Annotated in this window: 60 protein-coding genes and 1 tRNA gene (2 of these 61 cut by a window edge); 25 read left to right on the top strand and 36 right to left on the bottom strand. The window is 35.6% G+C overall.

What is annotated here, in order from left to right; all coding sequences use genetic code 11:
• From BW935_RS09350 to BW935_RS09435, 20 genes are all read right to left on the bottom strand, one after another.
• On the bottom strand, positions 1–377 hold the beginning of the coding sequence (locus BW935_RS09350; protein ID WP_217695361.1) for a LamG domain-containing protein. Its footprint begins 3,295 nt before the window's first position; only the first 377 of its 3,672 coding nucleotides appear in the window; it begins with the start codon at positions 375–377; its stop codon lies beyond the left edge, outside the window.
• A 1,443-nt stretch (positions 378–1,820) separates the two neighbouring features.
• On the bottom strand, positions 1,821–4,439 hold the full coding sequence (locus BW935_RS09355; protein ID WP_076500910.1) for a phage tail tape measure protein: 2,619 nt from the start codon (positions 4,437–4,439) through the stop codon (positions 1,821–1,823).
• Between the two features lie 8 nt (positions 4,440–4,447).
• The gene (locus BW935_RS09360) at positions 4,448–4,744 is read right to left on the bottom strand and encodes a hypothetical protein (RefSeq protein ID WP_076500911.1); all 297 of its coding nucleotides are present in this window, start codon (positions 4,742–4,744) and stop codon (positions 4,448–4,450) included.
• 53 nt (positions 4,745–4,797) lie between these two features.
• Positions 4,798–5,106, bottom strand: coding sequence for a hypothetical protein (locus BW935_RS09365; RefSeq protein WP_076500912.1), 309 nt, complete (start codon positions 5,104–5,106; stop codon positions 4,798–4,800).
• Positions 5,107–5,205: 99 nt separating this feature from the next.
• The gene (locus tag BW935_RS09370; RefSeq protein ID WP_076500913.1) at positions 5,206–5,640 is read right to left on the bottom strand and encodes a phage tail tube protein; all 435 of its coding nucleotides are present in this window, start codon (positions 5,638–5,640) and stop codon (positions 5,206–5,208) included.
• Between the two features lie 55 nt (positions 5,641–5,695).
• Positions 5,696–6,088, bottom strand: coding sequence for a hypothetical protein (locus BW935_RS09375; protein WP_076500914.1), 393 nt, complete (start codon positions 6,086–6,088; stop codon positions 5,696–5,698).
• Positions 6,088–6,543, bottom strand: a complete 456-nt coding sequence (locus tag BW935_RS09380; protein ID WP_076500915.1) for an HK97-gp10 family putative phage morphogenesis protein — start codon at positions 6,541–6,543, stop codon at positions 6,088–6,090. Before BW935_RS09380 ends, BW935_RS09375 begins: the two co-directional genes overlap by 1 nt.
• Positions 6,543–6,866: a phage head completion protein gene (locus BW935_RS09385; RefSeq protein WP_076500916.1), complete on the bottom strand. Its 324-nt coding sequence runs from the start codon at positions 6,864–6,866 to the stop codon at positions 6,543–6,545. The genes BW935_RS09380 and BW935_RS09385 overlap by 1 nt, the downstream gene beginning before the upstream one ends.
• A 1-nt stretch (position 6,867) precedes the next feature.
• On the bottom strand, positions 6,868–7,416 hold the full coding sequence (locus BW935_RS09390; RefSeq protein WP_076500917.1) for a head-tail connector protein: 549 nt from the start codon (positions 7,414–7,416) through the stop codon (positions 6,868–6,870).
• A complete protein-coding gene (locus BW935_RS18365; protein ID WP_175606658.1) occupies positions 7,416–7,592 on the bottom strand; it encodes a hypothetical protein in 177 nt (58 codons plus the stop codon). Before BW935_RS18365 ends, BW935_RS09390 begins: the two co-directional genes overlap by 1 nt.
• Complete coding sequence (locus tag BW935_RS18370) at positions 7,567–7,722, bottom strand: hypothetical protein (protein WP_175606659.1); 156 nt, start codon at positions 7,720–7,722, stop codon at positions 7,567–7,569. The genes BW935_RS18365 and BW935_RS18370 overlap by 26 nt, the downstream gene beginning before the upstream one ends.
• 77 nt (positions 7,723–7,799) lie before the next feature.
• Entirely contained in the window at positions 7,800–9,032 is a 1,233-nt protein-coding gene (locus tag BW935_RS09395; RefSeq protein ID WP_076500919.1) for a phage major capsid protein, read from the bottom strand.
• Positions 9,033–9,095: 63 nt separating this feature from the next.
• Positions 9,096–9,689 (bottom strand): HK97 family phage prohead protease, encoded by a 594-nt coding sequence (locus BW935_RS09400; protein WP_076501092.1) that lies wholly within the window; start codon positions 9,687–9,689, stop codon positions 9,096–9,098.
• Positions 9,682–10,902, bottom strand: a complete 1,221-nt coding sequence (locus BW935_RS09405) for a phage portal protein (protein ID WP_076500921.1) — start codon at positions 10,900–10,902, stop codon at positions 9,682–9,684. The genes BW935_RS09400 and BW935_RS09405 overlap by 8 nt, the downstream gene beginning before the upstream one ends.
• A 37-nt stretch (positions 10,903–10,939) precedes the next feature.
• Positions 10,940–11,389, bottom strand: coding sequence for a lysozyme (locus BW935_RS09410; protein ID WP_076500923.1), 450 nt, complete (start codon positions 11,387–11,389; stop codon positions 10,940–10,942).
• Positions 11,390–11,572: 183 nt separating this feature from the next.
• On the bottom strand, positions 11,573–12,091 hold the full coding sequence (locus BW935_RS09415; protein WP_076500924.1) for a phage holin family protein: 519 nt from the start codon (positions 12,089–12,091) through the stop codon (positions 11,573–11,575).
• Positions 12,092–12,133: 42 nt separating this feature from the next.
• Complete coding sequence (locus tag BW935_RS09420; RefSeq protein WP_076500925.1) at positions 12,134–13,756, bottom strand: terminase large subunit; 1,623 nt, start codon at positions 13,754–13,756, stop codon at positions 12,134–12,136.
• Complete coding sequence (locus BW935_RS09425; RefSeq protein WP_076500926.1) at positions 13,756–14,229, bottom strand: phage terminase small subunit P27 family; 474 nt, start codon at positions 14,227–14,229, stop codon at positions 13,756–13,758. The genes BW935_RS09420 and BW935_RS09425 overlap by 1 nt, the downstream gene beginning before the upstream one ends.
• A 335-nt stretch (positions 14,230–14,564) precedes the next feature.
• Entirely contained in the window at positions 14,565–15,068 is a 504-nt protein-coding gene (locus tag BW935_RS09430) for a sigma-70 RNA polymerase sigma factor region 4 domain-containing protein (RefSeq protein ID WP_076500927.1), read from the bottom strand.
• Positions 15,069–15,094: 26 nt separating this feature from the next.
• The gene (locus BW935_RS09435) at positions 15,095–15,385 is read right to left on the bottom strand and encodes a hypothetical protein (RefSeq protein WP_076500928.1); all 291 of its coding nucleotides are present in this window, start codon (positions 15,383–15,385) and stop codon (positions 15,095–15,097) included.
• A 141-nt stretch (positions 15,386–15,526) separates the two neighbouring features.
• Here BW935_RS09435 and BW935_RS18375 point away from each other — a divergent pair, with 141 nt between their 5' ends.
• The 3 genes from BW935_RS18375 to BW935_RS18780 are packed head-to-tail and all read left to right on the top strand — an operon-like array spanning position 15,527 to position 16,083.
• Positions 15,527–15,694, top strand: a complete 168-nt coding sequence (locus BW935_RS18375; protein WP_175606660.1) for a hypothetical protein — start codon at positions 15,527–15,529, stop codon at positions 15,692–15,694.
• Between the two features lie 31 nt (positions 15,695–15,725).
• Positions 15,726–15,944: a hypothetical protein gene (locus BW935_RS09440; protein ID WP_076500929.1), complete on the top strand. Its 219-nt coding sequence runs from the start codon at positions 15,726–15,728 to the stop codon at positions 15,942–15,944.
• A gap of 10 nt (positions 15,945–15,954) precedes the next feature.
• A complete protein-coding gene (locus BW935_RS18780; protein ID WP_262484360.1) occupies positions 15,955–16,083 on the top strand; it encodes a hypothetical protein in 129 nt (42 codons plus the stop codon).
• 103 nt (positions 16,084–16,186) lie between these two features.
• Here the strand turns inward: BW935_RS18780 and BW935_RS09445 are convergent, their stop codons facing one another.
• Complete coding sequence (locus BW935_RS09445; RefSeq protein WP_076500930.1) at positions 16,187–17,788, bottom strand: tyrosine-type recombinase/integrase; 1,602 nt, start codon at positions 17,786–17,788, stop codon at positions 16,187–16,189.
• A gap of 216 nt (positions 17,789–18,004) precedes the next feature.
• Between BW935_RS09445 and BW935_RS09450 the strand changes: the two genes are divergently transcribed.
• The 9 genes from BW935_RS09450 (at position 18,005) to BW935_RS09490 (ending at position 27,712) form a co-directional block, all read left to right on the top strand.
• Positions 18,005–19,624 carry a CTP synthase gene (locus tag BW935_RS09450; RefSeq protein WP_076500931.1) on the top strand — a complete coding sequence of 540 codons (1,620 nt, stop codon included), beginning with the start codon at positions 18,005–18,007 and terminating at the stop codon, positions 19,622–19,624.
• 102 nt (positions 19,625–19,726) lie between these two features.
• Positions 19,727–21,526 carry a membrane protein insertase YidC gene (yidC, locus tag BW935_RS09455; protein WP_076500932.1) on the top strand — a complete coding sequence of 600 codons (1,800 nt, stop codon included), beginning with the start codon at positions 19,727–19,729 and terminating at the stop codon, positions 21,524–21,526.
• Between the two features lie 385 nt (positions 21,527–21,911).
• The gene (locus BW935_RS09460) at positions 21,912–22,595 is read left to right on the top strand and encodes a metal-dependent hydrolase (RefSeq protein ID WP_076500933.1); all 684 of its coding nucleotides are present in this window, start codon (positions 21,912–21,914) and stop codon (positions 22,593–22,595) included.
• Positions 22,596–22,604: 9 nt separating this feature from the next.
• On the top strand, positions 22,605–23,384 hold the full coding sequence (locus tag BW935_RS09465) for a ParA family protein (RefSeq protein WP_076500934.1): 780 nt from the start codon (positions 22,605–22,607) through the stop codon (positions 23,382–23,384).
• 9 nt (positions 23,385–23,393) lie between these two features.
• Entirely contained in the window at positions 23,394–24,308 is a 915-nt protein-coding gene (locus BW935_RS09470) for a ParB/RepB/Spo0J family partition protein (RefSeq protein ID WP_076500935.1), read from the top strand.
• A gap of 4 nt (positions 24,309–24,312) precedes the next feature.
• Positions 24,313–24,912, top strand: a complete 600-nt coding sequence (locus BW935_RS09475) for a DUF5683 domain-containing protein (protein WP_317044802.1) — start codon at positions 24,313–24,315, stop codon at positions 24,910–24,912.
• A 3-nt stretch (positions 24,913–24,915) separates the two neighbouring features.
• Positions 24,916–25,638 (top strand): 4-hydroxy-tetrahydrodipicolinate reductase, encoded by a 723-nt coding sequence (gene dapB / locus BW935_RS09480; protein ID WP_076500936.1) that lies wholly within the window; start codon positions 24,916–24,918, stop codon positions 25,636–25,638.
• Between the two features lie 14 nt (positions 25,639–25,652).
• A complete protein-coding gene (gene lepB, locus BW935_RS09485) occupies positions 25,653–26,729 on the top strand; it encodes a signal peptidase I (RefSeq protein ID WP_076500937.1) in 1,077 nt (358 codons plus the stop codon).
• Positions 26,730–26,857: 128 nt separating this feature from the next.
• Complete coding sequence (locus BW935_RS09490; RefSeq protein WP_245802674.1) at positions 26,858–27,712, top strand: N-acetylmuramoyl-L-alanine amidase-like domain-containing protein; 855 nt, start codon at positions 26,858–26,860, stop codon at positions 27,710–27,712.
• Positions 27,713–27,717: 5 nt separating this feature from the next.
• Here BW935_RS09490 and ung read toward each other — a convergent pair whose 3' ends face one another.
• A complete protein-coding gene (ung, locus tag BW935_RS09495) occupies positions 27,718–28,380 on the bottom strand; it encodes a uracil-DNA glycosylase (protein WP_076500939.1) in 663 nt (220 codons plus the stop codon).
• Positions 28,381–28,456: 76 nt separating this feature from the next.
• Between ung and apaG the strand changes: the two genes are divergently transcribed.
• Positions 28,457–28,843, top strand: a complete 387-nt coding sequence (apaG, locus tag BW935_RS09500; protein ID WP_076500940.1) for a Co2+/Mg2+ efflux protein ApaG — start codon at positions 28,457–28,459, stop codon at positions 28,841–28,843.
• 1 nt (position 28,844) lies between these two features.
• Positions 28,845–29,624: an O-methyltransferase gene (locus BW935_RS09505; protein ID WP_076500941.1), complete on the top strand. Its 780-nt coding sequence runs from the start codon at positions 28,845–28,847 to the stop codon at positions 29,622–29,624.
• Here BW935_RS09505 and BW935_RS09510 read toward each other — a convergent pair.
• Entirely contained in the window at positions 29,596–30,213 is a 618-nt protein-coding gene (locus BW935_RS09510; protein WP_076500942.1) for a class I SAM-dependent methyltransferase, read from the bottom strand. The genes BW935_RS09505 and BW935_RS09510 overlap by 29 nt on opposite strands.
• 40 nt (positions 30,214–30,253) lie before the next feature.
• On the opposite strand from BW935_RS09510, the gene BW935_RS09515 reads away from it, so the two are divergent.
• The 4 genes from BW935_RS09515 to rplI all read left to right on the top strand — a co-directional run bounded on the left by BW935_RS09515 (position 30,254) and on the right by rplI (position 32,353).
• On the top strand, positions 30,254–31,174 hold the full coding sequence (locus BW935_RS09515) for a coiled-coil domain-containing protein (RefSeq protein ID WP_076500944.1): 921 nt from the start codon (positions 30,254–30,256) through the stop codon (positions 31,172–31,174).
• 70 nt (positions 31,175–31,244) lie between these two features.
• A complete protein-coding gene (gene rpsF, locus BW935_RS09520) occupies positions 31,245–31,613 on the top strand; it encodes a 30S ribosomal protein S6 (protein ID WP_076500946.1) in 369 nt (122 codons plus the stop codon).
• Positions 31,613–31,864 carry a 30S ribosomal protein S18 gene (rpsR, locus tag BW935_RS09525; RefSeq protein ID WP_014773610.1) on the top strand — a complete coding sequence of 84 codons (252 nt, stop codon included), beginning with the start codon at positions 31,613–31,615 and terminating at the stop codon, positions 31,862–31,864. Before rpsF ends, rpsR begins: the two co-directional genes overlap by 1 nt.
• Before the next feature lie 45 nt (positions 31,865–31,909).
• Positions 31,910–32,353: a 50S ribosomal protein L9 gene (rplI, locus tag BW935_RS09530; RefSeq protein ID WP_076500948.1), complete on the top strand. Its 444-nt coding sequence runs from the start codon at positions 31,910–31,912 to the stop codon at positions 32,351–32,353.
• A gap of 58 nt (positions 32,354–32,411) precedes the next feature.
• On the opposite strand, the gene BW935_RS09535 is transcribed toward rplI, so the two are convergent.
• On the bottom strand, positions 32,412–32,660 hold the full coding sequence (locus BW935_RS09535; RefSeq protein WP_076500951.1) for a hypothetical protein: 249 nt from the start codon (positions 32,658–32,660) through the stop codon (positions 32,412–32,414).
• A gap of 168 nt (positions 32,661–32,828) precedes the next feature.
• Between BW935_RS09535 and trhA the strand changes: the two genes are divergently transcribed.
• Positions 32,829–33,467: a PAQR family membrane homeostasis protein TrhA gene (gene trhA, locus BW935_RS09540; protein WP_076500952.1), complete on the top strand. Its 639-nt coding sequence runs from the start codon at positions 32,829–32,831 to the stop codon at positions 33,465–33,467.
• A 143-nt stretch (positions 33,468–33,610) separates the two neighbouring features.
• Positions 33,611–33,683 (top strand) — tRNA-Gln (locus tag BW935_RS09545).
• 258 nt (positions 33,684–33,941) lie between these two features.
• Here the strand turns inward: BW935_RS09545 and xylA are convergent.
• From xylA to uxuA, 4 genes are all read right to left on the bottom strand, one after another.
• Positions 33,942–35,255, bottom strand: a complete 1,314-nt coding sequence (gene xylA, locus BW935_RS09550) for a xylose isomerase (RefSeq protein WP_076500954.1) — start codon at positions 35,253–35,255, stop codon at positions 33,942–33,944.
• A 34-nt stretch (positions 35,256–35,289) separates the two neighbouring features.
• On the bottom strand, positions 35,290–36,780 hold the full coding sequence (locus BW935_RS09555) for a xylulokinase (protein ID WP_076500955.1): 1,491 nt from the start codon (positions 36,778–36,780) through the stop codon (positions 35,290–35,292).
• A gap of 10 nt (positions 36,781–36,790) precedes the next feature.
• Positions 36,791–38,434: a sodium/sugar symporter gene (locus BW935_RS09560; protein WP_076500956.1), complete on the bottom strand. Its 1,644-nt coding sequence runs from the start codon at positions 38,432–38,434 to the stop codon at positions 36,791–36,793.
• Between the two features lie 61 nt (positions 38,435–38,495).
• Complete coding sequence (gene uxuA / locus BW935_RS09565; protein WP_076500957.1) at positions 38,496–39,689, bottom strand: mannonate dehydratase; 1,194 nt, start codon at positions 39,687–39,689, stop codon at positions 38,496–38,498.
• A gap of 523 nt (positions 39,690–40,212) precedes the next feature.
• Here uxuA and BW935_RS09570 point away from each other — a divergent pair.
• The 5 genes from BW935_RS09570 to BW935_RS09590 all read left to right on the top strand — a co-directional run bounded on the left by BW935_RS09570 (position 40,213) and on the right by BW935_RS09590 (position 47,899).
• Positions 40,213–41,244 (top strand): LacI family DNA-binding transcriptional regulator, encoded by a 1,032-nt coding sequence (locus BW935_RS09570; RefSeq protein WP_076500958.1) that lies wholly within the window; start codon positions 40,213–40,215, stop codon positions 41,242–41,244.
• 548 nt (positions 41,245–41,792) lie between these two features.
• Positions 41,793–43,913 carry an alpha-glucuronidase family glycosyl hydrolase gene (locus tag BW935_RS09575; RefSeq protein ID WP_076500960.1) on the top strand — a complete coding sequence of 707 codons (2,121 nt, stop codon included), beginning with the start codon at positions 41,793–41,795 and terminating at the stop codon, positions 43,911–43,913.
• A gap of 86 nt (positions 43,914–43,999) precedes the next feature.
• Positions 44,000–44,749: an SDR family NAD(P)-dependent oxidoreductase gene (locus BW935_RS09580; protein ID WP_076500962.1), complete on the top strand. Its 750-nt coding sequence runs from the start codon at positions 44,000–44,002 to the stop codon at positions 44,747–44,749.
• Positions 44,750–44,778: 29 nt separating this feature from the next.
• Positions 44,779–45,897 (top strand): endo-1,4-beta-xylanase, encoded by a 1,119-nt coding sequence (locus BW935_RS09585; RefSeq protein WP_076500964.1) that lies wholly within the window; start codon positions 44,779–44,781, stop codon positions 45,895–45,897.
• A 97-nt stretch (positions 45,898–45,994) separates the two neighbouring features.
• Entirely contained in the window at positions 45,995–47,899 is a 1,905-nt protein-coding gene (locus tag BW935_RS09590) for a 7TM diverse intracellular signaling domain-containing protein (RefSeq protein ID WP_245802675.1), read from the top strand.
• Between the two features lie 43 nt (positions 47,900–47,942).
• Here BW935_RS09590 and BW935_RS18380 read toward each other — a convergent pair whose 3' ends face one another.
• From BW935_RS18380 to BW935_RS09635, 8 genes are all read right to left on the bottom strand, one after another.
• Complete coding sequence (locus BW935_RS18380) at positions 47,943–48,149, bottom strand: Uma2 family endonuclease (RefSeq protein WP_076500966.1); 207 nt, start codon at positions 48,147–48,149, stop codon at positions 47,943–47,945.
• Positions 48,150–48,989, bottom strand: a complete 840-nt coding sequence (locus tag BW935_RS09600; RefSeq protein ID WP_076500969.1) for an alpha/beta hydrolase — start codon at positions 48,987–48,989, stop codon at positions 48,150–48,152.
• Between the two features lie 204 nt (positions 48,990–49,193).
• The gene (locus BW935_RS09610) at positions 49,194–50,678 is read right to left on the bottom strand and encodes a Gfo/Idh/MocA family oxidoreductase (RefSeq protein WP_076500976.1); all 1,485 of its coding nucleotides are present in this window, start codon (positions 50,676–50,678) and stop codon (positions 49,194–49,196) included.
• A gap of 73 nt (positions 50,679–50,751) precedes the next feature.
• Positions 50,752–51,861: an endo-1,4-beta-xylanase gene (locus BW935_RS09615; RefSeq protein ID WP_084565906.1), complete on the bottom strand. Its 1,110-nt coding sequence runs from the start codon at positions 51,859–51,861 to the stop codon at positions 50,752–50,754.
• A gap of 77 nt (positions 51,862–51,938) precedes the next feature.
• Complete coding sequence (locus BW935_RS09620; RefSeq protein WP_084565908.1) at positions 51,939–53,309, bottom strand: glycoside hydrolase family 43 protein; 1,371 nt, start codon at positions 53,307–53,309, stop codon at positions 51,939–51,941.
• Between the two features lie 7 nt (positions 53,310–53,316).
• Positions 53,317–55,323: a glycoside hydrolase family 97 protein gene (locus BW935_RS09625; protein WP_084565910.1), complete on the bottom strand. Its 2,007-nt coding sequence runs from the start codon at positions 55,321–55,323 to the stop codon at positions 53,317–53,319.
• Entirely contained in the window at positions 55,310–56,272 is a 963-nt protein-coding gene (locus BW935_RS09630) for a glycoside hydrolase family 43 protein (protein ID WP_076500978.1), read from the bottom strand. The genes BW935_RS09625 and BW935_RS09630 overlap by 14 nt, the downstream gene beginning before the upstream one ends.
• Before the next feature lie 112 nt (positions 56,273–56,384).
• Positions 56,385–57,671: the 3' portion of a glycoside hydrolase family protein gene (locus BW935_RS09635; protein ID WP_076500979.1), read on the bottom strand. 813 nt of this gene lie beyond the right edge of the window; the window shows 1,287 of its 2,100 coding nt (coding positions 814–2,100); the start codon falls outside the window, past its right edge — the gene reads right to left on this strand; it ends in the stop codon at positions 56,385–56,387.

The raw sequence follows: 57,671 nt of genomic DNA on the forward strand, positions 1-57,671 counted from the left end.
TTTCTGACCAATTTTAAATCTGAAATAACCATTATAATGGATGTATAAAAATGATTGTTTCCACTTGATAGAGAACCAACAAAAACATTGGGTTGATAAAATTCAATGAACAATTCATTTTCATTTGGTAATCCCCTCAATTCCATTGAAACATCAAATCCCCTTTCATATTGATTTATATCAGTTCCTTGATTTATATAAAAAACTTCATTCCTTCTTCCAACTCCAGGGATTTCACAAATACCATCAATCATTACTGTAAATGGTGGATCAATTGCATCAAATTCACTCGCCAAGAAAAAGGTTGGTGCTGAATCAATACAAAGAAATAGGGTTTGTGTTCCATCCCCATTATCCATTGATTCAATGTTTACCATATTTGTTCTTATTGGTGTTGTTTCACCATATGGAATATAACTGACATCATACAATGAAATATCTTCATTGTCAACAGTCCATACATAAGATGTAGCAGTATCAAACCCATTTGGCCACAAATTCATAAATGGTATCCCACCATCATAAGAATGTGTACCATTAACTGAGGCAAAAAGACCACAATGAAAAGTTGTATTGTTTCTTAATTCCTGTCTTCTATTCCTTGCCGTGTTTGAATCTGCAAGAGAAAGATTATTGATATCTTCATCAGTAATATTGTATTGGAATTCAAAGTTTACTTTGAAGGATAGTGTATATGGAATATTGTTTTCAGTCCTTTTAAATTTTATTGGCAATTCATTCTGAATACTTACTTTCCTGTAATCCCTATTAATGAAATTAGAATCTTCAATACTATTGCTGACAAAAACAATATCCCCATTATCATCAAGGAAAGGATTACCACCAAATCCACCTTCATTCTTGATATCAGTAAAATTGGATACATCAATGAAACTTAAACTATCTTCAACATTATGTGATACTTCAAGTTTTTTAAGTGCATCCAAAAAGGTGGTTTCTTTTGAAATGTTGATGAATTTTAAATTCTCATAATTATCTATATTAAGGTTTTTGTTGATACCCAATTCTTCATTTAATGAATAGTCAAAAAATCTTGGTGCTTTTGAATATTCAAAGTTGGTAATCATCAACCTTTCTTTATAAAGACTATATGTAAAATTGAATGATTTGGATAGATTTTCTAGAACCTCATAAAGATTAAATGGGTTTCCACTTTTATCAAAAAATGAAGACCTTTTTAAAAATATGACATCAATGAAATTTGAGCTCAAATCTTTGGTGGTCAACAAATAGTTATTGAATAACAACTTGGTATTTGGATTCAAATTTGAATACAATAAAGAATTAACCGCTTCAAACAATTCATAAAGGGAATAAACTTTCTTTTCATCCAAATTCAAATCATTGAAATTGAAGAACCTTAATCTTGAAATTGCATCATAAAATTTAATTGAAATAGGTTGGTTGATATCATCACTTTCAATGTATTGTTCTGCCATCACATAACCAGACCAATTGAGGATATCATTTCTAAAATACCTTAAGATAAAATCATCTTCATCTTCAATTTCAAGAAAGTCATTTTTCAAATCTTCTGATTCAAATACATTCAGATTACAATAACTATTTTTAATGATTGAAAACTGGAAATCATCACTGGATTCATAAACCAATTCAAAAGGATTTGATGAACCTATTATTTCAATAATATCACCAATGTAGTTTCTTTTTAATATATCAATTCTTGATTGATACCCACCTAAACCAGTGTATTCTAACCTGTATTTTACATTATAAGACATAGATTTTTTACTTATAAGTAAAAGGGTAACAATAAAAAAGGGGTTGAATAAACCCCTTTAAAATCTCTCTTTAAACCTTTCATCTTGTTTAAGGATTCCAACCAATGTATCCCTTTTTATCTTAAAAGTTACTTCACCACCACCTGCTGAAGAAGATCCTCTATTATTTAATTTACTTAGTGAATCAGAAGATACTACAGTACCACCAGTGTTAGGTATAAATAATTCCCTTCCCCGCTCACCAACAAGATAAGCTTTACCCATATCTACATCACCCCCGCCTGCTCTACTACCAGCCAAAGGAAAATTAAACATACCACCTGAAAACTGTGATAAGAGATTGGTAAAACTAAAGGCTGATTTAACTGCCCCTTTACCCGCAAATAAACCACCTGTAAGGACATTCAAGATGGCGGCTGCGGCAATGGCACTTAACAACTTGGCAATGAACATTCCAATCTGTCTTATTAACCCTTTAAAACTCAATTGTCCAGTTCTAAACAAGTCTAAAAACATTTGTTGGATACCATCACCAATTGATAAAATGCCTTGAAGTGCAACATATGTACCATTCTCAAATTCGTGAAAGTAACTCATATATTGTTCATATGTCCAGTTCACATTTTCAAAACTTCCTTGGATGGTTAATGAAGATTCAAGTAATTTTTTACCCATTTCATTAACCTTATTACCTACTAAAGAAGCTGTTAAATCAAACTCCCTTTTGACTTCCCTTATTGGTTCGATTATGTTTTTTCTTATTCCATTACCTACACCAGTACCGAAATCAGTATTATTATTTTGATTTAGTGTTTCATTTAATTCTGCAACTTCATCACCTAATTCACTTACACCTTCAGCAGTTGTTGTTGCAGAATATTTTAATTTATCTAACCAACTTATTGTACCTTCTATACCTTTATTGATTTTTTCAAATCCTAATTTTTCTGCTAATGTCCCTGCAATATTTAATATTGATTTAAATGATTCTGCTATTGTACTTACAATTGTTTTGAAAATATCAAGTGCAAAATCTTTGACAACATTAAATGCACCTTTAAAATCACCAGTAAATAATTTTAAAAAAAATCTAAAGGTAGTTGTTATACCTCTTATCAATAAACCTATAATATTTAATAGATTGGTTATTTGTGTATATACAACACCAAATAATCCACTAAAGATATCCTTTACATCTTGACCATACTTTGACCAAAGTTCTTTTGTAAATTTAACTACTTCTTTAACAGCTTCTGTTATCTTCTGCATTGAGCCATTCCATAATTCAGTAATTGAATTAGTTAATGTAGATCCATCACCATTAGTAAAGTATTCTTTTATCTCATCCCAATACTTAATGATTAAATATACAGCAGCACCAACACCTGCAGCAATTGCTAATACGGGTGCAGAAATACCAGCTAATAATGGTAATAAAGTCTTTATTGCCACAATAGAAGAGGTTACTATCTTGATGATAGAACCAAATGCAACAATAAGAGGTGGTACAACCGCCAATATAACACCTATAACAGTAACCACCCTTTGAAAACTTGGACTTAAATCATTGATAACTTGTGTAACTTTACCTACTACATCACTTATATTAATTACTAATGGTGCTAAGTTTTCACCAATCATAATTAATACTGATTCTATATTAGATTTCATTCTTCTGAATGCGCCACCTAATCCAGATTCTAAAGTTTCTGCCATTATTTTGGCTTGTCCTTCACTATTAATAAGGTTATTTTGAAGATTATAAAAATCATCATCACTTGCATTAATGATTGCAAGTAATCCAGACATTGCATCTTTACCAGCAAGTAAACCTGCATTTTGTGCTTTTTGTGAAGTTGTTAAACCTGAAAATTTCCCCCTTAATTCTTCAAGTATTTGCGCCAATGGCTTTACACTTCCATCAGTATTGATTGCAGTATATCCAAGGTTTTCAAGTGCTGTTTGAGATTCTTTAGTAGGAGCAACTAATCTATTAATTGTATTTTTTAATGATGTACCTGCTTGTGAACCTTTAATACCTGCATTAGCCATAAGACCCAATGCAAGATTAGTATCTTCAACGGCAAATTTTAAAGCCCCTGCCAATGGTGCAACATACTTAAATGCTTCACCCATCAATCCAATACTTGTATTTGATTTTGCAGAAGCCATTGCAAGAATATCTGCCATCCTTGCACTATAACTTGCTTCTTTGCCAAAAGCAGATAAACCATCTGTGAGTATATCAGATACTTTAGCCAGATCTTCACCACTACCTGCAGCAAGATTCAAAACACCATCCAAGCCTTGAATGATCTTAGTTGTATCCCATCCAGCTAAAGCCATATACCCCATTGCATCCCCTACTTCAGATCCTGAAAATCTTGTGGTTGCTCCAAGTGTTTTAGCTGTTTTATTTAATTCTTTAAATTGTTCATCGGTTGCGCCTGTTAAAGATTTTACCTTTAACATACTGTCTTCAAAAGTTGAAAATGTATTCAGTGCAACACCTCCAAGTAGTGCTAATGGTGCAGATACCTTCATTGAGATATCTTTACTTATTCTATCTAAATCTTTGCTTACTCCTTGAAGCCTTTTTTGAACACCGCCAATTGCAGAATAAAAATTTTCAGCATTAGCACCAATTAGAACATTTAATTTACCTGTTGTTGACATTAAAAAAATCAGTTAAAAAATTTAAATTTTTGAATCAAATCTTGAAATTCTTCATTACTTATCTTAGTAATTTTTCTTTCACTATTTTTTTCAAATTCCCAATTAAGGGGTAATATTTGACTGATTGATTTTTTCCTTTCTTTTTTATCAAGATTAGGTGTAATTGCTACAACTGATTGAAAGCGTGCAACTTCATACATTTTTTTAATCCTGTTATCATAACCCTTTGCAAGTGACCTAAATTCTTTAGGGGTTAAATCATAATAATCTTTAATTGATAAACCGATTTCAAAAGCGAATGCCAATTCATCAAAAAAAATATTATCTTCTTCTGTTGTTGTTGAGGATGATGAAGATTTTATGTCTTCATCACCCCCTGAAAAAAAACTGAAATAATTCTTGTTGATTCATCAATAAAAGTTGCAAGGTTAATATTATCATCAATATAATTTTCAAAATCTTCTTGATTAGTATATTCAGATTTTTCATTTAAAAATCTAACAGCCTCTAAATGACCTAGAAAAACCATATCAGTTAATTGTTGAGTTGACATATCATTTAATGTTGAAAGTCCTTTCCCTGCTTTTTTTTCTATAAGTGTTAATACCCTTCTATTTATTCTAACAGGTATACTTTTTTCTTCTGTTATTTTGAAATATTCGACCATATTTATTTATTGTTTATATATTCATAATTAAATATTTAACAATAAAAAACCCTGCCATTATAAATAGCAGGGTAAAAATAAATATGTTTTATTATTTAATTATGATACTGTTCCAAATGATAAACCACCATCAACCTGAAGTGTAAATGATCCAGTAGTTGTTGAATCCATACCAAAATCAGAACTTGCAGAAGATAGAAAACCTTTACCACTTATCACTTTTGAACCTACTACACCTGTACCAATAGAGAATCTAACAAGTTTACCTTGATAAGCAAGTTCCATTACATCTTGCTGAGATAAACCACCTGTTGGATCATAAAGAGTTTCGATATTAATTGTTGCTGTTGATCTAGTTGGTAAATATCTCCTTACAGGTACACCATTATCTACAGTTGTCTTTGAAGTAAATTCAATCATTTCTTTCTCAATCTCTATTGATCCACCAGTTTGACCCGCTAAAACCGTTACAGTATTACCAGTAACTGCATCATCACTAAGGGATATCAATATCTTATTACCGTCAATATTCATTTATATATATATTTAAAAAATTTCAATGTTATTATTATTATTAATTAAAAAAATATCAATTTACTTTATGTATAGAAAAATCTATTGACCTATTAAATAATTCGGGTTTTTCTTCGTATTCATCTGTATAACTAATAAACCTAATTAAATCAATAAGTATATTATTATCATCATCAACTAATTCTTTATAATCCAATAATTCTTTAATAATATCAACTGCATCTATAACTTCTTTATAATCTTCTGAAAAAATATGTAATCGTAATGTATATATATCCATAATAGATTTTGAATTTTTTGAATGATTTACATCTGTTAAGAAGATAGTGTACATCAATGCAGGTAATTTTTGTTTCTTGCTTGTCAATGGATGTATATTATCCCCAAATATTGATTTTAAATCTTCTGATTCGCTCAATACATTATATATGATTTCTTCTATACTCATTATACTTTATTTAAAAAATTCTTAAGTTCATCTTGAAATGTTTTCATAACCTTAGATGATGTATTTTGATATGCTCTACCTAGGAAGGGATTGGCTTTTACACCTTTAACAGATTTAACATATATTATTTTTCCACCTGAAGATTCAAATTTTAATTTAGTTTTTTTGGTTGGTACTCTATCATTTGTACCAAGTTCAATAAGATGGTGTGCAGGTGATTTGACATTAACAATCATAATGAATTGTCCAAGCCTTGAAGATTTTCTTGCATTCCTAACTGTAATAGATTTTTTCATATATCCAGTATCTCTAGGTGCTTCTTTTCTAGCTTCTTTCTTCACTTCATTAGCTCCTTTTCTTACAGCTTTTTTGATTACCTTATTCTGTGTATCTTCAGGTAACTTTCTTAGTTTTTTTAATAACTTCTGTGCATCAAGATCAAATTTAAATTTCATTATTTATTTGATTTATATTGTGCTGTAATTTCAAGACCTTCTTTATATCCTATCTCTTTTATACCTTTGATTCTGTAATTTTTATCTTCAAAATCAATTATATAATTTGTATTTATATTTTCATCAAAATAAATTTTAAAAATAACTATGTCTGAATCAATAAGCTGTTTACCCTCATATTGCTCCCTATTTTGCCATTGATACTTAGAAGCAAAAAAATCTGAATATTTAACAAAGGTTTCCTTTAATTGCCCTACACTATTTTTTTCTTCAATAGGTTGGTATAGAGTAATTAGATATCGTAAATCTTCCAAGTGAATCATATCAAAAAAATCTAATCTGCTTATAAGGTTGCAATAGCCTTTGTAATGTTTTATCTAAACTAACTATTGATTTACCTACAATTAATGAACCTCTGTATTGATATAAATCAGTTAGTAAAATTAATCCAGCTTGCTTAATTGTAGATGGTAAATCATTTGAAGATTCAAATCCTTTTTTATATACAATTTGAATGCTTGTATATAATGAAGGTAGCAAAGTAAATTTTAAATACTCATCACTATTTATGTAATTATATTCTTGTGAATCAATAACATTATTACCATTGAAAAACTTAACATCAACAATACTATATATAGGTGAATTAGGGAAATAAATTTCTTCATTCTCTTTTATATTTTCAAAAATAGATAGTGTATATTCTGTATCTACTAAATCTTTATCTAATTCATTTTCAATAGTATCTGTTACTACTTGAAGTAAAGAATATATATAAATATCTTCGTGGTTATGTAATATCCTTAAATGCTGTTTAGCTTCTTCAAGTTGAATAAGTGTTTCATTACTTTTCTTTACTACCTTAGCAATCATTATTTTTTACCTTTATTTTTTTTAGGTTTAATTTCTTCTTTTTCTTCATCTAAATAAATGAAATCATTATGAGGTTTTATATATTTTTCAATCTCTTCTTCAGTTAGTTCCAATACCTGATTTTTGAAATGCCCACTAGTGAAATGAGGTTTAATTATTCTTATTATCTTTTTCATCTTGTTCTTTATTTAATTCAGTACTAATTTTTTCAATAACATCTTGAATAGTTTTAATTTCAAGTTGATTAAATACTTCGTGTTTAACTGCTTTTTCTAAAGCATAAATTAATAATTGTAGATTTTCCATATTAATAAGTAAAAAATTAACAATAAAAAAAGGTGGTATTATTAACACCACCTTTATTATATATATTATAATATATATTATGCATCAATATCTTTGGATACTGCTTTTGCTTCAGGTCTTAAATCTTTAAGATCCCAATACGATCCAACGTTCATCACAGTCTGACCAAATTGTGATCTAGTGTATGGATCAACAAGTATCTCAATAGCACCCCAACCAGCAACAATTGACTCTGACCAATCACCAAAAGCCATTGCAGAAAGTCCAGTTCCTGTACCTTTAGTTAGATTAGAAGGTACTCGGTTTGAAACTACAAAATCAAAACCATCAAGTTTACCATCCTGAAGAACAAATCTTCCAGATCCTGAATCCATTTTCAATGTTTTCAAGAATGAATGTAAATCATAGTTAATAAGGTATTTACCATTAGCAACATCCGCTTCTGCTTTACCTACTTTTTCCACAAATTCTTGGACTTTAGCATAATCAATTGCACCACCATTAACACCCATCTCTACAGGTAATACATCTGCACCAAGAAGATATTCAATATATTTTTCGTCCAATGCTTTTTGAATTGATTTTTGAATTTCATTTCTCAAATATGCCTCAACATCTGCACTAGATTGAATTAACAACTGATTAGATACATTCATTCTAGTAGCTAATCTGTTTGGTCTTAATTCAATTTGTCCAACATTATGAGATTGTGCACTTACTTCACCATTTTCTGTATACCAAGCTGAAGTAACTTTACCACCTTTAGGTAAATCAAGATTACCAGTCAATCCAAGGAATCTTGTTGCTCCCATCTTGTCTAATAAAGAACCCTCAAACAAAGATTCAATTATACCACCTTTAGCAGTTTCAACAAGATTACCACCCTTAGCACCATCATCACCAGTTACCGTAAAGTTTCTAAAATTAGATGGTATATATACTGCATTAGCATTTACCGCTACACCTGCATTTCTTAATTCTTTTTCTCCTTCAGCTTGTGCTTCAGCATATACACCATCAACTTTACCAGTTCTAACTGCATTGATATGCCCCATAATGGTATATGCTTCTTTAGACTTATCAGTCTTAATTGATGGTGCATTATTAGCCATTCTAGCCTCGAAAGCTTCTACATTTTCAGCATCAGTTATTTTAACCTTAAGATCTTCAATATCTTTATATTTGTCATTAAATTTGGTCTGCTCATCAGCAGATAAATCTCTTTTTTCTGTTTTTGCAGTTTCAAGAATACCTTTCATTTCAGTTTCTAATTCTGCTAGTTTTTTTCTAAGTTCAACACTTTTTTTCATCTATATGTATATTTTAAAAAATTCAAATAATTTTATATATATTAATTAAAAAACTATCAATAATTATATTGATATAATCTTTAACTTATTCTCATATTTATTATAATTTATTTCAACAGTTTCTTCAACCTTATCTAATTCATCTTTAATTGAATCAAAATTTCTTATTGAAGTATCTTCATAGGCTGGATTTGTCACTACAGAAACATCATATATACCTTTGAAACTTGTGATAGTTCTGAAATATTTATTATCTCTTTTTTCCCACTTATCACCACCTTCTGATATGTTGAATGCAAAAGATGATTTATTTATATTACCCTTTTGAATATTTCTATATAAATCTTTTATATAACTTATTTCTTCATCAACTTCAAAAGAATAAAATAAACCAGTATCATCAACCTTTATTTCAAGTGTATCAACTGAATCGTTTTTTCTAGCCAAAACATAATTTGCATTATGGTTGAATAATGCAACAACATCCGATAAATCGGTATCTTCATTAATTGCACTTCTATCAATTGTTTCAAAAAAACCGCCTAAATCTTTACTTAGTGTATTGAATTTCAATGCATATGCTCTTATATATTTTTTACCATCTTCTTCAATGGCTCTATATTCTATATTATCTATATATCTTAATTCTTTATTCATCATCATCTTCATTTAATTCTGATTCATTTAATTCTGCTTTACTATATTCATTTCTTGCTTTTGAATCCCAAAATCTATTTACAATACTCTTTGGTATTAGATTACCCATTATATAGGTATCACCCTTTATATCACTTGGTAAATCTTCCAATTCTCTTATCTCTTCTGGAGATATAGATCCAAGGTAGAATAATGATTTGTAAAATTCTCCCCTACTCTTTGAATCACCTCTAAGTATAGCATTGACCATTATCTTTACATATACATCATTTAATAATTCATCTTTAGTAAGTAGTTTACTATTTATTTCTTGTTCAATCTTGGTAATAAGAGGTAATAAAGAGGTTTGATAAAATCTAATATTGTCTGCTTCTACACCTGTAGATGTGTTCTTTTCTGCCATCAACATAAATGGTGGAAGGTTCAACATATTAGCAATTTCTTCAGTTTCAAATTTTCTACTTTCAAGAAATCTTGTTTGGCTTGGATCAAGATTTATATTATCCAACTTCATCCCATCTTCAAGAAAGATGATTCTTTTACCACCTTTACCAGAAAAATTATTTTGAAGTTCATCTCTAAGTCTATCCCTTTGTTCTTTTTTTAATGGCTTGTCATAAGTAATAGATCCCTTTATTGAACTTGCTTCACCAGTATATACCTTATTGGTATAATCAATCGCATTTATATTTATATTTAAATTTCTTTTGAAATTATTAACTACATCTATACCAAGATATCCAGTACCTATGTTTTTAAAATGTAATAAATCATCGTTTAATATTGGAGATTTATCATCAAACTTAAAATAAAGTTTATCATTATATAGGATTGCTTCAACAGAAGTATATTCAATAATTGTTAATGATATTATATTACTTCTTTCATCTCTATTTATTTTTGCAAATGAATTACCTTTGATCAACATAATCATTACCATTGTATTGATAAACTCATAAGCAGATTGGTAATTATTAGGTTTATTCTTCAACAAAAAATAAAGATCATTCTTAAGTGTTTCTTTTCCTTTATATAACTTAATGGGTAAACTTGCAATTGTATTGCTTATTATGTTTACACCTCTGTAGAATGATGCAATAGATAAAGCAGATTGATGATTTATATTACTATTAATACCTAAATCATCAATACTTATAATATCAGGAAATTCAAGTTTTGAAAAACCAAATCCAAAAAATTTTGAAATATTCATATTCAATAATTAAAAATTAATCAATTCTTTATTCTTATTAATCAAGATTGAAATATAATTCAGCTTCTTCTTTTCTTCTATTTATTAAACCATTAAGTACTTTACCACCTGCTTTATTCCATCTTAAAAATTGATCTCTTATCAATGGATCATTTGGATTTTTATTTACCAATTTCAAAAGGGTTGATGATTTGAAATTTCCTAACCCTACATTATATGCGAAAGAAACTAATGCGCTAAACTGATTATGATTTAAACCAACCTTAATAGATTTAATAACCCCTTCTTCAAAGTGTTTGATGATATTGTTAAAAAGATTTACCGCTCTTTCCTTGGTAATCTTATCACCTTGCTTTACAGGTGTACCATCTTCATATCTTGTGTTTCCATATCCGATTGTCCAAACCTTAGCAGGACATAAATAAGCCTCTAATTTCAGCCCCTCATATTTATGTAATAGATTAACACCTTTTTCATTAATTTTCATTTAAAAAATTTTCTATTTTATTAATTTGATTATGAGTTAAAAAATTATATTGTTCATCTTTATATATAAGTGTTGAAATAATCTTTATTATTTGTTCATTAGAAAAATTATAAACATTATTATTCAAAAAATCTAAAACAATATTATAATTTATATTATCCATTTAGTTAATGTAAAAAATACTTACTCGTTAATAACATCTGTTATTTTCTTCTTCAACTTCTTATATAATGCTAATGGTACTAATTTCATATCGTAAAAATTTTCTATAATTGAAATTAGTTGTTGCCCTAAAAAAACAGAATAGAATATTGAAAATAAAGGATAGAATATAATTGAAAATTTACCCGCAAAATTTATTAATGATAATATAATTAATGCTGCTAATAATGTGAGTAAAAATCTAGGAAATTTTTTACTCACTAATTTTTTTAATTCATATTCTTTAGGCACTTCAAGATTAGCTTTTTTTAACTTAACTATTTGAATTGAAAAGTAAGTTGCTTTAATTATACCAGTTAAAAAATCAATAATATATAATGAGATTAAAAACCATATTCCACCAACAGAAGCAAAGAAAAAATCAAAAGCAATATTAATAAGTAAAATAAATGGTATTATATATTTAATTATTATATCACTTGTTACACCCTTAAATAATGAAGTTAAAAAATCTTCAAAATTATTATATCCAAATATCATTAAACTAAAAAATTATATATATAATTATAAAAATAACAATTGTTAAATAAAGAAAAATCCACCATCATTATAAGGTGATTTATTATTTTCTTCATCTATCATTTCACTAACTATATCTAATTGATATTGCCCAACTGCCATAACTAAAGCAACTGCACTATCTATTTTTTCTTTACTTCTTTCTTTTGACATCTTGACATTCCCCGCATCATCTTTTACAATTCTTACATTACTTATACACCATTTAAGAATGGGATTATTGTTATGAAGTAATTTATTTTCAATTATTAATGATTCAGTTTTCTTAGTAGCTGGAGACATAGATTTGAATCCTTGACCAAATGAAGATATTTTTAAACCTGCTGCTTCAAGCTTAGTAGTTATTTGGTCTGAAAACCATCTATCATATGCAATATTTACTATATTAAATTTACTTTTCAATTCGAATATTTTTTCAATAATAAAATCATCATCCCTACTTCTTGGTTCTGTTAAATAAAGTAAGTTGTTTTTATTATTTGCCCAACCAATAAAAGCCTTACCACTTGCTATATTATCTTTTCTTTTTGCAGATTCATATGGAATGAAAGTGTAATTAAGGGTTTTGATTTTCCCATTCGGTTGAGGGAATATTAATACGAATGAATTTAAATCTCTATTATTAGCAAGATCTAAACCACCCCAACAAGTTTCACCTAATAAATCATCTTCATTATAATCAATATTATTATTCATCCAATCTTGATTATTTATCCAAGATGATGAAGAATCAACAAATATATTCAAATGTAATTGTTTAAATGAATTAAGAAATGAAGGTATATTTCTTGCTTTATTAATAAGCTCTATTATATAATCTTCTTTAATAGATTTACCATAAGATGGATTAGCTTTTTTTATATTTTCAATAGATAATACCTTATCAATATCATCACTATCATCACCCTCAAATACAATTGGTAAAAAAGTTTCATCTTTAATTATACCATTTATTATTTTTTTTGAATAATCATAAAGATCAAATACAATATGATTTTTATCTTGTCCTGCTGTGGTAATACTAATTAATAATGGTTGAGATCTTGCACCCATTGATGTTTTTACAACTTCATATAGTTCACCATCTTTATGAGCGTGAATTTCATCCACCAAGGCAAAAGATAAATTACCACCGTGCAATGATCCAGCTTCAGAAGCAACTACCTTAAAAAATGAATTATCCTTTTCATATTCAATTGAGTTTCTAAATATTTTCAAGTGTTTAGATAATTCTTTGGAATTCCTAATCATTCCAGACATAATATCAAAACTAATTCTCCCTTGCTCCCTTGTAGAAGCTAAAAAATAACCTTCTCCACCTTTTTCACCATCTGCCAAAATCATATATAAAGAAATTGCAGAAGCTAAGGTTGTTTTACTGTTCTTTCTAGGTAAAAAAATAAATACTTCTCTATATTTTCTTAAGCCTGTTTTTCTATGTTTCCATCCGAAAATATTTGAAACAATTTCTTTTTCCCAATCTTGAAGAATATATGGTTTACCTGCAAGATCCCCTTTTACGTGACTGCAAAATGTTTCAATAAATCTTACTGCTCTATCTGCTGTATATGTATCAAAGTAGTATTTTTTTGTATCAATAATAGAAAAATTAGTTGTATAACTCATTAAAAATTATCTAATGTTTTTTCATCTGTAATTTCTTCATTGTATTGAACAGTTAATTTTGACCTATCTGAAGGGGTTAATCCAAATTTACTTATAAGACTATTATAATTCTTGAATGCAGTTGAAGCAATATTAATATATGGTGATACCATCTCATATTGACTACCATTCTTATTAGTGCCAATAGTTGTATATCCTTCTTTCTTTAACTTTAATTGAGCTTCAATATATTTACCGTATTCACTTGATAACAATCCTAATGATTCTAAATCAAAATTAGATAATACCCCTTTATTAATCATCAATTCAGAAAATTTTAAATAGAATTTTTTTCCATAAATATTTAAATATGATGGTACTTTTATTTCATCAAAAGTTATTTTTTCAACTATAGGTTGATTCTTTTTTATTCTGTTAGGTTTTAATGTTCCTTTTTTAGCCTTTATTTCATCAGGTATTGTAGGTCTGCCCATATATTATTATGATTGTTTACTATTAAGTAAAACACCCTCAATACCCACCCTTAAGGAATTTTGGCTGTATACAAACTTTTCTCCCCTAAGATGGTTAATAGAAAAACAGAATAAAATTTTACTACCCCCCTACCCATAAAATTTTCTATTAAAAAATAATTTACGTTTTAAATAAATAATAAAAAATGCTACCATAATAGAATATAGTAGCATCATTAATTAAGTTCATCATATATTGCTGTGTGAAAGTACCCATCATAAAGACAGGTACTAACAAACAACAAAAGAAAAAATAAGTCAAAAAAATACAATCATTACATCTAAGTAAATTATTATCAATTAATGAATTTACTTTTTATCTCTGTGTTGCACTTATAATTGTATTCTATACAAGACTTATAAGTTAGATTTAATCTATCACTTATATACCTATAATCATATCCCTTCAGTTTAAGATACCAACACTTCCATTTAATGATACTTTTATTCTTTTTATAATAATTTTCAAAAATATATGTTCTTATGTTGTGTAATAATTTTTTATATTCTTCAGTTTCATCAATATAAAAAGGTTCTTCATTATTATTGGTATTATATATATATTCATAATCATTAATACAATCAGTATATGTAGTATAATAATATCCTTGCTTATATATAGTTGTTGATATATTCCAGATAATTCCTTTTATATAATTCTTTAGTTTATCGTCACATTCTGTATTATATAAATTTTTTTGAATTAAAACTAATAATACAGATTGAACAACATCATCATAATCTTCTTTGTTCTTTATTTTTTCTGTTTGTTTGATCACATAATTGTGTACTTGATTCATTATTACTTGATATTTACTTTTAATTGTTATTTATTATCACTAAATATATATTCTAACATCTCCAGTTTAATTCTAGCTATATTTAGATTAGAATAATATTCTATCCATTTATCATACTCATCTAACATTTCCCAAAATACAGGTATACTTATATTTTTTTCTTTCAAATCCATATATTGATAATAATGTTTTAAAAAATTCAATGGCATATCTTTTATATTATTACTCATTATATATAATACATAATATCTTATTGATTTTTCTTTAATGTTTTTATCAATGTATTCAACAGCTTCTTTATATGGTTTATATTTCATTGTACATATATTTATATATAAATACTTTATTTTTTGGAAAAATTCAGATATACAGAAAAAAAATTAAAATATTTTTTATCAATATATTGTATATATTTATACTATATAATATATTTACATAAGATATAAAAAAAAACATATATGAACACTACAATCATCATTAACCGACTATGTAAAACATCATTGATGTATGGTAAATATGTTTCAACATCAGAAGCAAAAAATGAAGCTTTTAGATTAATAAAAATTGGAAAAGCTGAAAAAATAATAGATACAGAAGAAACATTAATGTATAGAATAAGGGGTTAATCAACCCCTTTTAAATTTAAAATAAATAACTATGAAAAAATCAACTTATTTCTTGTTTGGAAAAGAAGCAACTACAATTTATTTAGAAGATGGTATTGAACCACTAATTGAAGCTATTAATGATGATAATATATCATATGATGTTTTTGAATTTATTGAGGGTGAAACATCTCCAGTAAATTTACTAATGAAATATCAAGAATGGGGCGACTATTCAATAATATCAAAAGAAGAATTTAATCAACTCTAAACAATAAACTATGAAAATCACTAAATTAAATACCTTACAAGAAATAATAGAAGCAGTAGAAGCGGGAAAAAATGTAAATGCTAATACAGCATTATATAAGGTAATTAAGAATACAAAAAATGATTATTACTTTTTATAAAGTAATAATCATTGTATAGGACTAATTGAAAATAAGGGTAATTTAAATTCAAGCGATTTTTTTACTATATAAAGAACTTTATTCTAAGATATAAAAAAAGGGGTTAATCAACCCCTTTTTCTTTTATTGTATAAATACCCCTTTGAAATGTTTTTATATATTTTTTATCGTTATATAGTTTAACATCAGAATTAAATATATAATTATATTTATCAAGATTAAAAATTGAACCTTCAAGATGATACTTATTATCTAATTTAAGATTTAATATCTGCTGTTTATTATCTTTATTAAAAGTATTATATATTCCAGATAAAGAAATACTAATATTACTATATATTAACTCAATATTTTTTAATTCATCTATATTATATATAGTAAATAGTTCATTACTATCTGTTTTATTTTCAATTTGATTAATTACTGATTCTCCACCTATTTTTAAATCAACAACAGCATCAAAAAGATTATTGGTATTTACCCCTAGATATCTTACAGTGTCTTCAATTGAACTATGATGCAAGAATTTACTTGCAATATATATATTACCAGTATGGTTGTAAATCATAGTTCCAAATGTTTTTCTTGCTGAATGTGATGATATTTTTTCTGATAGTTTGAAAACAGTTAATTCATTACTATCATAGTTATATTCAGTAATTTCCCTATCATTTATATATTTATTTATGAAGTATCTTATTACAGTAGATTCAAATGATGTTTTAATGGTTTTATCTTGCTTAGTTTTAAATTTTGGAAATTTATAATTAAGTTTTTTTGCAATGTTTTTTGCTTGAATAAATAAAGGTATTTCAATTTTCTTTTTAGTTTTTGAACTGTAAAAAACAAGATTATCTGATTCAAAAGATTTACTATGTAAATTAGCCAATTCAGAAAACCTTAGACCCGTGAAACATCTTAATAAAAATTGACCTAAAGCATTTAGGTACGTTTCTTTTTCTTTATATTTATCATTGATATAGTAATTATAAAGAATATCTAATTCATTTATATCAAGATTAGATACTTCTCTATCATCTGCTTTATTATCATTGTTGATATTTACTTTCAATCTATCTATATTCTTTTTATTTATTGAATTGTAATAATTGATAACTGCATTTATTTTTTCTAGTTTATTTACAACTGTTCCTGCTCTATTTGCCTTTTTTACTTTCTTGTTAATGGTTATATCAGTTTTCAAAAAATCAACAAAATCATTTCTAAATTTATCATTATTATGTTCAATATAATCTAATGTAAGTTTATACTTATAATAAGCTTCATAATCTTCAACAGATTTACCAGTATATTGATAAGCTTCAAATGCAGATTCGCTATTAGTTTTTTCATCTCTATATTTATACAGCCAATAAAGTAAGGTATCATTTTCAATCTTTTTGTATTCAACGGCTTTACCAGCTTTAATTGATTTAATCATTATACCAATATCTTCAGCAGTTGGTTCTGGATTGATTTTAAGAAGGTTATAATATTCTTGTTCAATCTTTTTTAACTTATCATTTAACCTTTGAGCTTCAGGATATTTTTTTATTACTGTTTGAGATTCTTGATTAAAGAATTGCTCTTTAAGCTTCTCCCCTATTCTTTTTTTAATCAATTTACCATTTATATATGCCATAAATGCCAATGGTCTTTCATCTTTATTATCTTTGTGCCCGTCAAAAAAGAAATGATTGTTCATTTTATTACAGTTTAATTATGGATTTATTACAGTTTGAAGGTACAACAATTTTCAACAAGTAAAAATAAAGTGTAATAAAAAAGTGTAATAAATGATTGAAATCAGTTCAAAATTTAACGGGTTTCCAAATCAAAAACAGCATTTAAACCAGTTTAAAAGCTTACTATGATTTGTATCCCATAGGAATCAAAATAAAATCACATCCGCACTATTCTTATGGCATCATCCACCAAGTACATCTTTATCACTGGAGGAGTGACCTCTTCACTCGGAAAGGGCATCATCGCAGCTTCTCTGGCCAAATTACTCCAAGCCAGAGGCTTCAATGTCACCATCCAAAAGTTTGACCCTTATCTGAACATTGACCCAGGGACGCTCAATCCTTATGAACATGGGGAATGCTACGTCACTGAAGATGGAGCGGAGACTGATCTGGATCTTGGACACTACGAAAGATTCCTCGACACCCCTACTTCACAAGCAAACAACGTCACTACAGGGCGTATTTATAATAATGTCATCACCAAAGAGCGAAAAGGCGAGTACTTGGGTAAAACCGTACAGGTCATTCCTCACATCACCGACGAGATCAAAAGAAATTTTTTGAAATTGGGAGAAGATGGCAAATTTGATGTCATCATCACTGAGATCGGTGGCTGTGTAGGTGATATTGAATCCTTGCCTTTTATAGAAGCTGTCAGACAGGTCAAGTGGGACATCGGTCAAAACAACTTTTTGGTCATTCACCTCACCTTGATACCTTTCCTAGCTGCTGCCAAAGAACTCAAGACAAAGCCTACTCAACACTCAGTCAAACAATTGCTCGAAGCGGGTATTCAGCCTGATATATTGGTCTGCCGTACTGAGCATCACCTGCCTATGGAGGTGAAAAAGAAACTCGCACTTTTCTGCAATGTGCAGTTGAATTGTGTCATCGAAGCCATGGATGCAGAGACTATCTATGATGTGCCTTTGTTGATGAAAAAAGAAAAGCTTGACGAGCGTGTGATGAGCAAGTTGAAGCTCACTTCCAAAACCAACACTGACCTTGAGCAATGGAAGGATTTCTTAGGAAGACTTAAGAATCCAACACAAGAAGTAAATATTGGGTTAGTAGGCAAATATGTCTCACTACCAGACTCTTATAAATCCATTATTGAAGCTTTTGTTCATGCTGGTGCAGCATCTGAGTGTAAGGTAAACTTGAAACTGATTTCCTCGGAAGAGCTCTATGCGGAAGCCATTCCAAAGAAACTAGAAGAACTAGATGGTGTCGTGGTGGCGCCAGGATTTGGAGAGCGTGGCTTGGAAGGAAAAATCGAAGCCGTGCGCTATGTCAGAGAAAACAATATTCCATTCTTTGGAATCTGTTTGGGAATGCAGGTAGCTGTCATTGAGTTTGCAAGAAATGTAGTAGGGCTTCCTAAAGCCAACAGTACTGAGATGGATCCTAACACCCCTGATCCAGTGATTGGATTGATGGAAGATCAGAAAAATATTCAGCAAATGGGTGGAACTATGAGACTGGGATCTTATCCATGTGAATTGAAAAAAGGTAGCAAGGCTTATCAAGCCTATGGAAAAGCCAAGATCAACGAGCGCCACAGACATAGATATGAATTCAACAATGCCTATATCAAGCAGTTTGAGACCAGTGGCATGATTCCTTCTGGCATCAATCCTGAAACAGGCTTGGTAGAAATCATGGAGATCAAAAACCACCCCTGGTTCCTAGGCGCGCAGTTTCACCCAGAGTACAAAAGTACCGTGCTCACTCCTCACCCATTGTTCGTCAGATTCATCAAAGCGACGATCGAAAACAAAAAGACCAAATAATACTTCTATATTTGCCACAAATTTGAACGGTAACACAAAGGAAGCTTCTCGTAAGCCTTTTGTGTTACCTTTGATTTTGAATAGACAGTTTAAAATAAAATTATGGATAGAAATCAAGCGACAGGTTTGATCCTTTTCGCCGCAGTCATTCTGGTGTATTCGATTTTCTTCGCCAGTACCCCTGAGCCGCAAGTACAAGAACCTACCGGCGAGGTAGTTTCTAATGTTCAAGAACCACAAAGCAGTGAAAGCTTAGACCTTGTATTGGAGGAACCTGATAGTCTTCAAGACATAAGAGCTCAGGTTCAATTTGGCGTTTTTGCTCCTTTGACAAGAGGGGAAGCTTCAGAAGTTACTTTGGAAAATGACAAGATGATTGTCACTTTCTCTACCAAAGGTGCTGAAATCACTCAAGTAATCTTGAAAGAGTTTGATTCTTGGGACAGAACCCCATTGGTGCTTTTGGATGAAAATAGTTCAGACATTTCTTATGAAATCAATACCACAAAAGGTCCATTGAGCTTGAATGAATTCTTTTTCAATGCCAATACAGGCACGAGAACATCTGAAGCTGGAGAGGTTTCATTTGTAGAATTTACCGCTCAGACTGGCTCAGCTACGATTAAGAGAACATATACTTTAGCGGCAGGAAGCTATTTGGTAGACAAGAACTTAGAGCTTTCTGGTTTTGGTAGCCAATTGGTAGATTCCAATGTGAATATCCTCTGGGATGATCGTCTCAAAAAGCATGAAGAAGACATCGAAGAGTCCAGAAGAAAAACCAATATCAACTTTTACAAATCTACTGGAAAGCACGACTACCTCAGCTTGACCAAGGAAATGGCTAGTGAGCAAGTATCAGAGCCATTGAAGTGGATAGGTTTTAGCCAGCGATTTTTCACCTCAGGGATCATTGCTGCCAATCAATTCAATTCAGCCAACCTAGAGCAGGTCACTCCAAAAGACACACTTTCTGTCAAAAACTTAAAAGCAAGCATCTCCCTGCCATTGGAAAATGGCCAGGCAGGATTGAGTTACTACTTCGGACCCAACAACTTCAAAGTTCTCAAAAGCATCACGCCTGGATTTGAAGAAAATGTGGACATGGGTTATGTCTTCGTAAGCTGGGTAAATAAGTATATCATTGTAAACCTATTCCAGTTCTTAGAAAAATACTTCAGCAACTATGGTATCATCATCATCTTGGTGGTGTTGATCATCAAAGGTTTCCTATTCCCGCTTACTTACAAATCCTATGTAGGCATGGCGAAAATGCGGGTGATCAAGCCGGAGATAGACGAGCTGAAGGAGAAATACAAAGACGATCCGACAAAGCAGCAGCAAGAGCAGATGAAGCTTTTTGGCCAATTAGGTGTCAGTCCGATATCTGGCTGTCTACCCATGTTGCTTCAAATGCCATTCTTATTTGCGATGTTCTTTTTCTTCCCGAATTCCATCGAGATGAGACAAGAATCCTTCTTGTGGGCGCATGATTTGTCTACTTACGACGCATTCATCAAGCTACCATTTACGATACCTTTCTATGGGGCGCATATCTCTTTGTTCACACTCTTGATGACAGTATCGCAGATCGCTTATACACATTTCAACAATCAACTGACTGCGGCTCAAGGTCCTATGAAAAACTTAGGATATATCATGCCAATTGGCTTTATGTTTATCCTCAACTCCTATCCTGCAGCATTGAGTTTCTACTATTTTGTATCTAACATGGTGACATTTGGTCAGCAGGCCTTGATCAAGCTATTTGTAGACGACAAAAAAATCAGAGAAAAAATCGAAGCTAGCAAAATCAAGAATGCGAACAAGAAGAAATCTAAGTTCCAGCAGAAGCTTGAAGATGCAATGAAAGCGGCGGAAGCTAATAAGAAAAAGAAGTAATTAGACTTAAAATAGACCCATGTCATTTGATAGGAATGAAAATCGATTTAGAATACATGCTTTTGATAAATTTCGATATTGGTAGATTTTAGATACTAATTGATTTTTTGCTTCAGCCAGATTTCACCTTGAGGCAAATGATACTAGTAAAAAACATAGGATAAAAAAAATTAAAAGGGAAGCTGTTTATCAGTTTCCCTTTTAATTTGTCTAAACTCGAATGCATGAGGGTTTCGAATTGAGACCAAAAAGACTTGTGCTTTTTATAGAGATTTCATTATCAAAACGTTAACGCTATCCACAATTTGATGTGGAAAACAAAATATATAGCGTAAAAATATAAATGATATATTTGTAGGAAGCCGACAACACAAAAAGAAATCCGATGATCGAAATTACATACTTTGGACATTCGTCTTTTTTGGTGAAAATCAAAGATCAAAGCGTGCTATTTGATCCATTTATCAGCCCAAACCCAGAAGCTTCCTCCATTGATGTGGATGCATTGAGAGCTGATTATGTGCTTTTGAGTCATGGTCACGAAGATCATGTAGCCGATGCTGAAAAGATCACCAAAAACTCCAACGCCCTGTTGATTTCCAACTTTGAAGTAGCAAGTTGGTTTGCCAACAAAGGGGTTGAAAAATATCACCCTATGAATCATGGTGGATCAAAGGCATTGGATTTTGGAAAAATCAAATACGTCAACGCCGTCCATAGCAGTACTTTACCAGATGGAAGTGCCGGCGGACACCCAGGTGGGTTTGTGGTCAGCCATGAAGGAGGATGCTTTTATTATGCGGGAGACACGGCATTGACCTATGATATGAAATTGATCGGAGAGGAATTCAAGGTAGATTTTGCCTTTCTTCCTATTGGCGATAATTTCACCATGGGTATTGCTGATGCGATCAAAGCTGCAAATTTTGTGGGCACTGACAAAATCATCGGCATGCATTATGACACTTTTCCTTACATTCAGATAGATTTGGAAGCTACAAAAAAATCTGCTGCAGAAGCCGGAAAAGAGTTGATTTTGCTTAATATTGGAGAATCTATTACCCTTTGAACCTAAATAATGGGAAAAGTAATTGCTATAGCAAACCAAAAAGGCGGTGTAGGTAAGACTACAACAGCTATGAACCTAGCTGCAAGCTTGGCGGTTTTGGAATTTAAAACATTGGTGATTGATGCCGATCCACAGGCAAACACCACTTCAGGTTTGGGACACGATCCTAAGGCGATCGAAACAAGTATTTATGAATGTATGGTAGACGGGATTGAAATTGAATCCATCATTACCAAAACAGACCTCGAACACTTAGACTTGGTACCATCTCACATTGATCTAGTCGGTGCAGAAGTAGAGATGATCAATCTGGAGAATAGAGAAGAAAAAATGAAGTCTGTCATCGCTAAGGTGAAAGACCGTTATGATTTTATCATCATCGATTGCTCTCCTTCCTTAGGATTGATCACAATCAATGCACTCACTGCTGCCAACTCTGTAATCATCCCCGTTCAATGTGAATATTTCGCCTTAGAAGGGCTTGGGAAATTATTGAACACCATCAAAATCATACAAACCAGACTCAATCCAGATTTGGAAATAGAAGGGATCTTACTGACCATGTACGATGTCAGATTGAGACTTTCTAACCAAGTTGTAGATGAAGTTCGCATGCATTTCAAAGGCTTGGTATTTGAAACCATCATTCCTAGAAATGTAAGGTTGAGCGAATCTCCAAGTTTTGGCTTGCCAGTGATTGCATTTGATGCAGAGGGCAAGGGAGCCATGGCTTACCTTAACTTAGCCAGTGAGATTGCTGCGAAAAACGGAATGGAAAAAGTAAATTGATGAAGCAATATGGCTGATAAAAAACCACAGAAGAAGAATGCATTGGGAAGAGGTTTGGGTGCTTTGTTGCAAGACTCGCCTCAGAAAAATCAAAAACAAGACTTAATTCCTGCTCAAAGTTCGGCTGGCATATACGAAATAGCCATCTCTGAGATCCAAGTCAACCCCTATCAGCCTAGAACATACTTTGATAAAGATGCCCTTCAAGAGCTTTCTGAATCCATCAAAGTTCAAGGGATCATTCAACCCATCACGGTAAGGAAACTCGCTGACAATGAATTTCAGTTGATTTCTGGTGAAAGGAGATTTCAAGCTTCCAAACTCGCTGGTTTAGAAAAAATACCTGCTTATGTGCGAACTGCCAATGACCAGCAAATGTTGGAAATGGCATTGATTGAGAATATTCAGAGAGAAAACCTCAATGCACTTGAAATCGCACATTCCTATCAGCGCTTGTTGGCGGAGTGTGATTTAAAGCAAGAAGAGCTTGGAGATAGAGTGGGGAAAAATAGGACAACAGTCAATAATTACCTCAGGTTGCTTAAACTGCCACCAGATATTCAAGCTGGCATCAGAGATCAAGTCATCAGTATGGGGCACGCTAGAGCACTGATCAACATTGAAGACATTGACAAGCAATTGGCTATCTTCAAAAAGACTGTGGAAGAGGAGCTGAGCGTGAGAAAAGTAGAGGCTTTGGTCAAGGCACTCAACAATCAAGAAGATACTGCTGAATCTAAGAAAGAGCCTGCTTTGGATCCAGTGAGAAAATATGAAATTGGCAAAATCCAGCAAAGGTTAGCCAATCACTTTGGCTCAAAAGTCCAACTCAAAGCCAATGATAAAAACAAAGGTGAGATCAAAATCCCCTTCCAATCGGCTTCCGACCTCAACAGAATCCTAGAAATATTGGAGATTATCTAATCAGGTGAAACCTATTCAATATACCCCCAGGGAAAAGTCCAAAGGCTTGGCAATGGTGCTCTTGAGAACCATTGCTGTTTTTGTTTTATTGGCTTGTTCTAATCTTACTACTTTTGGTCAATCTGAAAGGGATACGGTATCTATCGAACTCAATGAAAAACTCCCTAAAGATCCGAAATTAGCTACCATACTCTCTGCGGTACTTCCAGGAGCAGGGCAGGTTTACAATGAAAAAGTCTGGAAATTACCGATCATTTATGGCGGCTTTGTTACCAACTTATATTTCATTGAGTTCAACAACAGGAGGTATCAGCTTTTCAGAGAAGAACTCCGCTTTTTTGATCAGAATGGCCAAAGTGAAAGCTTCCCCAATCTCAATAGAGATGCATTGGTCAGAAATGTGGACTTTTGGAGAAGAAATAGAGACCTGAACTTTATCGTATTTGCAGCCATCTATGTACTCAATATTGTAGATGCTCAGGTAGATGCACACTTATCAGGATTTGATATCAGCGATGATATCAGTATGAAATTTGAACCTTCCTACCAGACCCTTTTTGCAGGGGGAAATGTCGTAGGATTATCTTTGAAGCTTAATTTCTAAATAATGAATATACTAATTCTTGGCTATGGCAAAATGGGCAAAATCATCAGCGAAATTGCTGAATCAAGAGGCCATTCCATAGCCGCAAAAATCAATATTGACAATCGCAACGAATTAGATCAATTAAATCCTGCTGAAATCGATGTGGCCATTGAGTTTTCTCAACCAGAAGCCGCTGTAGATAACATCAAATGGGCGATTAGCAAAGGCATTCCTATCGTATCTGGCACCACAGGCTGGTTGGCACAGAAGCCTGAGTTAGACAAAATGACCCTAGCGCATGATGGTGCTTTTTTCTATGCTTCCAATTACTCTATTGGGGTGAATATTTTCTTTAAAGTCAACCAATTTCTAGCCAAACTGATGGCAGAGCAAAATGACTATAAAGTCAGCATGGAAGAAGTACACCATACAGAGAAAAAAGATGCACCAAGTGGCACTGCCATAACCCTAGCAGAAGGAATATTGGAGCAAATCACACAATTAAAAACTTGGAAACTGTCCGAAGAAGTGAGCGCTAGTGAACAAGTGCTTCCTATCACAGCCAAACGAATTGATCCGGCTCCTGGTACACATATCATTCGCTATCAGTCTGCAATCGATGATATTGAGATCAGCCACACTGCCCATAGTCGTCAGGGCTTCGCACTTGGCGCGGTCTTGGTAGCTGAGTGGATAAAAGACAAAAAAGGCGTACTATCTATGGATGATTTCCTATCTTTCTAATATTTTTGAAACCTATGACTAGAGAAAAAAAGAAAAAATCAGCAGCCCGGGAGTGGATTGATGCATTGGTATTTGCTGTCATCGCCGCGAGTTTGATCCGATGGTTGTTGCTTGAGCCGTTTACAATTCCTACAGGATCCATGGAAAAATCCCTCCTGATAGGTGACTTCCTTTTTGTAAGTAAAATGCATTATGGAACGAGAATCCCCAAGACTCCGCTTCAAATGCCCCTTACCCACCAGAAAATCTGGGGGACAGAAATCAAATCCTACCTAGACTGGATAGAGCTTCCTTACTACCGACTTCCAGGTTTTACTTCTGTCAAAAGAAATGATGTGGTGGTGTTCAACTATCCTGCTGAATATGAATACCCTGTAGACCTCAAGACCAATTACATCAAGAGAGCAGTAGCTGTGCCTGGTGATGTTTTGGAAATCAAAAGCGGTCAAATCTACATCAATGGTCAAGCGGAAGATAATCCTCCTAAGATGCAGTTTTCCTATGATGTCATGACGGATAGAAACCTTTCTCCTGATTTCTTTGAAGATTATGGTATCAGTAGGGATAGCTATATGCCTTTTTCAAACGGAGTCGGATATATGGTATGGGCTACAGAAGAAGATGCCAAGAAGCTTGAAAACTTCCCTGCTATCAGTTCTGTGAGCCCTAGATTCGAAAGGTCAGATATGGGTGAATCCAAGGTATTCCCTGATGGTGCATACTTCGGTTGGAACAGAGACCATTGGGGACCGCTAGAGATACCTGGTGAAGGGTTTACCATTTCTATGAATGAAGAAAACATGGCTAAGTATGCTTTCACAATTGAAAAATATGAAGGTCATAAAAACCTAGAAATCAAAAACAACAAACTCTATATCGATGGTCAGGAAGTTACTGAATATACTTTCAAGCAGGATTATTACTTCATGATGGGTGACAATAGACACGATTCCCTGGACTCTAGGTATTGGGGTTTTGTACCTGAAGATCATATAGTAGGAAAAGCATGGTTCCTATGGCTGTCACTCGACAAGCATAAGTCTATGTTCAGCAAAATCCGCTGGGAGCGATTCTTCAACGGTATCAAATAAGTGAATAAATCATAAGTATAAAGCCAGTCGGAAATTAATTTCGCCTGGCTTTATTTTTTGGCTTACTCCTTGTGTTTTAATTTTAGTACTTTTATGTAATAAATCTTCGCTTTCAAACATGTAACCTGATGCCATTTCTAGCTATGCATAAGCTTTTGTTCTTCTTATTACTCTTTCCCAATTTGCTAATAGCCCAAACCGTATGCACGCTTGAAAGCAGGCAGAAACTAGATGGATATTTAGAAAAAGCCTCTCGGATAGAGAAAGGGAAATATAGTCCTAATGAACTAAACATCATCATTGGTAGCTGGATGCTTGGTACACCTTATGTGGAAAAAACACTGGAAATACCTGGTGATGAAAAATTGGTGATTAACCTAGTTGGACTGGATTGTACTACCTATTTGGAAACTGTGATTGGCCTTTCCAGAATTGTTCATAATGGTACTATAGACTTTGAGAGCTATGAAAGGGCATTAGAGAAAATTAGGTATAGGGACGGTAAACTTGGAGCATACCCCGACAGGCTCCATTATTTTTCAGATTGGCTATATGAAAACGAACAAAAGGGAATCATCAAGGATATCACAGCTGAAATTGGGGGACAATTTTATACCAACCAACCTAGCTTCATGTCAGAAAACACACAATATTATCCACAGTTGAGCTCTCCCGCCTATATCAATGACATCAAAGCTATAGAAGCGCTAATTGCCAAAAGAAGCTATCATTACATCCTTAAATCTGACATCAAGAAACATGAATCCAACATCAAATCTGGAGATCTGATAGCGATTACCTCCTCTCTAAACAATCTTGATATTGTCCATGTGGGATTTGCAATAGAAAAGGCAGGAAGAATCCACTTACTGCATGCCAGCACACGCAGCATGCAGGTAGAAATCACAGCTGTGCCACTCGCAGATTACATTCAAAACAACAAATCCCAGACTGGTATCATGGTGGCTAGGATGCTGGATTGAAAGCTTTACCATTTGATCGTTGATAAACCATTTTCTTCCAAGTATGTATTTGCTTTGGAAAAGTGTCCGCAACCTAAAAACCCTCTATGCGCTGAAAGTGGACTTGGATGTGGTGCATGGAGTTTGAGATGTCTATTTTCATCTATAAAAGCCGCTTTTTTTTGAGCATAAGCTCCCCAAAGCATAAATACCACATTTGATTTTTCTTCTGCCAACTTCCTAATTACAGCATCTGTGAAAGTTTCCCATCCTTGCTTCTGATGGGAACCCGCCTGATGAGCCCTAACTGTAAGTGTTGCATTCAGGAGCAAGACTCCTTGATCTGCCCAACGAGTCAAATCTCCATTGGATGGCATGGATTGGTCTAAGTCTTTGTTGATCTCTTTGAAAATATTCAGCAAACTTGGAGGAAATGGCACCCCAGGTCTGACAGAAAAGGACAAACCATGCGCCTGACCAGGCCCATGATAGGGATCTTGCCCCAGTATCACTACCTTCACTTGGTCAAAAGGACAATGATCAAATGCATTGAAAATCTCTTTTCCCTTTGGGAAAATTTGTTGAGAGGCATACTCAGATCTGACAAATTCTGAAAGTTTGATGAAATAAGGTTTGCCAAATTCTTCACTCAAAACTGATTTCCAACTTGCTTCAATTTTTACATCCATTATGGTGATTTTTTCGTTGCGTTTTAATTAGAATACTATAGATTTGTTTTCCGTAGGTTATCAAACCAAATCAATTATGGTCAGTGCCATCACAGAAGGAGTCAAAGTCACCGTAGAAGCTACCTATCAGCCAGAGTTCTCCAGTCCACATCAGCAACACTTCGTATTTACCTACAAGGTAAATATAGAAAACAACAGTGCCCATACCATACAATTGTTGAGAAGAAAGTGGGAAATTTTTGATGCTGGCGATGCGATCAAGATTGTAGAGGGCGATGGTGTAGTAGGTCAGCAACCTACATTAGAGCCAGGTCAATCTCACGAATACATTTCAGGCTGCAATTTAAAATCAGGGCTTGGGAAAATGCGTGGAGCTTACATGATGGAAAAGATTTTAGATGGAAACCGATTTGAAGTGGTTATTCCGGAATTCCAATTGATCTCTCAAATCTTCGATAATTGATTTGAAGCAGCATATCTATCCTTTTTTTTCTTACATCAAATATTGGCTGTATCATGAGGATCAGTACTCCTTACAGTCTCCTGCTATCTATAAAATCTACACTGAGCTGCTCTCTTTTATCAAGGAGCGCAAAGCTGTTGATTTAGATTTGGAAGAAATCAGAAAAACACTTCTCAAAGATCAGGACATCTTATCCATTGCGGATTTTGGCGCTGGCTCCAAGAAGCTGAAATTAAATGAAAGGAAAACAGGAGAAGTCACCAAACATAGCACAAGTGGGAGAAAATTCTCTCAGATTTATCAATATTTCATCAGATTGACTCCTGCTAATCAAGTCTTGGAACTAGGCACCTGTACAGGTATCAATGCGAGATATCTCAGTAGAGCTACTAAAGGAGATTTTCATACTTTCGAAGGGTCTGAAGCCTTATGGAGAAAAGCCCAAGAATTGCCCACGGATAGCAATAGCAATTACATCTTAGGTAAAATTGAGGAAACTTTGCCAGAAGTTTTGGATAAAATCAAATCAGTTGATTTTGCTTTGATAGACGCCACACATACATCCGCAGGCACTATGACTTATTTCAATTTGCTCCTTCCTTATCTTCACGAAAAAAGTATCCTTGCCATAGCTGATATACATTGGTCAAAAGGCATGTATCAAGCTTGGCAAGAAATCAGAAAACATCCAGCTGTAAGTATGGATTTAGATTTTTATGAAGCGGGTATTTTGTTCTTCGACAAAAAACTACCTAAAAGCAGTTACATTCTAAGGCTCTAACCTTCTTTTTCCTTAGCCTAATAAATATCTCTGATCCTGCTCTTGGAGGAATAGAATTATGACAAGGAGTCATAGTCAGTATATCGAAATAATCTTCAAAATAAGACTGATATTCATCCACAGTTCCTCCAAATGGAGGTCCACCATGTTCAAAAATCCTATTGAACATCACTCCTGCCAACAAGCCATCCTGCTTGAGCAGGCTGTGAATCTTTTTCGCATAGTCCTGACGCATACGTATAGGTAAAGCACAAAAGAAAGTCTGCTCCAATATTAAATCATATTGAAGTGCATGCTGAAAGAAATCTTGATGATGAATTTGATCTTTTGGAAAATCAGGATATTGCTTTTGAAAGGTTTCGAGAGGAAAGTGAGAAAAATCCAAAACATGAATGTTTTCAAAACCGTTTTCCCAAGCATAGGCTGCCTCGTGTGCATTACCCGCACCGGGAATCAGGATATGAATTGATTTATCTTCAACTTGGTCTAAAAATTGCTTGATCGGAGCAGTGGCCTGTCCCACATCCCAGCCTATTTGATTTTGCTCGTATCGAGCAGTCCAGTAGCTTTGATCCAGTGATAGATTCATGATAAATTATTAATTTGGCGAAAATACTACGATTTACACGATGAATACCAATTTTGAAAAGGAAAACTCTAGAAAGTCTGATAACGGAAAAAACATCCTCATCATTGTATTGATTATCCTGGTAATCATCAGTGGTATCAAGCTCTATTATGACGCTGTTGATCGGAATAAGAAAACCGAAGAAATCTTATTATTATCTGAGGATAACAACGAGATCAATAAAAGGTTGGATTCTATTACCTATCAGCTCGATTTAAGAATTCAAGAAATCGAAAAACTAGGTGGAGATGTAGCTGCTTTGGAAGAAATCAGGGAACAGCTGATTGCTGAAAGAAACTCTGACAAGAAACGATCGGCTCAAGAAATAGAAGCATTAAATAGGCAAATCAACAGCTACACGGCCGTTTTAAACGAGAAAGATCAGGAAATCATCAAGCTTAGAGAAGTCAATCAACAGCTGTTTGCCGAAAACCAAGACTTGAAAAGCAGTCAAGCTGAAATCGAAGAAAAAGTAGTTCAGCTCAACTTACAAAAGGAAGAACTTGAAGAAAAAGTAAGCATTGCTGCTAGACTTAAAGCGGAAAACATCGTCATTGCGGCTGTAAATTCAAGAGGAAGAGAACGTGAAGATGGCTTTAGGAATAGACAGATAGACCGCTTGAAAATCACTTTCAACCTAGCAGATAATAAAGTAGCTCAAAAGGGGCCAAGAGATATCTATGTACAAATCATCGCTCCAAACAATCAACCAATATTTGACATTGCCCGAGGTTCGGGTACTTTCATGATTGACGGACGAGAGGAATTTTACACCACACATCAAGATATTCTCTTTGACAACAGCCGACAATCGCTAACTTATTTTTATGAAAAAGGAAGTAATTATACTTCAGGAAAGTATGAAGTGAGAATCTATGCTGATAATTATCAGATTGGAACAGGGAGTTTTGAAGTCAAATAATTTGGATAAAAAGGATTAAAACTCTACTTTTGCGGACTGTTTAAATAAACAATAATTAAACAAATTAATCATGTTCCAGAAAAATTATGAAACGGTATTCATTTTAACTCCCGTTTTGTCTGATGTTCAGATGAAGGATACCGTAGACAAGTTTGTAAACTTGTTAAAAGAAGAGGGGGCAGAAATCGTTAATGTGGAAAATTGGGGTCTAAAGAAAATGGCTTATCCAATTCAGAAAAAAAGCACCGGTTTCTACGTTTTGATCGAATTCAAGTCAGAGCCAACTTTGATCAAGAAGTTTGAGCTTGAAATCAGAAGAGACGAGAAAGTAATGCGATTCTTGACGACAGTACTAGACAAGCACAGCTTGGCTTATGCTGAGAAGAGAAGAAAAGGTGAATTTAACAAAAAAGCTGAAGCTAAGGAGGAGCAAGCCTAATGACACTAAGAAACGAACCAATCAACAGAGTAGAGAATAGAAAGAAATACTGCCGATTCAAAAAGAACGGTATCAAGTATATTGACTACAAAGATCCTAACTTCCTTTTGAAGTTTGTGAATGAGCAAGGTAAAATCCTTCCTAGAAGATTGACCGGTAACTCTGCGAAGTTTCAAAGAAAAGTGGCTAATGCTATTAAAAAAGCAAGACACTTGGCTTTATTGCCATTCGTAGCAGATGGATTGAAATAATCCACCACTGATCGATTTATTACAAATTTTAAAAAAATTATCAAAATGGAAGTTATTCTTAAAACAGACATAAAAGGTTTAGGCTACAAGAATGACCTTGTAGACGTAAAGCCTGGATACGGTAGAAACTACCTGATTCCTCAAGGTTTCGCTGTTTTGGCTACTGGCTCAAACAAAAGGGTATTGGCTGAAAACATCAAACAAGCTGCTCACAAAGCTGAAAAAATCAAAACTGAAGCTGAAAACCTTGCCACCAAACTGGAAGGTATCACTTTGGAGATCAAAGCTAAAATCGGTGAATCTGGAAAGATTTTCGGTAAAGTAACTACACTTCAAATCTCTGATGCACTAGCTGCACAAGGTATTGAGATTGATAGAAAAAAAATCTCTATCAATGTACCTGTTCAAGCTGCTGGAGAATTCGAAGCTGAGGTTGATCTTCACAGAGAAGTAAAAAGCAACGTGAAATTTGTAGTTGTAGGTGAATAATTAGCCAACAATTATCATAAAAAAGGCTTTCCCGAAAGAGAAAGCCTTTTTTTATGCCTCAATTCAAGACAAGTTTTTCCAAGTCTTCGATAAGCTTCTTAGAAACAGCCCTGGCATTTTCTTCTCTCTTGGATTTGAGTAATTCCAACGCTTTGCTACTTTTCTCAATCACACCTACAGGATTCTGATCATATTCATAGCTACCCAAACACCAACTTAGCTCCGCTTGAAGCTGTTCGTCTAGCTTTAGTTTTTCCAATTTTTCCAATGCGCTGAGCACTGTTTTTTCTAAATTCTTTACTGCCATGTTTTTAAAATTTATAGGGTTAAGAGATATTATTTGCATTAAAACTGCATAAATATTTTTATTTTATCAAAATTTCTAATAAAATTTAATGAAAATACAATTTTCAAACGATTTCGTAATTGACATCAACTGAAAATTCCATTGATTATCTTTACCAAAAACATTCGCATGACAAGAAAGCAAACCTTACAGGAAGAATTTGCCAATAGTATCACACATGGCATAGGTGTACTATTCAGTGTGGTAGCCATTTCCTTATTGATCACTTTCTCTGTAATAGAAGGAACAGCCATTCATATTGTAAGCTGTAGCTTGTTTGGAGGTTCCATATTGCTACTTTATACTTTTTCTACCTTATACCATGCAATACAAGAAGAAAGGGTCAAGGCTTGGCTAAGATCCCTAGACCACATTGGGATATACTTCCTTATAGCAGGCACATATACTCCTTTTCTATTATTGACAGTTGGTGGTACTTTAGGCTGGGTATTTTTTGGGATAATTTGGGGGCTGACTGCCTTTGGAATTATATTCAAGGTCTACTTTACACATAGATTCAAAAAAGCTTCTCTGATCCTCTATTTAGGTATGGGATGGATGGCTATATTTTTAATCAACCCTCTTTTAAAAAACCTCAGCACAGTAATACTTTCATTGATTGCTGCTGGCGGTTTAAGCTATACTTTGGGGACCATTTTCTACACGAGACCACAGATGCCTTTTGCCCATACCATATGGCATTTATTCGTACTGGCGGGAACAATTCTACATTTCATAGCCATTATGTTCTTGATTCAAGGAGCTTAAGAATTTCACTTTAATTTTTCTTTCTGAAATCTAGGGAATTAAGAAAAACAGGCAAAAAACTTTGTATTGGTACTTGCATAAAAAAGAAAGTCACCCTACATTTGTGACACCTTAAGGAAGAGCAACCACCGAAAAGGTAAAATTGACCGATGGTGTAACTGGCAACACGTCTGATTTTGGTTCAGAAGAGTCTAGGTTCGAGCCCTAGTCGGTCAACTTAATCCGAAGCAAAGCTGCTTCGGATTTTTGTTTTTAGTCACTTTTTTAAATAGATACTTTAGGGATCAGTCTTAAAATCTGGGGAGGTTCATAATTTAGCCATAGATATTAGCTAATCTAAAAAATAATAAATCAATATTTGAAACACCTATATACTGATTCAATCATTGGTAAATGAGCATCTGAAAAAAACCTAACAAAAAAAACCTCTCTAGCTATACTAAAGAGGTTTATACACATTAGACCTAAATCAAATTAGATAAATTGATTGAGAATATTTTCATAAAGTTCCTGCTTTCCACTGGTCTGCTTAGGCTCCCCTACTGCTAGTGCATGGCTCCTAAGGTCTTCTAAGCTCAACTTACCCGCTTCAAAATCCTTTCCTTTGCCGGCATCAAAAGAAGCATATCGATCCTTTCTCAGAGACTTATATTTAGATTTCTGTAGGATTTGGTCTGCAATTAGTAAAGACCTTGCAAATGCATCCATACTACCAATATGTGCATGAAATAAGTCATCCATATCAGTAGAGTTTCTTCTGATCTTAGCATCAAAATTGACACCACCGCCATCGATACCACCACCTTCTAGGATCACCAATTGACATTCAGTGAGTTCCTGTAGGTTGATTGCAAACTGATCTGTATCCCAACCATTTTGATAATCTCCTCTGTTGGCATCAATACTACCAAGCATACCAGCATCTACAGCTACTTGTAGCTCATGTTGGAAGGTATGTCCTGCTAGTGTAGCATGATTTACTTCTAAGTTCAATTTGAAATCCTTGTCCAAGCCATGATGTCTCAAGAAACCTACAACTGTAGCAGCATCATAATCATACTGATGCTTAGTAGGCTCCATAGGCTTAGGCTCAATCAAGAAATTACCTTTGAACCCCTTGGATCTAGCATAATCTCTTGCCATAGTGAGAAACTGAGCTAGGTGAGCTGTTTCTCTTTTCATGTCCGTATTGAGTAAAGACATGTAACCTTCTCTACCACCCCAGAACACATAGTTTTCTCCTCCTAATTTGATCGTGGCATCGATGGAGTTTTTTACTTGTGTCCCAGCCCAGGCCACTACATCAAAATCAGGATTGGTAGAAGCACCGTTCATGTATCTTGGATTAGAAAACACATTGGCAGTACCCCAAAGCAATTTGACTCCTGTTTCATTTTGCTTTTGAAGCGCATAGTCGGTAATGATACGCATCCTTTCCTCGTATTCTTCAATCGTAGCTCCTTCATCGATCAAATCAATATCATGGAAACAATAATAAGGTGCCCCAATCTTAACAAAAAACTCAAAGGCAGCATCCATTTTATCTTTTGCACGCTGAACAGCATCCTCTTTTTGATCCCAAGGATGGGTAATCGTACCCGGGCCAAATGGATCTGAACCAGTGGCACAGAAAGAATGCCAGTAGGCAATAGCGAATTTAAAGTGCTCCTTCATGGTCTTGCCCGCGACTACTCTGTTTTCATCATAAAACTTGAAGGCAAAAGGGTTCTGTGACTCTCTACCCTCAAACTTGATCTTGTCAATATTAGGAAAATAGGTTTGTGACATGTTATTCGTATTTAATTAATTGTTTGATTACTTTTTATTTTACTTTTTCTAATGCAGTTAGCCAGGTAGCGTATACTCCTTGATATGCTTCAGTTAGTGATTGATCCGGTTCTAGTGAGGTAATTTTTTCCAAGCCTACAAAAGCATCTGCCTGACTTCCATAATATCCCAAACCAATTCCAGCGCCTCTTGCTGCTCCTTGGGAACCATCGGTATCATACAATTCCAGCGCAACTTGATTCATATTGACAAAGGCTTCTCTGAAAAGTGGGCTCAGGAACATATTTGCATGTCCTGCTTTGACCGTATTCAAATTAAGGCCCATGTCCTTCATGATGTCAAATCCATATGTTAATGCTGCCACGATACCTTCCTGAGTGGCACGTAGGATATGCTTATGGTCATGCTTAAGGAGGTTGAGATTTTGTAGGCTTGCTCCCACAGGTTTATTCTCCATGATGCGCTCTACCCCATTCCCAAAAGGAATAAAAGCAAGCCCATCAGCACCTATGCCTACTTCTGAGGCCAATTGATTCATCTTAGGGTAGGTCAACTGCTCTGACCCTAAGATCCTCCTCACCCAAGAATTCAATATCCCTGTACCATTGACACAAAGTAACACACCATAACTCGGGTTGGATTGCTGATGATTCACATGGATGAAAGTATTCACCCTCGACTTGGGATCATAGATGGGCTTCTTGCTCACACCATACACAGTGCCAGAAGTACCTGCAGTAGTTGCCAATTCTCCTTCTTGGAGAACATTCAAAGACAAAGCATTATTGGGTTGATCACCTGCTCTATAACAGATTGGAACTCCCGCATTAATACCTAACAAACTTGCTACTTCAGGAGAAACCTTAGACTGCACAGAAAAAGATGCTACTGTGTTAGGAATCAATGCAGTATCAATATCATAAGCTTCCAAAAGCTCTTTGCTAATTGCACTTCTCTTATAATCCCAGAAGATCCCCTCAGAAAGTCCCGTCTCTGAGGTAAGAATCTCTCCACTAAGTCGCATGGCGATGTAATCTCCTGGTAGCATGAACTTGTGAATCTTTTCATAGATCTGTGGTTCATTTTCTTTGACCCATCGCAATTTGGAAGCTGTGAAATTCCCAGGAGAATTCAATAAATGAGGTAAGCAATAAGATGCTCCAAGTTTCTCAAAGGCTTGATTACCGATACCCACAGCCCTACTATCACACCAGATAATGGCAGGCCTGAGTACTTGCTGTTCCTTATCTACCAATACCAAACCATGCATTTGATAAGATATACCGATAGCTTTAAGTTCGCCCGATTTTAAATCAGCCTTGGATACAATAGCTTTGGTACATGCTACAATATATTCCCACCACATTTCAGGGTCTTGCTCCGCCCAGTCCTTTTGAGGTGCATTAATAGGCATCTCTACTTTAGGCAATCCCTCTGCTGCTACCACTTTTCCAGTGTCTGCATCAAGAATGGTAGCCTTTACCGATGAGCTCCCTATATCATACCCTAATAATAAATTTCTCATATTCTACGCTTTACCAAAACACAATATAAAGTGCTGTTGTGATCAATATGATAAACATCGCTCCAATCTTAAACCCAGCACTTGATTGAAATAAATCCTTACTGATTTCAATTCCTTTTAGATGATCCTTACCCTTACCTTCGATCAAACTAATCGTGACCATTAAGACAAGTAAGGTCAAAAACACCACTCCCATCCTATCTAAAAATGGTAAATCAGTCCACATCAATTTGAGCACTACAGAAAGTGGAATACTCAATGCAGCACCAACTAAAGCAGCATTGGAAGTAGTCTTCTTCCAAAATACACCTAAAAGGAAAATGGCAAACACACCTGGACTAATGAATCCTGTGTACTCTTGAATAAACTGAAAAGCTTGATCCAACTGACCCAGTGCAGGCGCCACAATAGCAGCTACAATAAATGCAATAGCAGCAGTCAATCGACCTACCAAAACCTGCTTACTCTCTGATGGATTCTTTTCTATATACTTATTGTAAATATCCATCGTGAAGATGGTAGAAGTGCTATTAGCCATGGAAGCCAATGAAGATACTATGGCCGCTGTCAATGCTGCAAAAGCAAGACCTTTGAGGCCGACGGGGAGCAATTGAAGTAAAGTTGGGTAAGCCCTATCAGATTTGATGATCCCTGTGACAGGATCTTTCATAGACTCTACAAATCCTACATCTAAACCATTATTAACAATCACCAGTGCTGCTATCCCTGGAATCACCACGATCAAAGGCATCAATAACTTTAAGAATCCTGCAAAAACCATCCCTTTTTGTGCTTCATCCAAGCTTTTGGCAGCCAATGCTCTTTGGGTGATGTACTGGTTGAATCCCCAATAATTAAGATTTACGATCCACATCCCTCCTACCAAAACACTTATTCCAGGTAGATCTAGATAGGCATCTTTGATGCCTCCTTTCCCATCAGGAATCATCATTTCACCTTTAGAAAGAATCATTGAAAAATGACCTGGCACTTCTCTTCTTAGCATTCCTAATCCTTCCCAAGCACTACCATCGCCTACCATCGTCAATGCGATGTAGGTAGTAGCTAGCCCACCAGCTGCTAAGAAAAAAACCTGAACAACATCTGTCCAAGCCACTGCCTTGAGGCCTCCATAAATGGAGTAAATCATTGCAAATAGTGCCAGCCCAATGATTCCATAAGTCATCGGCACATCCATAATCGTATTCAAACTCAATGCACCCAAGTACAATACAGATGTCAAATTGACAAATACATACAATGCTAGCCAGAAAATAGCCATCGTAGTCCTCACTCGCGTATCGTACCTATCCAATAGGAATCCAGGCATGGTGTAAATTCCCTTCTTGATATACACTGGCAGGAAGAATATCGCTACTACTAATAGCGTAATCGCAGCCATCCATTCATAAGTAGAGATCGCCAATCCTAGCGCAAAGCCTGAACCTGACATCCCTATAAACTGCTCAGCAGAAATATTCGATGCAATCAAGGATGCCCCTACAGCCCACCAAGGCAGTGCTTTGGAAGCAAGGAAATAATCCTTGGAATTTTTGACGTGACCTTTCTTTTCACGTGATACAAAAAGCCCCATACCTACGATAAGGCAACAGTAGCCTATGAATACGATGAGGTCTAATGGTTCTAATAGCATAAATTACTTGTTTAAATAGGTTAGTCCTGGGGAAGTAGTAGATTTTTGATCTTAGTTGAAATTAGCGATGACTTGTGGATAAGGCGAGTGTTTCCATTCTAAGAATCCCCATTTCTAATCCTCTCAGCTCTGCGAGACCTTTTAACCTTCCAATAGCCGAATACCCTGGATTGGTCGTCTTGTAAAGATCATCAAGGATCTGATGACCATGATCAGGCCTGAATGGAATTGGTTTAGTCCTTTCTTGATTCATTGAGACCAATTCTTTCATCACTTCAAACATATCTACATCTCCATCCAAGTGATCTGATTCATAAAAATTACCAAATTGATCTCTCTTTACATTTCTGAGATGAACAAAATGAATTCTATCACCAAACGCTCTAGCAATTGCAGGCAGATCATTGAAAGAGCCCGCACCTAGTGAGCCAGTACAGAGACAAAGCCCATTGAATGGCTTATCAACGGCTGAAAATATCCATTCTAAATCTTCCTTATTTGAAGCGATACGAGGTAAACCTAGTATTGCAAATGGTGGATCGTCTGGATGGATTGTCATTTGAATACCATATTGTTCACAGGTTTCAGAAATGGCATCTAAAAATGAGACCAGATTTTTCCTCAAACCATCCTTTCCAATACATTCATAGACTTCCAACCCTTGTCGCAATGATGGAATTGTCACCATCTCCTCTGTAGGTACACCTAAGCATATTATTGACTCGAGCTGTTTTTTCTTCTCTTCAGTGTAGGATAGAAATCTATTCTCTAAAATTTTCAACACTTGAGGGCTATAGTCTTTTTCAGCACCATAGCGCTTTAGCATATAGATATCAAAATATGCTAAATCTGCCCAATCCAAATACAAAGCCTTGGCACCATTTGGTAGTGTAAAAGCTATTTCAGTTCTAGTCCAGTCTAATACCGGCATGAAATTATAGCATATTGTAGTCAACCCAGCTTTTGCAAGGTTTTTTAAACTTGTCTTATAATTTTCTAGGTAGTGAGGAGCATTTTCCCTGTTTGTTTTGATAGATTCATGGACAGGTAGAGATTCTACTACCACCCATTTCAAACCTGCGGATTCTATTTCAGATTTTCGTTTTGAAATCTCTTCAAAAGTCCAAATCTCTCCATGTGGAATATGGTGAAGGGCAGATACAATTCCAGTGGCTCCCGACTGCTTGATATCACTTAATGAAACTGGATCATTTGGACCATACCATCTCCAAGACTGTAATAGGTTATTCTTCATTAAAACTACAATGGGTTTATGTTAAAATGAGCTTATTAAAAGAAACCGGAAGTCCCCAGAAGGAACTCCGGTATTGAATAATAAACCCTAATTTATGCTTACTTATATTTTTGCAATTGCAAGGAAATCTAAACTATTTGTTATGTAATAAACACTTTCAGATGATCATCAGTAACCTTCCATCTTTGATTAACTTGTAATTGCGACCTAAACTTGGAGATTTTTTTATAAAAATGCAACCGATTTCATTTTATTTAAAATTATTCAAAACATTTTACGTGATTACTATGCACATAACTATATCAAAGAGATATTAAATTCATAAATAATAGTCTCAAATCTTGATTTAGCTACTATTTCGACATACACATTGGACAACAAAATACACCAACCGATTTCATTAATTTTAAATTGCATACCAATAAAAAAAAGAATACTTTTGAAAAGGTCTTAAAGCTATTTTAAAAGGCTACCTGAGTAAAAAAACGCCAATATTTATCTAGAATAGGATTATCTGCAGGAAATGAATAAGGAAATAACAATATATGATATTGCGAAAGGTATTGGAGTCTCTCCCACAACTGTGAGTAGAGCTTTGAATAACCATCCAGCAGTAAAAGAGAAGACCAAAAAGAAAATTTTTCAAGCTGCGTCTGAAATGGGCTACCAGTCCAATGTGTTTGCGGCCAATCTTCGGAGTAAAAAAACAAACAATATTGGTGTGATAGTACCCAGCCTCAATAGTAGTTTTCAAGCTTCAGTATTAGCTGGCATGGAAAAAATAGCAAGTGAAGCAGGTTACAATTTAGTCATTACACAATCTCTTGAATCTAGCGAAAAGGAAATAGCCAACACTCTCTCTATGTTTAAAAGTAGAGTAGATGGATTGATTGTGTCACTTGCTAGCGAGGCTGAGAAACTCGAACATTTCGAACCATTTCACAAAAAAGGAATTCCAGTACTCTTTTACGATAGAGTTGCTAATAGCAGAGACAGTGTAGGCGTAACCATAGACAATATCCATGCGGCGCAAATAGCAACCAATCACCTCATTGAACAAGGTTGCAAAAACATTGTACACGTATTAGGAAGCACTAAGATTAGTGTATATGCTGAAAGATTGAAGGGCTTTAAATATGCATTGATAGACAATGGGATGATATTCAAAGAAGATCAAGTAATTGTTTTAGACAAGATTGATGAAAATGGTGCAGAATACGTTGTTGACAAAATCTTAAACTTGAATCCTTTACCAGATGGATTATTTGTCTCCAATGACGCATGCGCTGCCAGCTGCATGAATCAATTGATCCAAAAAGGTATCAAAATACCAGAAGACATTGCCTTGGTTGGTTTCAATAATGAAGTAATCTCAAGACTTGTTCATCCAAAAATTACCACCATCAATTATCCCGGAGTAGAAATGGGCGAAGTGGTCATGAGAAACCTCATCAATCACCTAGATGAACCAGAAACAATGCTGCTTCAAAACACCAATAAAATCACCCTAAGGTCTGATTTGATCATCAGGGATTCTTCACTGAAAAAGAAGTGATTTCTATAAAGCCCCTGCGACAAAAATTTTTAGTGGAGATAAAATCTCGATATTTCAAACTTTTGAAACATCGAGATTTTTCATTTTAATCCTACATATCAATCAGCTTAATAAAAGCTTGAATACAACTCATTTCCTTAAGTAATTGGTAGATCAGATCTAGAAATCTTACTTTTTCTCTATGTAGAGACTTTACTGATAGCAAATTGTAGGCTAATTAATTTAATAAGGTTAAATGGGTTGTTTTTCGTTTTCATACAGCTTAGAAATCATATCAGCAGAATTTAAAATATCTGTCTTTTGGTTTGTTCAAAATATTTCGAATACTTAAAACTCACAGTTTTTATTATTTTATGCAACCGATTTCATATTTATTTTATACTTTCGGAAATCGAATAAAATTATTGCATGAATTTTAACGATTTAATAACCTTTAATTGATCAATAAGAGTTATTAAAGCTATATTTAAATTCCGCATGGAATTTGGAATCGATTTCATTTGTAAAATTTATCTTTAAGATCACAAAAACATAAAACCCAAAACTAAATGAAATTCATTTATTCTCTTTTTTTGGTCATTTTGGTAAACCTTCAAGTCGTCGCTAATGATGGTTACAAATTATGGCTTCAATATTACCCCATTGAGCAAGCAGCTTCTTGGCAAGTATCAGCTCTTACAGATCAGAAAATCTTAGGCAACTCTCCTACCATTGATCTAATCAAAAAGGAGCTTGAGAATGCTAAGGCAATGCTTGAGCCGAATAAAAAAAAGCATCAAAAAGGTAATAACTTACTCATAGGTAAAGTTGGTGATCTCAACTTGAATCATATTCCTACTAGTCAGATTGAGCAGTTGACTGACGAAGGCTATGCCATATTCAATCATATTGGGAGTCGTCAGCTGATCGTTACCTCCAAGACAGATTTGGGATTATTGTATGGTACTTTCAAAGTTTTGCAACTAATCCAAACAGGAAATAGCGTTTCAAACGAAGGCTTATTTGAATCTCCAAAAGTCAAACACAGGGTATTGAATCATTGGGATAATCTAGATAGAACAGTGGAGAGAGGGTATTCAGGTTTCAGTATATGGAATTGGCACAGGCTTCCTCGTCATATCGATCAGCAGTACCATGACTATGCAAGGGCTAATGCCTCTATAGGAATCAACGGAACGGTACTTACTAATGTGAATGCCAATGCTCTTGTCCTTACACCTGAGTACTTAGAAAAAGTAAAGGCTCTTGCAGATGTTTTTAGACCCTACGGCATCAAAGTGTACTTGACAGCTAGATTTTCTTCCCCTATCGAAATCGGCAAACTACCTACTGCTGATCCTTTAGACTCAGAGGTACAATCTTGGTGGAATGAAAAAGCGAACGAGATCTACCAATACATTCCAGATTTTGGCGGCTTTGTAGTCAAAGCAGATTCTGAAGGTCAACCTGGCCCACACAATTACAAAAGAACGCAAGCGGACGGTGCAAATATGTTAGCAGACGCTGTCAAACCACACGGTGGCATAGTCATGTGGCGTGCCTTTGTTTACAACGAGCATACGCCAGATGACAGACACAAGCAAGCTTACAACGAATTCAAACCCTTGGACGGGAAGTTTAAAGAGAATGTCATCGTGCAGGTAAAGAATGGTGCCATAGATTTCCAGCCAAGAGAGCCTTTCCATCCTTTATTTGGTGCAATGCCTCAGACTCCTTTGATGATGGAATTTCAGATCACACAGGAGTATTTGGGTCACGACACCCATTTGGCATTTTTAGCACCACTGTTTGAAGAAGTACTGAAAGCAGACACCTACACGCAAGGCAATGGAAGTGAAGTAGCTAAAGTGATAGACGGAAGCCTTCATGGTCATGACTTTACTGCCATGGCAGGCGTAGCTAACATTGGAACCGACAGAAACTGGACAGGCCATCATTTTCATCAAGCCAATTGGTTTGCTTATGGCAGACTGGCATGGAATCCATATAGCTCTTCGGAAGAAATCGCAGAAGAATGGTTAAAATTGACTTTCACTTCAAATTCTGACTTTGTAAACCCTATCAAAAAAATGATGCTGAATTCTAGGGAAATGGTAGTAAACTACATGACTCCGCTAGGATTGCATCATATCATGGCGGAGAGCCACCACTACGGGCCAGGACCTTGGGTCACGGGAGGTAGAAGAGCGGACTGGACAGCCACCTATTATCACCAAGCATCAGAAGATGGGGTTGGATTTGACAGGACGAAAACAGGATCTAATGCGCTAGAACAATATGCCACACCATTGCAAGAGGCCTGGGAAAGCCTTGAAACAGTTCCAGAAGAATACTTACTATGGTTTCATCATGTATCTTGGTCAGCGCCTTTGAAAAATGGCAAAAGCTTGTGGGATAATTTGGCACTTCATTACCAAAAAGGCGTAGACGAAAGCCGCGAAAACATTGCTATTTGGAAAAGTATGGAAAGGAAAATTGATCATGAAAGGTACACCCACGTACTATCATTCCTTCAAATACAAAATCAAGAAGCAATTTGGTGGAAAGACGCTTGTTTGACCTACTTCGGGCAGTTCTCTCAAATGCCTATTCCAGAAGAAGTGGAGAAACCGCTTCATGACTTGGAATACTACCAGCGCATCAAACCCAAAAATGTACCCGGAATCTAATTTCAAATGCAATTCAATCATAAAAGCTGAAAGCTTTGCACCCATTTGGAATTTAAGCAAAAGAAACCGCTTCAGACAATATTAAAATGAGTCAAAATATACAAAAAGTAGCAATAGTCACTGGAGGAGGCTCAGGATTGGGGCTGGCTACTTCTGAGAAATTCGTCAAAGAGGGAATCAAAACCATCATCATAGGAAGAGATCCGCAAAAGCTAGCAGATGCTAAAGCAGCATTAGGAGAACTCATTCATCCAATAGTATATGATCTGAGCATTTTAAATGGCATCCCTGACCTCGTCACTTCCATTCAGCAAAAATTTGGTCGCATAGACATTCTTGTAAATAATGCAGGAATCAATATGAAAAAGGAATTGATAGATGTGAGCGATGAAGACTTTCTCCAAGTCATCAATACCAATGTCTTGGCTGTATTTGCCATCAGTAGAGAAGTGAGTAAGGTCATGATCACCCAGCAATCAGGCGCTATAGTCATGATATCATCGATGGCTGCCAAATACGGCATCCCTAAAGTCATCGCATACACAGCTGCCAAATCTGCCATAGAAGGTATGACCAAAGCAATGGCCGTAGAACTCTCCCCTCAAGGTATCCGGGTTAATTGTGTAGCGCCTGGATTCATTGTGACAGAAATGTCATCAAAAGCACTTAATAATGACCCGGAAAGGAAAAACAAAGTCCTAGGACGTACGCCCATGGGATTTCTTGGAGAGACTATGGATGTCGCTGAGGCTGCCTATTATTTCGCAAGTGACGCTTCTAAGTATGTCACTGGTGCATCATTAGCAGTAGATGGAGGAAATTCCATCGGATTCTAAACACTACCCAGAAACAAACCTATAAACCTATGAAAAACCTAAAATTAAGCAGTTTAATAATCCTCCTAACTTTGTTCTCTTATGGTGTCAAAGCCCAAGGACTAAAAAATAGCTATGAAGGAATCTTTGATATTGGAGCTGCCATAGATCAACGTCAAGTCAACGGTAATGGCAAAGACCAAATTGCTCACTCCATTTTGGCAAAACATTTCAATAGCATCACTCCAGAAAACTTGATGAAATGGGGATCCATTCACCCTAGACCCAATACTTACAACTTTGAACCAATGGATAAATTGGTAGATTTGGCTGAATCCATAGGAGCGAGAGTCGTTGGTCATACACTGGTATGGCATAATCAAACACCAAACTGGGTATATGAAAATGAGCAAGGAGAGCGATTAGATGGTCCAGCACTAATCCAAAGAATGGAAGATCACATCACAGCAATCATGTCAAGGTATAAAGGGCGCGTTTTTGCTTATGACGTAGTCAACGAGGCTATTTTTGACAATGGTGAATACAGAACCTCAAAATGGTATGAAGCTACAGGAACAGAGTTTATAAAAAGAGCATTTGCCAAAGCGGAAGAAATTGATCCAGATGCAGAACTATACTACAATGATTACAACATGTGGAAACCTGCAAAAAGAGAAACAGCTATCGCACTTGCCAAGGAAATCCGAGAAGCAGGCATTCGCATAGACGGAATTGGTTTGCAGGGACATTATGGACTTGAATCTCCTTCTTTAGAAGAGATTGAAGCTTCGATCTTAAGGATCGCAGAAGAAGGTTTCAAAGTAATGTTCACTGAAGTAGATATTGACGTTCTTCCTAATCCCGTCAATAGACATGGTGCAGACATCGATGCTACCTTTGAATTTGAAGAGCAATATAATCTCTACACAGATGGACTTCCTGCAGAAATCCAAGAAAAGCTCGTCAAGAGATATGCTGAACTATTCGAATTATTCAAAAAACATGAAGACAAAATTACCAGGATAACCTACTGGGGGATCCATGATGGAGGCAGCTGGCTCAACAATTGGCCAATGAGAGGACGAACTGCTTATCCTCTGATTTTTGATAGAAATTATCAGGAAAAACAAGATATCATCCAAGTCCTTCACGAAATTGCAGCCAAATAAACCAATGTATCAAATTTGATCTGAAGAAAAATAAATGTAAACTGTGCAAATTGAGAGTTCAGTTGGCATTTTAAAATATTAAATCAATATCACCAAAGTGCGACGTTTCATCTTTATATTCTACTTTGTCTTTGCATCGAGTTTGTATATACAAACACTTGCAAATGAACTATCTGACACTAGAACCAAAATAGTGATCAAAGATGGCGTATCCCATGTCAAAATAAGCCAAATGCTGGACTTTTACCTTGACACTGCTTCACAATTCCCAATCAATACAATCGCTTCTGAATCATTCCAAATTAATTTCAAACCAGTTACAGATGCTCATATTCTATATGATTATCTTGATTCTGATATATGGGTTAGAATGACTGTGACCAACGAGCATCAATCTGAGGGTCATTCATTATACTTTGAATCCTGGGGATTTGATATCAAGAAAATCTCCTTCTACTATCCAAATCCTGATGGCTCCTATTCAGAAAACGAATCAGGTTTTTCACTGCCATTCTACAAAAGAAAACTTAAGCACAAGAACTTCAACTATTTCTTGGATCTCAGACCTGGGGAGACTAAAACATATTACCTGAAAATAAATAGAAGCTATAATCAAGAATTTAGCTTTCATATCAGAACAAATGAAAAATTCTTAGCACATTCATGGAATGAATACTTCATGCTTGGGATTTATTATGGCGTATTGGTTTTGATATTTATATTCAATTTATACCTCTTTATCAAACTAAGAGATTCTCTTTACCTGTATTTTATTGGATTGATTTTCGCGTGTATTCTGTTTTCACTAGGAAGAGATGGAATAGGTTTTCAATACTTGTGGCCCAATGCTCCTTGGGTCAATCGCTTCAACAACGCGAATGTGATAGAGCTTCTAATCATCGTGGCAACACTCTTATTTTCAAATAGGTATATTCAAAAATACACTAAAAGTGATCGAGTTTTTAAAATGACATTTTGGGCAGTATTAGTCAAGCTTCTACTTTTTGCAAGCCAAATCTACATCTACGAATTGTATTATATTACATATCTCGTCTTTACAATTTTGATATTGCTAATCCCATTTTCAATGGGCTTATATATGCTTATCAAGTCAAAGATTTACTCTTGGTCTTATGTATTTGCTTATGCTTGTCTGTTCTTAGTGATCGTTTATTCCTATTCGAAGAGCATCAATCTTTTCAACAATTCAGTTCTCAATTGGTATTTTGTGTACTTCATCATCTTCTTAGAAATGATTCTTTTTTCATTCTCAATATTTAATCAATTTAAATTTTTGCAAGATGACTTTATCAAAGCTAATCGTGAAAAGACTTTGGTTTTAGAAAAGAACAACCAACTAACACAGGAACTCAATAGCAAGCTGAAGAAAAAAGTCAAAGCAAGGACAGAGAAAATAGAAAAAATGGCAGCTGATCTTGCCCAGAAAAATGTGGAACTCCAGACTACCAACCTCAAGCTTCAGGAGCTAAATGCTCAGGTCACTCAGATGAATAAGTTACTAGAGGAAAACAACAAAGAGCTCAGAATGAGTGTGGAAGTGACCACGAAAGACCTTGCCTTGATGAAAGGGCTAGATTTTGAAAACTTCAAAAAGGTATTCCCAGATAAAGAGACTTGCTATCAGTTCCTTTCGGAATTGAAATGGAAAGATAATTACCATTGCAAAAAATGTGGCTATAACAAATACAGTGAAGGCCCTGTCTTTAGCAGAAGGTGTAGAAATTGCAATTATTTGGAATCACCTACGGTGGACACTTTATTTCACAAACTCAAATTCCCAATTGAAAAAGCATTTTATATTCTCTACTTATCAAATCGAAAAGATGTAGACTTAACGCTGAGCGAACTTTCAGAAATCTTGGAACTCCGAAGAGAAACCTGCTGGGCTTTCAAAAATAAAATAGCTCAAGCCATGGAAAAAGTGGATCACAACAAGGACCTGAATGGTTGGGAGTCATTGGCCTTGGTGCATTTGGAGTAATTTTAGATTTTAGCCCCGAGGGATCGGAGAGATCATAGATTTTTTAATCCAGATCTTTGAAGACCCATTCTAAATCTAATTCGAATCCTTTGATAACGCTAGAAGGAACTATATGCCCCATAGTGTAAAGCTTTGACGGGACGTAGTTTCCCTCGGACAATGTATAGATAAAAAGGGTTTTTTCTGATGGATGGATTATCCAATATTCTTGAACACCAGCTTCAAGATAAACCTCGTATTTGTGGATCAATTACTTAAACACTAATTGTGCAAAGAAATACAGCTCATTTTTCCAATACTTAAAGTCATGGTAGTGATTGGGAAGGATTCGGTAGGAATGGGGAATACCTTTTTCTGTTAAGAACTCATGCGCCCCTGTGGTCACATTTATTAAATTATCCTTATCTCCACAACTCAAAAACAATAACTTCAAATTAGACTTAGTCACGTCAGGCTTAGAGAGTAAAGCATCTCCCTTCTTGGTATTCGGAGCTGGAGAAAAAGCACCGATCCATGCAAAATGCTCTGGATTGCCTAATCCAAAATTCATGGATTGTCCACCGCCCATCGAAAGACCAGCAACAGCTCTATTTTCCACCCCAGGCTTCACTTTATAGTTCTTTTCAATAAAAGGAATCAAGTCCTTCAACAAATCATCTTCAAAAGTAGTGAATGCTTTTACCGGTTCAGCTCCGAAAATATCACCTTCTGCACGATCATTTTTCATAGCACGACCATTCGGCAACACAATAATCATAGGCTTAGCTTTATTGGAAGCATAGAGATTATCCATAATGACATGTGGAGTGCCTTGATCTAGCCACTCACGCTCGTCTCCACCTATGCCATGCAGCAAATAAAGCACAGGATACGCTTGATTTGGATTATAATTCGGCGGCAGGTAAATATTCGCTTTTCTATCGACTCCGACTGTTTGGGAGGGATACATAAACTCTTTGACTTCGCCTTGTGGATTGCCAGATACAGGCCTATCAAAGCCCTCTGGTGCAATCAAGTGATCTGATTGCCCACTTGGCAAATTTGAAATCGCCAAGCTGAGCAATATAGCCGTAATTTTAAGTGCTTTCATGGGTTGTTTGGATTTATTTATTGTTGATTGTATTAGTTTTTTGCCACTAAGTCACGAAGACACAAAGGGAGGCTTATTTTTGATTTTAGCCCCAAGGGATCGGGGAGATTTTAGATTTATGGCTATCGATTCGAGCATCTTGGTTTTTATCACTATACGTAAACCTTCGAGGTTTTTGAAACCTCAAAGGTTTGTCTCTATCTATCACAATTTATAATATTCTTCCCAACCTTTTCTTGGAGGGGTTCCGTTGAGTAGTTCGTTAGCTACTTTATTATTTGTGATTACTTTTTTCTTTCTGTCAAATTTGAGGTTTGTATTCATCTGTTGCGCAAGCACGCCCAAAGAGAACACCTGACTCAGTGGTCCAGTCACCTCAAATGGTGATCTTGTCTCTTCTTCTCCTTTTACCGCTAGCAAGAAATTGGCGAAATGATTGGAAGAACTTTTGGGCACCTCTGGAAGACTGCTTTTCATGTCATTGGCTGCTTCTTCTGGAATGATAGAAAGCGTACTACCGTGAGACCCTCCTTTGAACGTAAGTTCTTTGCTGTAAATGATTTTTCCAGGATTCAAGGTTCGCTGCTCAATCTGACCAGTCCCAGCCGCAGGTATATCAGCACTCAATTCAGAAACTCCGTATCCTTCGGGTAAAGTTGGTAAATTCTCCAAACCATCATACCAAGTCACAGTAACTGCTGGCATTTCATTTCTTTTGGGGAATTTAAAATCTAGTGTAGTTGCCTGTGGGAAAAATAAGGGGTTATGACCGTCTAGTTTAACTGCATTGATTTCCTCAGGAAGACCCAAATCCAGATATCTATGAAAACTATCCATGATATGCGCGCCCCAGTCTCCCAAAGCACCCATCCCAAATTCATACCAACACCTCCACTGACCATTGGCAAAATCCTTATTGAAATCATGATGCTCAGCTGTCGTGAGCCATAAGTCCCAATCCAATGTTTCAGGAATTGGCTCAGCTTGAGGATAAGTACTCATGCTAGTATCCCATCCGTGCCACCTTCTCCTGCTGTTCATATGGCAGGCAATGGAGGTTACATCCTTTATAATACCCGCGTCCTTCCATGCTTTAAATTGGAAGGAATTGGCTTCTGAATGCCCTTGATTTCCCATTTGTGTAACCACTCCATATTTCTGAGCTGCTTGCATCAATAATTCATTTTCCTGAAATGTCCTCGCAAGAGGCTTTTCTACATAGACTGGCTTTCCGGATTTCAAAGCATGCATGGTAATCGGGAAATGCGAAAAATCAGGTGTACAAATGACCGCTGCATCAAACTGAACTTCGTTTTGATCAAAAAGCGCTCTGAAATCCTTGAATCTTTTAGCATTTGCGTGCTTTTCCATGATTCTAGTCGTATGCGGAGCACCCATATCTACATCACAAAGTGCGACTACATTGGATAATCCTGTTTTATCAAAATCATTGATCACTTGCTCTCCCCTATTTCCTATACCAATACAGGCAAGATTTACTCTATCACTTGGAACCTTGGATGCCATTTGAACAATTTCGCCAGCTTTGTTTCTGATTTCTGGTTTGGAAAAAAGTACATGACTAGGAATGATGTGTATCGCTCCTAAAGCCAGGGCTCCTTTTTTCAAAAACCCTCGCCTTGAAGGCTCTTGAAATGACTGTTCTTTATTCAATTCTTCATTTTTCATCTTAGTTGTTATTCGGTTGATACCTAAAAAAACAAAAACATGCAATTTGAAAATACACTATACCATATCAATGCTACCTTCTAATCAATTTCTGAACTTCCAAGTATGCAGGTTTTGGCTTCAGCTGTTCGTCCAACAAAAACGGAAAATGCCTTCTTCCAGGTCTATCCAACCAAGTGACATCATCTCCAATACCCCAAAAGGTTACCCCAGTGATGATATCACTGTAATCTAGGAGTATTTTCATGATCATAGGGTAGGCGATTTTTTGCCTTAAATTGAAGGCGTCTGTATAAACTTCAGATCCTGGTTCATCACTAGATAAATACACCGACAAATCCAACTCTGTGATTTGAATTTCTACTCCCAAGTCTCTAAACAAATCTAAAGTTGTACGAATATCTTGCTCTGAAACACCCACATTCCAATGACCCTGTAGCCCTACCCCATCGATTGGGATATTATTATCTTTTAACCTCTTGACTAGATCATAAATCTTATTTCGCTTCCAACTGAAAATGGAGTTGTAATCATTATAAAACAACTTCGCATCTGGATCGGCTCTTCTCGCATAGACAAATGCTGAATCTATGTAAGCGGGTCCCATGATCTTATACCAGGGAGAATCTTCCCTGTAGATGATCTGACCATTTGGATCCCAATCAAACATGGCCTCATTCACCACATCCCAAGCATACACATCCCCTTTGTAACGAGACACCACAGTAGTAATATGCTCTTCCAATTGCTTCATGGCAACCTCAGGCGTATGTAGGTCTCCATTTTCATCGTAAAAAAACCAATCAGGTGTCTGAGAATGCCAAGTCAAGGTATGACCTCTTACCTTCATATCATTCTCCTTTGCAAACTGGACAATTCTATCTGCATTGGTCCAAGTATAGGTTCCTTTGACACGCTGCAAAGCGTCAGGCTTCATTACGTTTTCGGCAACCAAACTATTGAAATGCTCGATCAAAGTTCGCCCATGCGGCGTGCGTGAATCCATATGGTTGGGTGTAACTGCTGCTCCAATCGGGAAATGATCTTTAAATAACTCTTTCAAAGGTATATATTCCCTATCATCATTGACTGGATCTGGAGTAATATCTTCAGGCGAAGAACAACTAATGATCAGCAGCATAATAGCCACCAACATTGAAAAGTGACACGTGTAATTTTTCATTTGTGGTCAAAGTTTAATGGTACTCTTTTTAATTTTTTACTCTTTTGAGATTTAGCAGCTTAGACAACTTCTATCTTTTATTTTGTAAATCTCCAATAATCGAAATACAGGATATTACTTGATGCTTTGCCTTTGAATACAAAATACAGATCATGTACTCCGCTAACATTTGCAACATCCCCACTCACGACCGCCCATCGATCGTCCCCTCCGGTCAACGGAACAGAAACCTCCGTCAACAATTGACCCTCTTTGCTTCCTACTCTAACTTCCATACTGACACCACCATTATGTGTCGTCCCTACCCTAGCGTAGAACTTGCTAGGCCCTTGATCACGAAAATCAACACCTACTACTTTGATATAAGATTCGTTTGTAGTTGCTGTCACAAAATTCCCAACCACAGCATTACTTTTTGCTTTGACACCTTCGGACCAAGCAATCGTTTCTGCTTCATTTTTCACATAAGGATTGATTGAGCCCAGACTTTTAGTAATGCCTGCTGTCATTTTCATGGGCTTAATCGTCCCATCCGGATTAAATTCCACTTCCTCCACTGCCACGGACCGAGTAAATCCACTACCGCCGGGAAGTGCTCCATTATGGTAAAACAGAAAAGTCTTCCCTTTGAAATCTATAATCCCAGGATGATTGGTAAAGCTTCTGCCTTCAGCAGGCATCAATACACCTTGATATGTCCAAGGACCTAGAGGACTTGGACCGGTTGAATAGCCGATGTGCTCAGGTAGTTCTCCTCCCGCAAACAGCAGGTAATACAAATCATTACGTTTATACATCCAAGGACCTTCTTCATAGGTAGTTGGTCTTCTAGGATCCTCTGCTTTTCTTTTTCCGAAAGATTCCACCGTATTGGGGAATTGCCCGATTTCACCATCAATAGAGATCATATCCTCATTGAGCTTGACATAGTAGCAGACCGGATTACCCCAATAAATGAATGCCTGCCCGTCATCATCAATAAAAACAGCAGGATCAATATCTGCACTGCTATTACTGATCAATGGCTTACCTAGTGGATCAATAAAGGGCCCATAAGGACTATCCGATACCGCTACACCAATCCCGTTCCTATTATTCAAATCAGTGACGGGTACATACAGAAAAAACTTACCATTTCGCTCTATGGCGTGTGGAGCCCAAGCATTGATTTTCCCCCATTGGAAGTCCTTGTAAGAAAGTACCGATCCATGGTCTGTCCAGTTGACCATATCTTCCGTAGTATATAGTCTCCAATCATTCATCGTAAACCAGGTAGACTCTGGCTCATCATGGGAGGTGTATAGATATACCTTATCATTGTACACTAAAGGAGCAGGATCTGCAGTGTATGACGCTTGGATAATCGGATTTTGTGCCCAAACACTAGTACCCAGCAAAAAGCTGTAAATCAAAGCCGTGATATATTTTCTAACCATTATCATTTTCATTCACTTATCATTCATGATTAGTCAAAACAAAGCCTCCATTCGATTGAATAGTGACTGTAAACTCTCCATTTTTCCCAACCTCCACTGTTTGCAAGGTTGGCTGCTTGGCTTTATCATCGTTGTAAAGCAAAACCTTTTTCCCTTGAAACATCGGCAGCTGTAACTTCACTGTTTGCGGCGTTTTCTCAGCGTTGACACCAGCAATGTACCAATGCTCTCCCAATCGTCTGCCTATTACACTGTACTTACCTGGATATCCTGCGATATAGCGGGTTTCATCCCATGTAGTCGGTAACTTTTTCAAAAAATCCAAGACAAATGGCTCAACTTCTTCCAAATTGTTTGGAGTCAATCCAAACATTTGTACCGGGTTTTGAAAGAGCACTCCTGTCGCTAACTGGAATACATCAGTGGTTAAGCGCTCTTGTCCTTGACGATTGCCTTTGTTAAGAAACTTGTTGAGCAACACTCCCCCATACTCCATGCTTGCGACGGAATTTCGAATAAATGGATGAAGCGTGGCATAAAAGGCCTCTTTTTCCCGAGTATCCTGAACAAAAATCAACATTTCGGAAGCTATGACTGCTTCGCTCCCAACAAAGTTAGGGTACATACGCTCCCAACCTCTCGGCAAGGTTGCGCCATGGAATATGATCATCAATTCATGCTCATTCGCTTCTACGAGTATGTCTTCATACAAGCGCATGGTTTCTTGCTTATCCCCACCAAAAAAGTCTACTTTTAATCCTTTAACACCCGCTGCTTTTAGCCACTTCATTTCCTTTTTTCTAGCGAATGAAGTATTCATTTTATGCAAAGGGGTTTGAAAAGCATCGTTTACCGTACCATTAGAATTGTACCAAAGAAACACATCTACGTCTTTACTATTTGCATAGCGAATCAACTCCTCCATTCGATCATATCCGATTCTTTCATCCCACCATGCATCGATCAAAATGTATTCAAAACCCATGGCAGCGGCCAGATCAATGTAGGCTACCTGATCTTCGTAATTCATACTATTGTCCTGCCACACAATCCAACTCCAAGTACCTTTTCCAAACTTATAGTTAGTAGATGGCTTATACAAAGGATCTACTACATCATAAGGAATGGTAGTTTCAACAATTGGCTTCAGAGAATTCCCTAAAGTAATTGTTCTCCAAGGTGTATAGCTTGGAAGCCCCAATTGCGCTCCCGAACTACCAAAACCATTGTTTTGCGCTGCTTGAGGATAAGCCACTGTATAAACTCCTTCCTGAATAGCACTCAAATGTGAAGCTGTATAATTGCTGCCCACCCCTGTCTCAGACAAAAGAACCCAGCCATCATTCCCGATTTTGAACAAGCTGGGAAAAACATACCCCAAAGGGGCATTGGTGTTTGCTATGGGTTCATCAGCTACATATCCACTTTCATAGCTTGGAGCAGTTCGTGCAAACCCTGTCATTGGGCGCATCATGTTGGACAAAAATGCTGTGGAAGCTGATGGAAACTTATAGCCAGTAAGTTCTCTTTCCACCACTATCCCCTTGGTTTCTCCCCACATGGGCAGCTCATATCGAAAGGCTATATCATTGTCACTAACTTGAAAATGAACCGAAATCTCTTGATCTGCACTGTTTTTTACAGTGTATGTTAGGGTATTTGCGTGGTACTGAATAAAGGATTGCTTGATTCTGTCTTGGGTATAAGATTTCTTTTCCTCTCCTGTATTGGATTTAACAAATGATAATTCTTGAGTAAACGACCCTGCATTCGTTACCAATCCCAAAGGAGATTTTTCCAACATAGATTTCTGCTCAAAGGTTACCGAATAGAATATTTTACCCTCCTCCAGAAATACCAGGACACTAACTTGACCATTAGGGCTATCTACCTTGGCTTTTTCTTGAGCATAGGCAAGGGATGGTCCAAGGAGACACAGAAGTACTAGAAAAGCTCCAAGTTGCCTATTGATCCCAAGTGGAATTTTCCTAAAGAATCTATTTACAAAAAGACTATCGAACTGCATGGACTCCCTCCTTTGTTTGAATGACTTTTTGAATCGTTCCATCCTCATTATAGTACATGTAGTCAATACAAATTGACCTCCTATAGCTTCCTCCAGTCGGTAATGCACCATTATGGTAGAAGAAATAATCCTTACCCTTGTAGGAAATCACCCCAGGATGAACAGTGAAACTATTAGGCACACTTTCCATGATCGTTCCTTTATGTTCCCAAGGCCCTTCCGGACTTGAAGAAATCGCATAATCTATTTGTTCCGCTTTTTCTCCTTTGCTGGCATACAATAAGTAATACAAATCATTGCGCTTATATACCCAAGGACCTTCTATAAAATTTTCAGGATTCAAATAATTGATTGGCCCATCCATTTCTATCATGTTATCTTTCAGCTTTGCCCATTTAAGACTTCCATTACCCCAATAGATATAAGCTTGACCATCATCATCGATAAATACAGCTGGGTCAATATCATCCCATCCATGTTCATTATCCTTGGTCATTTCATTGACCACCAATGCTTTTCCAATTGCATCTACAAATGGCCCTGTTGGACTATCAGCTACGGCCACACCAATTGCTGCCCCTCCTTGACTATTTTCATCTTGTTTGTGAAATGTGGAGACGTAAAAGTAAAATTTACCATCTCGCTCTGTGCAGTGGGCGGCATAAGCATCTCCTGTAGCCCAAGAAAAGGTTTTGGGTGACACAGGAGCTCCTCTATATTCCCACTTGACCATATCTGTGGATGAAAAGACCAACCAGTCCTTCATTTCATAATTGGTCGAGGTGACAGAGGCTGTATCATGGCTAGTGTACAGATACACGGTATCCTTGTACACAATCGGCGCTGGATCAGCTGTAAAAAAGTCATGGATAATAGGGTTCTGCGAAAAGCCTGTATGAAAATAAAGACTGAACGCTATTGTTAACATAAATTTGAAGACTATTTTCATGTGGTTTAGGTTTGAGAGTTGGAAGAAACTTTCCCAGAGTTTTAAACTTTGGGAAAGTTTGAGTTTAGTTAATCTTTCATCTTTTAGGCTGAAAGATTAACCATTTAGAAACTTAGTTGAATTTCACTTGATACCTTTTGATTACCCCCCGATAATCACAAGAAACTATTGCTACCCCATCCTTATCTTTGGCTTGCTCAATCGAAATTTTCACACCAGGATGATCTGATTTCGCTGTTACTTTTGGACTTGTTGCAACTTCTTTAAGACTAGCTTTTACTTCGTAAAGGTCATAGCCAACAATACCATTTTCATTCGTAGATCTTACAGGAGTAGTTGGGACTTCCACCGCTTGTCCATTGACCGCAATGCTAATCTGAGGAGAAACAGGTCTATTCAGTTTTTTACCTTTCGCACTAAAACCCAATCCAAGTAATTCGAATAATCCTTCATCAGAATCTGCCTCAGCAACTAAAAAAATAGCATGTTTTCTATCCAATTGATCCACATATTGCGCCACATCGATAGTAAATTGAGTGGGTTCCTGCTTGGCCTTGGCAGGGATCTCGATTACACCAATTTTAGTTCCTTTCCACGTATCATTTGCATAAGGACCATCTAGCCACACATTGACTTTGAAGGCTTTATCTGTCTTAGGAGTGAGGAATAAGTTGAAAGCTGTTTGATTTCCCTCTTTGGTACCTTCGAATGCTTTCAAGCCCCATTTATCTTCTGCCAAACCACCAAAACCAAAGTATTTGTAGCCGACGATGTGCCCGTTTTTCACTGGAGCTATGGACATGTGGTTATCCCAGATATCCCATGAATCTTGTTGAATGCTGATATCTGACAAGTAAGCTGCATAGCCTGCGGAATAATAACGATAAGGATCTAAGCCGAAGACATGAAATCCTTCTGAGGTCACTTCAGCTCCTGTGTATTCTCTACCTTCACTATCTTTGGCTGTCCACTGTTGATTTGGCGCATACGGGTCAAAGGCACGGATTCTAGCACCACCACCTTCTGCTACAGGTGTTTCATCCACTTCAATTGTGATCGGAGCCACTACAGGCTGACGAGCAAACCCAAAGCCTCTTGGTGGCTTATGATAAAACACATACCATTGGCCGTTGATCTCTTCTATACTTCCATGGGTATTGTGCCCTCCATTGGTCAGAATAATTGCAGATCCATCTCCATTTAAAACAGGACCTCTCGAATCGACCAAAACCCCTCCACTTTTCCATGGTCCCAGAGGGGAGTCTCCTACGGCATACCTCAACGTTGAGTTGGTGCTGCTTACTCCATATTCAGGACCAGAGTAGCCACTAAATACAGTGATGTATTTGTTCCCTACTTTTCTGATAGAAGAAGCTTCAAAGAAATTAAAAGCACCCAA

This window comes from Belliella pelovolcani (assembly GCF_900156785.1).
Lineage (GTDB): Bacteria > Bacteroidota > Bacteroidia > Cytophagales > Cyclobacteriaceae > Belliella > Belliella pelovolcani.

Bases quoted from the DNA above. Each gene is read 5' to 3' on its own strand.
- BW935_RS09355 (WP_076500910.1), bottom strand. From the start codon at position 4,439: ATGTCAACAACAGGTAAATTAAATGTTCTAATTGGTGCTAATGCTGAA.
- BW935_RS09365 (WP_076500912.1), bottom strand. From the start codon at position 5,106: ATGGTCGAATATTTCAAAATAACAGAAGAAAAAAGTATACCTGTTAGA.
- BW935_RS09370 (WP_076500913.1), bottom strand. From the start codon at position 5,640: ATGAATATTGACGGTAATAAGATATTGATATCCCTTAGTGATGATGCA.
- BW935_RS09375 (WP_076500914.1), bottom strand. From the start codon at position 6,088: ATGAGTATAGAAGAAATCATATATAATGTATTGAGCGAATCAGAAGAT.
- BW935_RS09380 (WP_076500915.1), bottom strand. From the start codon at position 6,543: ATGAAATTTAAATTTGATCTTGATGCACAGAAGTTATTAAAAAAACTA.
- BW935_RS09385 (WP_076500916.1), bottom strand. From the start codon at position 6,866: ATGATTCACTTGGAAGATTTACGATATCTAATTACTCTATACCAACCT.
- BW935_RS09390 (WP_076500917.1), bottom strand. From the start codon at position 7,416: ATGATTGCTAAGGTAGTAAAGAAAAGTAATGAAACACTTATTCAACTT.
- BW935_RS18365 (WP_175606658.1), bottom strand. From the start codon at position 7,592: ATGAAAAAGATAATAAGAATAATTAAACCTCATTTCACTAGTGGGCAT.
- BW935_RS18370 (WP_175606659.1), bottom strand. From the start codon at position 7,722: ATGGAAAATCTACAATTATTAATTTATGCTTTAGAAAAAGCAGTTAAA.
- BW935_RS09395 (WP_076500919.1), bottom strand. From the start codon at position 9,032: ATGAAAAAAAGTGTTGAACTTAGAAAAAAACTAGCAGAATTAGAAACT.
- BW935_RS09400 (WP_076501092.1), bottom strand. From the start codon at position 9,689: ATGAATAAAGAATTAAGATATATAGATAATATAGAATATAGAGCCATT.
- BW935_RS09405 (WP_076500921.1), bottom strand. From the start codon at position 10,902: ATGAATATTTCAAAATTTTTTGGATTTGGTTTTTCAAAACTTGAATTT.
- BW935_RS09410 (WP_076500923.1), bottom strand. From the start codon at position 11,389: ATGAAAATTAATGAAAAAGGTGTTAATCTATTACATAAATATGAGGGG.
- BW935_RS09415 (WP_076500924.1), bottom strand. From the start codon at position 12,091: ATGATATTTGGATATAATAATTTTGAAGATTTTTTAACTTCATTATTT.
- BW935_RS09420 (WP_076500925.1), bottom strand. From the start codon at position 13,756: ATGAGTTATACAACTAATTTTTCTATTATTGATACAAAAAAATACTAC.
- BW935_RS09425 (WP_076500926.1), bottom strand. From the start codon at position 14,229: ATGGGCAGACCTACAATACCTGATGAAATAAAGGCTAAAAAAGGAACA.
- BW935_RS09430 (WP_076500927.1), bottom strand. From the start codon at position 15,068: ATGAATCAAGTACACAATTATGTGATCAAACAAACAGAAAAAATAAAG.
- BW935_RS09435 (WP_076500928.1), bottom strand. From the start codon at position 15,385: ATGAAATATAAACCATATAAAGAAGCTGTTGAATACATTGATAAAAAC.
- BW935_RS18375 (WP_175606660.1), top strand. From the start codon at position 15,527: ATGAACACTACAATCATCATTAACCGACTATGTAAAACATCATTGATG.
- BW935_RS09440 (WP_076500929.1), top strand. From the start codon at position 15,726: ATGAAAAAATCAACTTATTTCTTGTTTGGAAAAGAAGCAACTACAATT.
- BW935_RS18780 (WP_262484360.1), top strand. From the start codon at position 15,955: ATGAAAATCACTAAATTAAATACCTTACAAGAAATAATAGAAGCAGTA.
- BW935_RS09445 (WP_076500930.1), bottom strand. From the start codon at position 17,788: ATGAACAATCATTTCTTTTTTGACGGGCACAAAGATAATAAAGATGAA.
- BW935_RS09450 (WP_076500931.1), top strand. From the start codon at position 18,005: ATGGCATCATCCACCAAGTACATCTTTATCACTGGAGGAGTGACCTCT.
- yidC (WP_076500932.1), top strand. From the start codon at position 19,727: ATGGATAGAAATCAAGCGACAGGTTTGATCCTTTTCGCCGCAGTCATT.
- BW935_RS09460 (WP_076500933.1), top strand. From the start codon at position 21,912: ATGATCGAAATTACATACTTTGGACATTCGTCTTTTTTGGTGAAAATC.
- BW935_RS09465 (WP_076500934.1), top strand. From the start codon at position 22,605: ATGGGAAAAGTAATTGCTATAGCAAACCAAAAAGGCGGTGTAGGTAAG.
- BW935_RS09470 (WP_076500935.1), top strand. From the start codon at position 23,394: ATGGCTGATAAAAAACCACAGAAGAAGAATGCATTGGGAAGAGGTTTG.
- dapB (WP_076500936.1), top strand. From the start codon at position 24,916: ATGAATATACTAATTCTTGGCTATGGCAAAATGGGCAAAATCATCAGC.
- lepB (WP_076500937.1), top strand. From the start codon at position 25,653: ATGACTAGAGAAAAAAAGAAAAAATCAGCAGCCCGGGAGTGGATTGAT.
- BW935_RS09490 (WP_245802674.1), top strand. From the start codon at position 26,858: ATGCCATTTCTAGCTATGCATAAGCTTTTGTTCTTCTTATTACTCTTT.
- ung (WP_076500939.1), bottom strand. From the start codon at position 28,380: ATGGATGTAAAAATTGAAGCAAGTTGGAAATCAGTTTTGAGTGAAGAA.
- apaG (WP_076500940.1), top strand. From the start codon at position 28,457: ATGGTCAGTGCCATCACAGAAGGAGTCAAAGTCACCGTAGAAGCTACC.
- BW935_RS09510 (WP_076500942.1), bottom strand. From the start codon at position 30,213: ATGAATCTATCACTGGATCAAAGCTACTGGACTGCTCGATACGAGCAA.
- BW935_RS09515 (WP_076500944.1), top strand. From the start codon at position 30,254: ATGAATACCAATTTTGAAAAGGAAAACTCTAGAAAGTCTGATAACGGA.
- rpsF (WP_076500946.1), top strand. From the start codon at position 31,245: ATGTTCCAGAAAAATTATGAAACGGTATTCATTTTAACTCCCGTTTTG.
- rpsR (WP_014773610.1), top strand. From the start codon at position 31,613: ATGACACTAAGAAACGAACCAATCAACAGAGTAGAGAATAGAAAGAAA.
- rplI (WP_076500948.1), top strand. From the start codon at position 31,910: ATGGAAGTTATTCTTAAAACAGACATAAAAGGTTTAGGCTACAAGAAT.
- BW935_RS09535 (WP_076500951.1), bottom strand. From the start codon at position 32,660: ATGGCAGTAAAGAATTTAGAAAAAACAGTGCTCAGCGCATTGGAAAAA.
- trhA (WP_076500952.1), top strand. From the start codon at position 32,829: ATGACAAGAAAGCAAACCTTACAGGAAGAATTTGCCAATAGTATCACA.
- xylA (WP_076500954.1), bottom strand. From the start codon at position 35,255: ATGTCACAAACCTATTTTCCTAATATTGACAAGATCAAGTTTGAGGGT.
- BW935_RS09555 (WP_076500955.1), bottom strand. From the start codon at position 36,780: ATGAGAAATTTATTATTAGGGTATGATATAGGGAGCTCATCGGTAAAG.
- BW935_RS09560 (WP_076500956.1), bottom strand. From the start codon at position 38,434: ATGCTATTAGAACCATTAGACCTCATCGTATTCATAGGCTACTGTTGC.
- uxuA (WP_076500957.1), bottom strand. From the start codon at position 39,689: ATGAAGAATAACCTATTACAGTCTTGGAGATGGTATGGTCCAAATGAT.
- BW935_RS09570 (WP_076500958.1), top strand. From the start codon at position 40,213: ATGAATAAGGAAATAACAATATATGATATTGCGAAAGGTATTGGAGTC.
- BW935_RS09575 (WP_076500960.1), top strand. From the start codon at position 41,793: ATGAAATTCATTTATTCTCTTTTTTTGGTCATTTTGGTAAACCTTCAA.
- BW935_RS09580 (WP_076500962.1), top strand. From the start codon at position 44,000: ATGAGTCAAAATATACAAAAAGTAGCAATAGTCACTGGAGGAGGCTCA.
- BW935_RS09585 (WP_076500964.1), top strand. From the start codon at position 44,779: ATGAAAAACCTAAAATTAAGCAGTTTAATAATCCTCCTAACTTTGTTC.
- BW935_RS09600 (WP_076500969.1), bottom strand. From the start codon at position 48,989: ATGAAAGCACTTAAAATTACGGCTATATTGCTCAGCTTGGCGATTTCA.
- BW935_RS09610 (WP_076500976.1), bottom strand. From the start codon at position 50,678: ATGAAAAATGAAGAATTGAATAAAGAACAGTCATTTCAAGAGCCTTCA.
- BW935_RS09615 (WP_084565906.1), bottom strand. From the start codon at position 51,861: ATGAAAAATTACACGTGTCACTTTTCAATGTTGGTGGCTATTATGCTG.
- BW935_RS09620 (WP_084565908.1), bottom strand. From the start codon at position 53,309: ATGAAAATGATAATGGTTAGAAAATATATCACGGCTTTGATTTACAGC.
- BW935_RS09625 (WP_084565910.1), bottom strand. From the start codon at position 55,323: ATGCAGTTCGATAGTCTTTTTGTAAATAGATTCTTTAGGAAAATTCCA.
- BW935_RS09630 (WP_076500978.1), bottom strand. From the start codon at position 56,272: ATGAAAATAGTCTTCAAATTTATGTTAACAATAGCGTTCAGTCTTTAT.